The following is a 56,319-nucleotide window of genomic DNA, read 5'->3' on the forward strand; positions in this document are numbered from 1 at the left end:
GGGTCAGGCGCACGCTGGGCTTGAACACCTCCCCCAAACAAACGCTCAGCTATCTGACGACCTCGTTCCCGGCCCTCCTCCGTCAACCAGATCGATTTGTTCCTGTTTACCGGATTACTGATGAGACCCTGCTCATGCAATCGGTTCATGACTTCAAAATCGAAGCCTTTCCATGCATTGCCGTCGTCGGAACTGAACGCGGCCAACAGGGCAAGCACAGCCTCTTCAATCAACTTCTCATCGTATTCCATGATCGTCGCTCCGCTCATGTGCCTGAATTAACGTTGAGTTTGTCTGGCACCTCATACTCGCTGCCCATCCTGAGAAACTCGTTCTGTTGCTTAGGTCATTGAATGTCTCGGCGCTGTCCGTGCAACCTGTTTTGCCTAAGGACTGCACCTGATGCGTCCGCTCAGTATAATCACGCCCGCCCGCACGCGGTCTGCCGCCCGTTGCGGCTTTCGTTGGTCGTACCGAACTTCAAGACTCATGCTCAAGGACCTCCAAGCCCCCCCATGGAAACGTCACTGGAAACCGTCGCCCTGTTCTCCCTCAAACTCGCTTACGAGGAGGAAGGCCTGAGCCCGATTCTGCGGGATGACATGGTCATGGGCGACTACCAGAAAGACGTGTTCGAACTGCTGGTGCGTCGCGGGGATATCGAGACCATCCAGTTCAAGATGAACGAGTGTCTGGGATTGGCAATGGACGCCTTAGGCGGGGTCGAGAAACCGTTGGGGCGGGAGCTGCACAAGCTGTCAGCCGATTTCCGTCAGGCGCAGTCGCTGGAGCAGCTTGACCAGCCGCTCCTCGCGCTCAAGGGTTATTTGAAGGACATTCTGTAATCAGACGCGCAATCTGTAGAAACTGCCCTGCGGATTAGTGCCGCACTTTTACTACTCGAATGTCGACGGGAAACCCACCTGGCCCTTCCAGCTTCTTCCATCCCACGTATTGAAAAATCGCGTCCTGATCGATGGTCTCGCCCCTCTCCACCATCTCTCCGCCAAGCACCGCGACCTCTTTATAGACGGCGCAGTTGCCCTCATCGGGATGGGCGGTGTAGATCACATAGGGTTTGACGTATCTCACGGCGCGGAAATGTCGGCCGCAGCCCCAATCGACCGTGATCATCAACGTCTTCAGATACGCTTCGCCATCCGTTTCCGAATCCTCGGCGAGCTCCTTGAGCTTGCCAATTCCGCCGACGTCGCTAAAGCCTAGATCGAGGGCGCGCTTGTATTCCGGGGACTTCTCGTGCTCGGCCTGAGCCTTGAAGTATTGCTGTTGAAGCTCCGCGACCAGTACCTCCTCTTCCTTGTTCCGGATCACGAACGCTTGAGCAATGACGTTTTCACAACGGGCATATTCGGGAGAGGTAAGGCTTTCCTGGGAGAGGTGATCGCGATGGACATAAACAGTGCGATTCAAACTGTCGACGCGCTCCATCGCTTGCCTGGTAGTCATGACCCCTTTTTGAACGTTGTTCACTACTTGCTGAAAACGCTCGCAATCGGCGAGGTACTCCTTCCAGGCGACCTCTGGGGTTTCATCCCAGTCGGCAAGCGCCGGGGTCATTACGATGGCGAGAAGGAACGCGCCGAGCAGGCGCGGTGTAAAAGAAACATTCGGCATGCGTAGTCCGTTACGTGTTTGAAGAAAGTGGCGCGAAGCTACTATTTTGCTATCTTGCCGTCCACTGTCGGCAAGCTGCCGAGCGTTTGTACCGCGACTGGCTTCGAAGGATGGATACGATGGATGTAGCGTTTTTCTTTATCGCCTGGATAGGCATGTGGGTCTGGGTCGTCAGGCAGCGTGGTGCGTGGAATCTGCTGCTCGCCAATGTGTTGGGCGCGGCCAGCGGCATGATTGTCGGCCTGGTGGTTTCGCAGCTTTGCGTCGGTCTGTTCGGCTCCAGCCGGCCACCGGTCCCGGGGGTCATGGGATCGATTCTGGAAATGCTCGCAACCGCTGCGGCGCTGAGTGGCGTATGGATGCTGGTGGCCCGTCGCTCGCAGGTCGAACACCCTGTCGCGCGTCAGCTGCTGGCCGGCCTTTGCGGCGTTGTGGCCGGCATCACGGCGATCATGTTTTTTGTTCAGATCAATCCGCCCAATCTCGGCATGTGAATGTCTTCGTGGCGTCAGACCTCTATTTTGATATCTTGCCGTCCATCTTCAGCACTCACCGCCAGTGAGTGCTGTTTGGCAGGCTATTGAAGGGTTAAGGAAAGGATCGAATGGAGTTTCTGAGTTTTCTGGCATTTGTTGCGGCCTGGGGTTTGATGTGGCGCTGGGTGGTGAAAAACCGCGGCAGCTGGAATCTGTTTTACGGCAACATCGTTGGCGCGGCGGGTGGTTTTATCGTCGGCATGGTGGTGCTGTCGATCTTCCTGTCGTTGTTCCCGTCGGCGCATAAGCCCAAACGGGCGCCCACCGAAGAGGTGATCACCCAGAACGAAGTGACCACCAGTCTGCTGCCGGAAGCCGAGTCGGATTCGACGCCCGTGGCACTGGAAAACGCTCCGGGGTTCGCCGCTATCGAGCCAGACAATCAGCCTTCGCCGCCCGACTCCGCACTGCTGCCGAACTACGCCAACCGGGCACCGAAATCGATGGCGGAAAAAACCGTTCTGGATCAGAGCGACGCGCAGGGCCGCAAAGCGTTCAGCGCGCTGCGCGACAAACTTGCTCAGAATGGCGACAGCGACAAATCAATGCTCGCGTATGTCATGTGCAGCCCTTACGTGACCGGTGCCTTGCGCTTCCCGGCGTCGGCGCGCTTCGCTGACAGCTCCGCCGTGGTCACCCAACGCTTCAAGGGCCAGGTCTACACCCTCAGCAACAAGGTCACTGCACGCAACATGAATGGCGACGACGTCACTTATCGCTTCGAGTGCTCGGTGCAGGAGCAACCCGCTTCCAGCGAATGGCGACTGCTGGCGCTGAAGCTGCAGAAGGCTGACGCTTAAGCCTCGCTTAAGGGTTCAAGGCGCCGGCTGCGCTATCATCGCCAGCCTGTGCGCCTTGAGCTTTGCCTGCGAATGTCCTCGATACCTGCTGACCTGAATCCGTTGCCTCCGGTCTTGGCCGGCCCCCTGCTGCGCCGGTTGGAACCGACGCGGATCGTCCTGTGGCTGGTCGGCACCCGCGCACTGGCGCTGACCCTGCGCCTGCAAGGTGTAGGAGACATCCCTCTCGATGCCGGGAAATGCACGGTCATCCCCGTCGGCCGTCACGCTTTTGTCCATCTGATCGACGTTGTACTCGACAGCGCCCTGCCCTGCAACACGCGCATCGACTACGACCTGTTGATCGACGGCCACTCGCCCATCGCCGAATGGGCGTCGCACCTGCTGTACGCTAACGCTCGTTGTCCGAACCTTGTCGTGCGTTCGCGGATCGATCAGTTGCTGCACGGCTCCTGCCGCAAGCCGCATCATCCGGCGGCAGACGGTCTGCTGTGCGTTGACCAACTGCTGTCCAGCGAAACCGATCCGCAGCAACGCCCGACCCTGCTGATGATGAGCGGCGACCAGGTTTACGCCGACGATGTGGCCGGCCCGATGCTGCGGGCGATTCATGCGTTGATCGAGCGCCTCGGCCTGTTCGACGAACACCTCGAAGGTGCCGTGGTCAGCGACAGCGCCAAGCTCTACCAACACCCGGCCAGTTACTACCACCGTGCGGATTTGTTACCGGCGCTGGAGAGCAACGAGACCTTGCGCGAGCGATTTTTCGGCGGTGCGCGTAAGCCGATTTTCACCAGCAGCAGCGCCGACAACCACCTGGTGACCTTCGCCGAAGTGATGGCGATGTACTTGCTGGTATGGTCACCCGTTGCGTGGACGCTGATCAATCCTGCTGCTCCATCGCTGACGCCTGAACGCTTGCAGCGCTACACCCTGGAGCAAACCCGCATCGATGGCTTCAAGGCCGGTTTGGGCAACGTCGCCCGAGCCTTGGCGCATCTGCCGAGTCTGATGATTTTCGACGATCACGACATCACCGATGACTGGAATCTTTCCGCGCAATGGGAGGAAACCGCCTACGGCCATCCGTTCTCCAAACGCATCATCGGCAACGCCTTGATCGCCTACATGCTGTGTCAGGGCTGGGGCAACAATCCCGATGCGTTCAAGGATGTGCTGGGGAAAACCCTGGGGCTGAGCGCCAGCGGTGATGACCAGTATCTCGACAGCCCGGTGCAGGACGCGCTGATCGATGATTTGCTGCGCTTTCAGCATTGGCATTTCGTGCTGCCGAGCAGCCCGGCGCTGGTAGTGCTCGACACCCGTACCCGGCGCTGGCGCAGCGAGATGGCACTCAAGCAACCCTCGGGGCTTCTGGATTGGGAGGCGCTGTGCGAGCTGCAGCAGGAACTGCTGGATCATCCGTCGGCGATCATCGTGTCCCCCGCACCGATCTTCGGCGTGAAGCTGATCGAAACCGTGCAGAAGGTTTTCAGCTGGTTTGGTTATCCGCTGCTGGTCGACGCGGAAAACTGGATGGCCCACCGTGGCGCCGCGCAGGTGATCCTGAACATTTTCCGACACACCCGCACACCCGGAAACTACGTGGTGCTGTCCGGTGACGTGCATTACTCCTTCGTCTACGAAGTGCTTATCCGACACCGCAAAGCCGGGCCACGGATCTGGCAGATCACCAGCAGCGGGATCAAGAACGAGTTTCCGAAAACCCTGCTGGAATGGTTCGACCGCCTCAACCGCTGGCTCTACTCGCCGCGCTCGCCGTTGAACTGGTTCACCAAACGCCGACGCATGCGCATCGTGCCCTATACCCCGGAACATGCCGAAGCGGGGGAGCGGCTGTGGAATTCAGCGGGGATCGGCCAGGTGTTTTTCAATGCGCAGGGACAGCCGAGCGAGATCATTCAGCACAATTCGAACGGGGCGGCGAAGACGCGGATGCTGGCGCCGGAGTTGGGGGATTATCCGGACTAACCAAAAGTGTTTTTCCTACATTGGGAGCACCAGATGACCACGACGCGGCGGTTTCTCACTGCCAGCGACAGTGGATGAGGATTACAACCATCTCAGAAACGTCCCCAGAGTTCTTTAGCCATACTGAATGTGCTCGCAGTAACCCCTTCTGCGAAACAACCACTGGTAGGTATCGCCTTGTCATCATGTACTCATTTCTGTACGTTCTTTGCATCCAGCGAGGACTACGACATGCAAACCATCAACTACACCACCGCCCGTGCGCATTTGGCCGAAACGATGGATCGCGTTAACGAAGACCGGGCTCCCCTTCTGGTCACACGCCAAAAAGGCGAGCCCGTCGTGATGATGTCTCTGGCTGAATACAACGCACTTGAAGAAACGGCCTACTTGCTCCGCTCTCCAGCCAACGCCGAACGGTTGATCAAATCGATTGGCGAAATGCGTGCCGGAAAAGCCAAAGTCAGGCAATTGATCGAAGAATGAAAATCGAGTTCACGCCATCAGGCTGGGAAGACTACTTGTGGTTTCAGCAGAACGATAAGGCCGGACTCAAACGTATCAATCTGTTGATAAAGGCAATCCAGCGCGAACCGTTTGAAGGGATCGGCAAGCCCGAGCCGCTCAAACACAACATGAGCGGCTTTTGGTCCAGACGAATAACGGGTGAGCATCGTTTGGTCTACAGCATCGAAGGCGGTGAGATTTGCGTCATTAGTTGCAAATACCACTACTGAATGATGTGCCCCACACCTCTGACAATCATCCACACCTCCCGCTCATCAATCGTCAGCGGCGGCAGCAGCCGTATCGTCTTGCCGCGTGTCACGTTGATCAGCAGCCCATGATCTCGCGCCGCAATCAGCGTCAGATCGCGGATCGGCTGTTTCAACTCGATGCCGATCATCAAGCCCTGCCCGCGAATCGCCAGCACGTTGGGGTTGTCTGCCAGTTCGGCGCGCAGGCGGGTCAGCAAGCGTTCGCCCTGCACCCGGACATTTTCCAGCAAGCCTTGCTCTTCGATGATGTCCAGCACCGTGCAACCGACTCGGCAGGCCAGCGGGTTGCCGCCGAAGGTGCTGCCATGGCTGCCGGGGGTGAACAGGTCCGCCGCTCTGCCCCGTGCCAGACAGGCGCCAATCGGCACGCCGTTGCCGAGGCCTTTGGCCAGGGTCATGACGTCCGGCACGATGCCTTCATGCTGGAACGCAAACCACTGGCCGGTGCGGCCGATGCCGGTCTGGATTTCATCGAGCACCAGCAGCCAGGCGTGCCGATTGCACAGGTCACGCAGGGCTTTGAGGTAGCCGGGCGGCGCCAGTTGCACACCGCTTTCGCCCTGGATCGGCTCGACCAGAATCGCCACGATGCGCGCGCCGTGCTTTTGCTGCAGCTGATCCAGCGCCGCCAGATCACCGAAAGGCACTTTGACGAAATCCCCCGGCAGTTCATTGAAACCCAACCGCACCGCCGGGCCATCGCTGGCCGACAAAGTGCCCAACGTGCGGCCATGAAACGCGTTGGCCATGACCACCACCAGCGGCTGTTCGATACCTTTGCGCCAGCCGTATAACCGAGCCAGTTTCAGCGCAGTTTCATTGGCCTCGGCGCCGGAGTTGTTGAAGAACGCCCGCTCCATTCCCGACAGCTGCGTGAGTTTGCGCGCCAGTTGTTGCTGCCAGTCGATGCTGTACAGGTTGGAGGTGTGCAGCAGCATTGCGGCCTGTTCGCTGATGGCAGCCACGATGCGCGGATGCGAGTGCCCGACATTGGTCACCGCGACGCCTGCGACGGCATCCAGGTATTCACGACCGGCCTGATCCCACAGGCGAGTGCCCAGGCCTCTGGTGAAACTCAAGGCCAGCGGTTGGTAGGTGTTCATCAGGGCGGCGGTCATGACTTCAAACTCCAGTGAAGGTCGGTGTGTTTGCAGTATGGTTAGCCACCAGAACTGGATAAACTCGGCAAAACTTCAATCATTTAACAGCAGAGCTTGATAATGGACCTGTTGCAGGCGATGAGCGTCTACGTGAAGGTCGTGGAAGCCGGAAGCATGACGGCGGCCGCGTTGCAGTGCGAAATGTCCACCACCATGGTCGGAAATCACCTGCGCGCCCTGGAGCAACGGCTCGGCGTGCAACTGCTGCAGCGCACCACCCGCCGCCAGCGGCTGACCGAATTCGGCAGCGTTTACTATCAGCGCTGCCTCGACGTTCTGGGTTTGGTGGCCGACTCCGAACGCCTCGCCGAACAGGCCCTTGATGAACCCCGTGGCCTGCTGCGCATCACCGCGCCGCTGACCTTTGGTGTCGAACGCCTGGCCCCGGCACTCAGCGAGTTTTCCCTGCAATACCCGCAGGTGAAAATGGATGTGGTGCTGACCAACAGCCGACCGGACCTGCTGGAAAGTGGCCTCGACGTGGCATTTCGGCTGGGGCATTTCGAGCAGTCGAACCTGATCGCCCGGCCGCTGATCGACTACACCCTCACCGTCTGCGCCTCGCCGGCTTATGTCGCCCGGCGCGGCATGCCAATCACCCCGCAAGACCTGCAACAACACGACTGCCTGTCGTTCGCCTACCCTGCCGGCGACGACTGGCAATCGGTGGAAAAACGCTGGCGCCTCAGCGGCCCGCACGGCGAGATTCTGGTCGACGTCAGCGGCCCGATGTTGATGAACACCTCGGCCGGCCTGCATCAGGCAGCGCGCACCGGCATGGGCATCGTCATGCTGCCGGACGCGCTGGTGGAACAGGACCTGCGCGACGGCAAACTGGTGACGGTGATCCCCGATTACCAGCCACCGAGCCGTCCTTTGCATTTGCTGTACGCGCCGGATCGTTATCGTTTGCCCAAGCTACGTCGCTTCGTCGAATTTGCGATGAAAACCTGGGGCAGATCCTGACCCGGTTGCTATCGACTACGCTCCGATGATTGCCGACAAGGATGCTGCCACGTGATGAAGAACGACCTTACCGTACGCGATCTGTTGCCCCACGAAGTGGAGCCAGTTCGGCTGTTTCTCGGCCTACATGGCTGGGGACACCGGACAGGCTCCAGCGACTATTTCGCCCAACTCATCGAAAACTCGCAACGCACTGCCGTCGCACTGAGCGGCGAGCAAATCATCGGTTTCGCCCGAGGCATCACCGATGGTTTGTCCAACGGTTATCTGTCGATGGTGGTGGTTGATGGCCAGCATCGGCGCGCCGGCGTCGGGCGCGCACTGGTCGAGCATGTCATGGGGGACAACCCCGAGATCACTTGGGTCCTGCGCGCCGGGCGCGAAGGTGCGGAGGCGTTTTTTGCCAGTTTGGGGTTTGAAACATCGGTAATTGCCATGGAGCGACCAAGGCTCAAGCAACACATCTGAATCAGCTCCCGCTTTTCACCAACACCGGCTTCTCCTGATAACGCTGCGCAAACAACTGCTTCAACTGCGCGACCTTGGGCATGTCGTTGATCACGATGTACGGATAGCTTGGGTGTTCGGTCAGGAAGTCCTGGTGATAGTCCTCCGCCGGGTAGAAACCGTTGTAGGTTTCCAGTTTCGTAACGATCGGTTTGCTGTAGGCATGCGCCGCGTCGAGTTGAGCGATGTAGGCCTGGGCCACCCGTTGTTGATCGGCATTGACTGGGAACAGCGCCGAGCGATATTGCGTGCCGCTGTCCGGCCCTTGGCGGTTGAGTTCGGTCGGGTTGTGGGCCACCGAGAAGTAGATCTGCAGCAGGCTGCCGTAGCTGACTTGCGTCGGATCGAAGGTGACTTGCACTGACTCGGCATGACCGGTGTCGCCTTCGCTGACCCGTTCATATTGCGCCGTGTTCGCCGCGCCGCCGGCATACCCGGAGACGGCTTTCTGCACGCCTTTGACGTGCTGGAAAACCCCTTGCACACCCCAGAAACAACCACCGGCGAACACTGCGGTTTCGCTGTGCGCCTGAGTGGTTTCGTCGAGGGCCGGTGGCGGGATGACCACCGCATCCTCGGCGCCGAAAGAGAACGCCGAGCACTGACCGATCACACCGGCCATGGCGACACCGAGCAACACACGGCGCCAGTTGTTTTGAGCTTTCATGTTGCGCACTCCCGATCAGCCGAAGGTGAAGGCGTAAGCCGATACGCCCGGGTCAAGAAATTCGATGGTGAAGGTCCGATCCTTCACCGCATCGGTTTGTCGCACCAATTGGTACAGGCGCTGTTCGGTCACGCGACCGCTGCCATCCGCAGCGACATCCACACCATGGGCGGCACCCGGCGCCTGACCGTCAATCGAGACTTTGAAACGCACCGGTTTGCCATCCGTGCCCGGGCCCAGTACCAGATGCAGGTCGCGGGCATGGAAGCGGTAGACGATACGGCTGGCCGGCGCGCTGGCGATAGCTCGCTCGGCACCGACGGCCCACTGGCCGCCAAGGCTCCAGTCATTCAGGGTCAGGTTGGCCGGTGGGTTATAGGTCGCCACCTTGTCAGGCACCAGGCCGGTTTCCGGTACGAAATGTTCCGCACGCTGGTAGCCGACATAGGTTTCCGGTGATAGCACCTGATTCATGTCCGGCGCCTGTTGCACGCCTTGGGCATCGGCGTTGATCAAGCCGTCGGCGACAGTTTTCGCCCCGGCCTCACGCAGCAGCTGCTGAATGACCCGTTCCGATTCGGCGTATTCCCCTTCGCCAAAATGGTGGTATCGAATCCGTCCCTGAGCATCGGCAAAATAATGCGCCGGCCAGTATTCGTTGTTGAAAGCACGCCAGATCTTGTAGTCGTTATCGATGGCGACAGGATAGTTGATACCCAGCTCCTTCATGGCTTTAGTGACATTGCCCACATCGCGCTCGAAAGCGAACTCCGGGGCGTGCACGCCGATCACCACCAGGCCTTGATCGCGGTACTTCTCGGCCCACGCTTTGACGTACGGCAGCGTGCGCAGGCAGTTGATGCAGGAGTAGGTCCAGAAATCCACCAGCACCACTTTGCCCTTTAATGCCTGAGCGTCCAGCGGTGGCGAATTTAGCCATTGCACGGCGCCAGTGAGCGGCGGCAACTGACCTTCGACCGGCAATGTTCCCGGTGCCTTGTCGGCAACTTTCATCGCCCCGCCGGCAGCAGGAATCTGCGCCATCATGGTGCCGCTGCCCGTCGGCGATTTGCCGGAAAACTTGCCGACCAAGGCCTGTTCAATCCCGCCCGTGGACGCCGTCGAAATCCGCGCCAGAATGCCGGTATCGAGGCCCAGCGCGATCGCCACGACACCCGCGAGCATCGCCGCCCCCACCCCGCGCCGGATCCATTCACCAGTGCCAATCGAGCGCTTCATCAACGCAAACACCTTACCGCCCAGCAGCAGCGCCGCCGCCAGTGAAGTCGCGGCGCCCGCCGCGTAGGCGAGCAACAACAGCGTGGTGGCGATGCTTGCCCCTTGCAGCGCGGCGCCGGTCAGAATCAAACCGAGGATGGGCCCGGCGCACGGCGCCCAGAGCAGCCCCGTGGCGACGCCGATCAGAAACGAGGCGCCGGGACGCGGACGATTGTCCTGGCCGGCGGCCTCGGACAGCCGACTGCCGGCCGACACCAGCGGCCGCGTCAGGCGCTCGGCGAGGCGCGGCAGCAGCAGCGTCAGCCCGAACAGTGCAACGAACAGCAACGCGAGCCAGCGCCCGTACTGATTGACTTGCACCACCCAACCGCCGCCCACCGCCGCCAGCGTGGCGACGAGGGCGAAGGTCAGCGCCATCCCGGTCAATAGCGGCAAGCCACTCTTGATAAACGGCTGCCCGCTGCGAGCGAAGACAAAAGGCAGAACAGGCAGGATGCACGGACTGACGATCGTCAGCACACCGCCCAGATAAGCGAGAACCAAGAGCCACATGGTGTCGTCCTGTAGAAAGTGAAGGTCGAAAAAGTGCCATGGCTCATGCCGCCACGGGTTTGAACGTCATCGCCAGGCCATTCATGCAATAGCGCAGGCCGGTGGGTTTCGGGCCGTCATCAAAGACATGCCCCAAGTGCCCGCCGCAGCGCCGGCAGTGCACTTCATTGCGGACCATGCCGAAGGAACGGTCCTGACGCGTGGCCACCGCCTGTTCCAGCGGTGCCCAGAAACTCGGCCAGCCCGTGTGGCTGTCGAACTTGGTTGCCGATGAAAACAGCGCCAGGTCACAGCCCGCGCAGGCGAATGTGCCGCTGCGATGTTCGTTGTTGAGCGGGCTGGTATAGGCCCGTTCAGTGCCTTCTTCGCGCAGGATCGCGTATTGCTCATCCGAGAGCAGCGAGTGCCATTCGCTGTCGCTATGGGTCACCTCAAACGCCTCATCGGCTTGCGCCTGCTCGACCAGCGCGGTGCCCGGGGACAATTTTGGCAATACACCCGCCACCAGGGCTGCGAGCCCCAGCCCGCCGCTCGCTACGAGAATCTGTCGCCGTGAAAACATGGCCGTCTCCAAAAATTCCAGGTGCCTGTCATGGAACACAGCCTAGGCTTGGGTTGATCGCCAAATCCTCACGGGAAGTTAACGAATTCGTGATAACTCGCCCCGAGGAAAACCCGCACAATGCACTCACTGCGCCGAAGGATTGAGCTTGATGGAACCGACCAGACGCATCCTCGTGGTCGAGGATGATCAACACATCGCTGACCTGATTTGCCTGCACCTGCGCGACGAGCATTACGACGTCGTGCAAAGCGCCGACGGCGATGAAGGCATGCGTCTGTTGCAGCAAGGGCAATGGGATGCGCTGATCCTCGACCTGATGCTGCCGGGCGTCGACGGCCTGGAAATCTGCCGCCGCGCCCGGGCGATGGCGCGTTATACGCCGATCATCATCACCAGCGCGCGCTCCAGCGAACTGCACCGCATTCTGGGTCTGGAACTGGGGGCCGACGATTACCTCGCCAAACCATTCTCGATGCTGGAACTGGTGGCCCGAGTCAAAGCCTTGCTGCGCCGGGTCGACGCCATGGCACGCAACCTGAAAATGGACGCCGGCAGCCTCAGCCTCGATGGCCTGAACATCGACCCGATTACCCGCGATGTCACCCTCAATGGCGCGCGTCTGGACCTCACCCCGCGAGAGTTCGACCTGCTGTATTTCTTCGCCCGACAACCGGGCAAGGTCTTCTCACGCATGGACCTGCTGAACGCGGTGTGGGGCTACAGCCATGAAGGTTACGAGCACACGGTCAACACCCACATCAATCGCCTGCGGGCGAAGATCGAAAGCGATCCGGCGCAACCGACCCGCATCCTCACCGTGTGGGGTCGAGGCTATAAATTCGGCACGGAACAACCATGAGACTGAACCTGTCGCAGCGCCTGTCGCTGGTGTTCGCCGTTTTGCTGCTGGTGTGCTGCGGCACCTCGGCATGGCTGCAAGTGCGCTCCAGCAAGATGCATGAACTGGAAGTGGTGCAAGGCCTGTCGCGGGATCTGGCGCAGCACATCGCCCATGACACGGTGTTGATGGACAGCAATGGCCTGATGCCCGGTGCCGTGCGCGAACTGTTCAGCAAGCTGATGCTGGTCAACCCGAGTGTCGAGGTGTACCTGCTCGACAGCGAGGGGCGGATTGTCGGCAACGCGGCGCCGGAAGGCCATTTACGCCGGGAGACCGTCGATCTGGCGCCGATCCGCCGCCTGCTCAATGACCAGCCGCTGCCGATCCTCGGCGATGACCCGCGCAGTGCCGACGGGCGCAAGGTCTTCAGTGCCGCGCCATTGAAGGTCAACGGCAAGTCCGCCGGTTATCTGTACGTGGTGTTGCTCAGCGAAGAACACGATCGCTTCGCTGAACGGGGCGCGACCAGTGCCGCACTCAATACGGCGCTACTGTCGATCGGGCTGGTGGCGCTGTTGTGCCTGATCGCGGGGCTCACGGCGTTCAACCTGATTACCCGCCCCTTGCGCCGGTTGACCGAAACCGTCAGCCGCTTCGACATTGATGGCACGCCGCAACCTCTGCCCGCTCCGTCAGCAGCGGTGGATAAAAGCGCTGACCCGGATGAGATCGCCGTGCTTGATGGCGCCTTCCGCCAAATGCAAAAACGCCTCGGTGAGCAGTGGCGCTCATTGACCCGCCAGGATCAGGAGCGACGCGAACTGGTGGCGAATATCTCCCACGACCTGCGCACGCCACTGGCCTCGCTGCACGGTTATCTGGAAACCCTGTCACTCAAGGACGCTACGCTCACCGCCGAAGAACGCCGCCGCTATCTGGGTATCGCACTGGATCAGAGCCGCAAGGTCGGCGGATTGGCGCAATCGCTGCTGGAGCTGGTGCGTCTGGAACACGGTTTCGTGCAACCGGTACTGGAACGCTTTTCGCTGATCGATCTGCTGCAGGACATCTTCCAGAAATTCGAACTGGCCGCCGAAGCCCGCCATGTCGAACTCAAGGCCACCTTCGTGCCCAACCTGCCAACGGTCTGCGCCGACCTCGGGTTGATCGAACGGGTGCTGACCAACCTGGTGGATAACGCCTTGCGCTACACGCCTGCGGGCGGTGAAATCGAACTGGATGTGAAACCCCTGGGCGCCTTGGTCGAAGTCACCGTCAGCGACACCGGCCCCGGCATCGCTCCGGAGCTGCGCGAAGGTCTGTTCCTGCGTCCGTTCAATATTGGCGGGGCGCGACGTGACGGTGGATTGGGGCTGCGCATCGTCCACCGCATCCTGCAACTGCACGGGCGTGAGATTCAGTTGATCGATGTCGCCGGGCGCGGGGCGACTTTCCGCTTCACGCTGCCGACCGATCAGCAAACCGCTGAACAGTGGATGGTGCGCTCGATGAACCTGAACACGCCGGACAAATAATCCGCACCACCGGACTGTTGTTCCGTGACAACGCCGCCCCGCTCCCCTAAATTAACCGGCCTGAAAAAGACCTCGCGCTTTCTCGTTTCCACTCAAGTTAAAAAAGTAGTGAAATTTCAATGTCCGATTTCAACACCGCTGAATCCGTAGTTACCGAATCGTCCAAAGCGGAATACGAAAACTCCATCAATCTTTCACAACACCTTCCACAAGCCAAAATCATCAGCGAGATGGTGCTGGACGCCTTCCAGTCGACCCGCGAAAGCGACCAGATCCGCGAACTGCGCGCCGCGATCCGTCAGGCACACGACAGCTTCGACGACGACAAGGCCTATGAGCTGATGGGCGAACTCAAGCGCCTCAAGGACGCCGAGGCCGCCGACATCGCCGCCCTCGAAGACCTGAGCAGCAAGTTCTCGATCGGCCGCATCCTGTCCTGCTTCAAGGACGACCCGGCGTTCCAGGAAATCGTCTACGGCCTCGCGCTCAAAGTGCTGAACCAGACCCATCAAGCGATCAGCAACCCGAGCGGCGGCAAGAGCAAGGCCGCCAAGAAGAAAGAACTGGAAATCTTCACCATCAGCAAGGACGGCAGCAGCGTAACCCTGCCGCTGCGCACGCCGCGTTCGCGCCTGAACGTTGACCGTGAGGCGCTGGAGTTCCTCGGTTTCACTTTTGTTGGTGAAGGCGAAGAAGCCGAGCTGGAAGGCGAAACCTTCCTCGACAACGCCGGCACCGAACACGCAATCAACCGCAAGAACATCATCACCGCCCTGCAACAGCAGACCGCGTTCGATGGTTACAGCATCGCCGCACAGTAAATCCGGCGCCGACAAAAAGCCCCGCTCTGAGATTCAGGCGGGGCTTTTTGTTGGGCGCCAGAGCGTCAGACTTCCGGCTGCACCGCCGCGATCATGTCGACTTCGATCGCGGCGTTCTTCGGCAACTGATACACCCCGACCGTGGTGCGGGTGTGCCGGCCGGCATCGCCGAGCACATGGCTGAACACGTCCGATGCGCCGTTGGCCACCTCGCTCAGGTCAACGAAGTCCGGGGTCGACTTCACATACACCGTGACCCGTAGTAACGCCCGGATCTTGTCCAGCGAACCCACCGCATCGACGATCAGTGCCAGGCAGCGCATGGCACTGATGCTTGCGGCTGCCTGGGCATCCTTGAGCGTCAACTCCAACCCCACGCGACCGGGATACAGAATCCTGCCATTGACCCGCGGCACCATGCCGCTGATGTACAACTCATCGCGATGGCGGATCAGCGGCGCGTAATTGCCGCCAGCGGTGTTCTCGCCATAGATGTCGTAGTTCAGCTCTTGTGCCAGGGCAATGAAGCGTTCGTCGCAGGTCATCCTCTCAGTCATTTCGCCCAGCCTCTCGATTGATGCATGAATAACAGTGTCCCTGCGAAGTGGCATGGCGCTATCACCGTTATGGTTGGATCCAAATCTAGGGGGTTTACGCCGATATCGCAACTAAACCCTGTAGGAGCTGCGGCACGCTGCGATCTTTTGATTTTGATTGTATTTTTAAAGATCAGGATCAAAAGATCGCAGCGTGCCGCAGCTCCTACAAATGTATCGCGTCGAAGTGGCCTCTGCTCGCGATTGCCGACGCCTCGATCACCGAAAGCCAGCCAACAAAAAACCCCGCACATCTCTCAATGTGCGGGGTTTTTCGTGAAGCCATCCAGCCTTACGGCGCGTACGTCAGCAACAACTCGGCCGGCACCTTGAAGTCCAGGGACATCATGACGCTCAGGGCGGTGATGGTGAAGATCGAGAACACGAACAGCTTGCGTGCCCAGACCGTGTCATCCACCGCCTTGTAGCCGGTCCAGGCCATGTACAACCAGTACATGCCCATGGCCGCGGCGACGGCGAGGTAGCTCATGCCGGCGTAACCGCTGAAGGTCAGCATCAAGGTCGCCACGAGGAACGCCAGGATGTAGAGCAGGATGTGCTTCTTGGCCACCTCGATTCCGCGCTTGACGGGCAACACCGGAATCGATGCGGCCAGGTAGTCGTTGAAACGGAAGATCGCGATGGCATAGGAATGCGGCATCTGCCACAGGCTGAACATCACCAGCAGGGTCAGTGCGGCCATGTCGAAGCTGTTGGTCACGGCAACGTAACCGATCACTGGCGGCATGGCGCCCGACAGACTGCCCACCAGCGTGCCGTGCACCGACTTGCGCTTGAGGTACAGGCTGTAGAAGCCGACATAGATGATGAAGCCGATTACCGCGAACAGGGCGGCCAACGGGTTGGCCACCTTGTACAACAAGGCAACGCCGAGAACACCCAGGATGGTCGCGTAGACCAGGGCCAGTTTCAGGGAGATCAAGCCCTGCACCAGCACCCGGTTCTTGGTGCGTTCCATCTTCAGGTCGATGTCGCGGTCGATGCAGTTGTTGAACACGCAACCGGAGGCCACAACCAGGGAAGTGCCGATCATGGCGGCCAGGAACACCGCCAGATCTACATGCCCTTTCGAGGCCAGGAAGAACCCGCCTGCCACAGAAAGCACGTTACCGAAAATGATCCCCGGTTTGGTGATTTGGATAAAGTGCTTGAGCGACATCGGGTCTACCTCACTTCGCCATCATGTACGTGTGGATGCTGAACATGATCCACAGCGACAGGCCAACCAGCAGCAGGATCACGATGGCCGTAAAGACAAACGCGATCACGTTGTTACGTTGTGCAATCGAACGGTCCAGGTGCAGGAAGTAGTACAGGTGAACGATCACCTGGATTACCGCGAACAGCAGGACGATTGCCAGCGTCGTGGACTTCGGCAAGGTCGGGTACATCACCAGGCCGAACGGGATGACGGTCAGGATCACCGACAGGATGAAGCCGATGGCGTACGACTTTACGCTGCCGTGGCCAGCATCATGGCTGTCATGGGAGTGTGCATTAGCCATTACAGGGTCCCCATCAGGTAAACAACGGTGAATACGCAGATCCACACCACGTCCAGGAAGTGCCAGAACAGGCTCAGGCAGCTCAGACGGGTCTTGTTGGTCGCCGTCAGGCCGTGCTTGTTGACCTGGTACATCATGATGCCCATCCAGATCAGACCCGCGGATACGTGCAGACCGTGGGTACCGACCAGGGTGAAGAACGCCGACAGGAAGCCCGAACGGCTAGGACCGAAGCCCTCGGAGATCAGCAGGTGGAACTCGTTGATCTCCATGGCGATGAAGCCTGCGCCGAGCAGGAAGGTCATGAACAACCAGCCCAGAACCTGCTGCTTCTTGCCTTTGTACAACGCCAGCATGGCGAAGCCGTAGGTGATCGAACTGAACAACAGCAGAGCGGTTTCGCCCAGCACGTATGGCAGTTCGAAGATGTCGTGGCCCGACGGGCCACCGGCAACGTTGTTTACCAGTACTGCGTACACCGCGAAGATCGACGCAAACAGAATGCAGTCGGTCATCAGGTAGAGCCAGAAACCGTATACGGTCATCTCGCCCGAGTCGTGGTGATGGTCATCGTGCCCATGGTCACCATGGGCGTGTCCAACATTAGTCACTAAGTTCGACATGGTTTAAGCCTGTTCCAACGAGGTTACACGGGTGGCATTGGCCGGGATTTTCCCTGCCGCGACCAGACGCTTGTGCTGCTCGGCTTCGATGCGCTCGATCGTTTCAACCGGAACCATGTAGCCCTGGTCGTCACGTGCGGCGTGGATCACGAAGTAGATGACAGTGCCGGCCAGGCTGGCGATCGCCAACCACCAGATGTGCCAGATCATCGCGAAACCGAAGACGGTCAGCAGTGCGCCCATCACCACGCCAGTGGCGGTGTTGTTTGGCATGTGGATCGGCTCGTACTTGGCCGGAGCCTGGTACGCAGTACCGTTTTCCTTGGCTTCGGTGAACGGGTCGATGCAGTCAGCCTTAGGCAGCACAGCAAAGTTGTAGAACGGAGGTGGCGACGAGGTCGACCATTCCAGAGTGTGGGCATTCCACGGGTCACCGTGTTCGCACATGTTCTCTGGCTTGTTGCGGTCACGCACACTGACGTACAGCTGGATCAGTTGACAGGCGATACCGACAGCGATCATCACCGCACCGAACATGGCCACGTACAGGTACGGTACCCACTCAGGGTTGGTGGTGGCGTTCAGACGACGGGTCATGCCCATGAAGCCCAGTGCATAGAGCGGCATGAACGCGACGAAGAAGCCCGAGATCCAGAACCAGAACGCTGCTTTACCCCAGCCTTCGTGCAGCTTGAAGCCGAACGCTTTCGGGAAGTAGAAGCCGAAACCTGCGATGTAGCCGAATACCGCGCCGCCGATGATCACGTTGTGGAAGTGCGCAATCACGAACAGGCTGTTGTGCAGAACGAAGTCAGCACCCGGGATGGCCAGCAGTACGCCGGTCATGCCGCCGATGGCGAAGGTCACCATGAAGCCCAGGGTCCACATGACCTGGCTGGTGAAGCGCAGACGGCCCTGGTAGATGGTGAACAGCCAGTTGAACAGTTTCACACCCGTCGGGATGGAAATCAGCATCGTCGCCAGACCGAAGAAGGCGTTTACGCTGGCACCCGAACCCATGGTGAAGAAGTGGTGCAGCCAAACCATGAAGCCCAGTACCGAGATCGCGCCCGAAGCGTAGATCATCGAGTGGTGGCCGAACAGTTTCTTGCCGGTGAACGCCGAGATCACTTCCGAGAAGATGCCGAATGCCGGCAGGATCAGGATGTAAACCTCAGGGTGGCCCCAGGCCCAGAACAGGTTGACGTACATCATTGGATTGCCACCAAGTTCATTGGTGAAAATGTGGAAATCCATGTAACGGTCGAGGGTCAGCAGTGCCAGGGTAGCGGTCAGGATCGGGAACGAAGCCACGATCAGGACGTTAGCCCAGGTGCAGGTCCAGGTGAAGATCGGCATGTCCATCAGTTTCATGCCAGGGGTACGCATTTTCAGCACGGTGGCGAGGAAGTTGACCCCCGTCAGCGTCGTACCCAACCCGGATAGCTGTAGCGCCCAGATGTAGTAGTCCATCCCCACGCCAGGGCTGTACTGCAGACCCGACAGCGGCGGATAGGCAACCCAACCAGTCTTGGCGAATTCGCCGACGCCCAGCGACAGGTTGATCAGCACAACGCCGGACACCAGCAGCCAGAAGCTCAGGGAGTTCAGGAACGGGAAGGCAACGTCACGCGCGCCGATCTGCAGCGGCACTGCAAGGTTCATCAGGCCGGTGAAGAATGGCATCGCCATGAAGATGATCATGATCACACCGTGAGCGGTGAAGATCTGGTCATAGTGTTCAGGTGGCAGGTAGCCAGGCGAACCCTCGGTGGCCATGGCCAGCTGGGTACGCATCATGATGGCATCGGCAAAGCCACGCAGCAGCATGACCATGGCAACGATGATGTACATCACGCCGATTTTCTTGTGGTCGACCGACGTCAGCCACTCGGTCCACAAGTAGGTCCACTTCTTGAAGTAGGTGATTGCAGCGAACAACGCCAGACCACCGAGCGCGATCATCGAGATGGTGACCATCACGATCGGCTCGTGGAAAGGGATCGCTTCCCAACTTAATTTACCAAACATCGTTTACTCCTCTGCCCCGGCAGCTGAATGCGAATTCGAGTCCATGTCCGTTGCCGCCACTTCTTTCTCTTTCTTCTCGTGCTTCAGCGGCTTGCCCGGTTTCATGCCTTCGTACTTGTCGACGATGGTCTGGAACAGGTTCGGCGTGACCGAGGAGTAGAGCTCGACTGGATTGTTCTGGCTTGGCTTGGCAAGGGCTGCGTATTCAGCTTGTTCAAGCTGTTTAGGTGCCTTTTTGACTTCACTTACCCAGGCGTCGAAATCTTCCTGAGAAGTTGCGATCGCTTTGAATTTCATACCGGTGAAACCAGCGCCGCTGTAGTTGGCGGAGATACCGTCCATTTCAGCGTTGCGGTCAGCGATCAGGTGCAGCTTGGTGGTCATGCCCGCCATCGCGTAGATCTGGCCGCCCAGGCCCGGGATGAAGAACGAGTTCATCACGGCGTCGGAGGTGATCCGGAAGTTCACCGGAGTGTGCGCCGGGAACACGATCTTGTTGACCGTGGCAATGCCTTGTTCCGGGTAGATGAACAGCCACTTCCAGTCCAGCGCAACGACTTCGATGGTCACCGGCTTGACGTCGGATTCAATCGGACGGTACGGGTCCAGTTTGTGGGTCGAAATGTAGGTGATGTAACCCAGGGCGATGATGATCAGAACCGGGATGGTCCAGACCGCCACTTCGATTTTGGTCGAGTGCGACCATTTCGGGGTGTAGACGGCATCCTTGTTGGACGCGCGGTACTTCCAGGCGAACAGGAAGGTCATGACGATAACCGGCACAACGACCAACAGCATCAGCAGCGTGGCGGTGATGATCAGGTTGCGCTGTTCCAGGCCGACCTGGCCCGTTGGATTGAGCAGGGTCATGTTGCAGCCTCCCAGCAACAACGTGCCGAGCAGCGGCACTAGGCCTAGTAATCTGGGGTACCTGTTTTTACTCATCTCACGACCTCTAAAGCAGCTTGCGCAATGCAGTTGGGTTTTGATCGCCAACACTTCACCCTGCCAAGGGTTGGCATTTTCTTTGGATTGAATAAGGGCCGCCCGTCGCGCGTCAGACGCTCGACAAAACCTTGGGACAGCGGTCAGTTCTTATTCGAATTCGTGGTCAAAGGCCTTGTTACAGACCAATTCCATTTGGTGCGGAAAGTTGGAAGGCACCGACACCTGGGTGTCTCGAAAGCCTTTCGGCCTGCTCGACACCCGACTTCCTGTCCAGTTCCTTAATAAAGGTTGAACAGTGCCGGGAATTCAGTGCGGGCGATTGTAGATAGGTAGCGCCCTATACACCATGTCTTATCCCGAAATAATTTTTATCGCTCAGAGCAACAATCCATCACCGTTTTTGCAAAAGTTCCGCATGTTATCGAAATCGATTCTCAACAAAAACACCAAAAAATGTAGGCCTATACACCTCAGTTCAGACAGCTCCGAAGGCTTTTTCCCGACACCGAATTGGCGCAAAGCCCGATATTCAAAGGCCTCTGGCCATCTGCCAGAGCCTGTTAAAACTGCCTGATCTGGCACCCACGTGCAAAACCAGAAAAATGCCGAAACAGACCAATCCTTTTTTGTAACATTACGCCAATCCGGGTCGCCGAAAGCCCCTGCGACAGGGCGCGTGTGACAACATGTCGCACATCTGCCGCACTCTCCATTGCCGTTCGTCACGGTGATTTCACAATCACTCTGAAATGCAAAACGCCCCGATCGGCTGATACGCAAATCGGGGCGTTTTCTGTATCGGCCAATCTGCCGAAGAGTTGATTCAGCGCAGTGCTTTTCGGTTACGCGAGGTCAGCAGCGGCACCAGAATCACCACCAGCACGAACGCCACCAGCGCCCATTGCGCCAGCGACAGACCGAGGATCGGCGGGTACGGCGTCGAGCAGAAACCATCGACCTGGAAGCCCAGCGGGAAGATCTTCGCCAGCGGCAGGTCGTCGACAATCGGCTGCAACACATCGATGCCGCAGCTCACCGCCGGATAGAACTGGGTGTACACGTGATGCCCGGCAACACCGGCGCCGGCGATCGCGCAGATCACCACCAGCACTTCGAACACCGTGATGCTGCGGCGGGTGCGCATGGCCGCGCCGATAAACGCGAACAGCGCAATCAGCAGCAATGCATAACGCTGCAGGATGCACAGCGGGCATGGTGCCTCGCCCAGCACGATCTGCATGTACAGCGCGCCACCAATCAGTGCCAGGCAGATGATGCCCAGCAGTACCAGAAAGCGCCGCTCACGTCCCAGTCGAATCGTTTCCTCGCTCATCGCGTTTCCCTTGTATGTCCATGGTTCAGCTGGCTGGCGGCTGCGCTTGCAGTTGCGCCATCAGACTGATGTTGTCTTCGATATGCCAATTGGCCGCGATGCGACCGTTGTCGATCTGATAGATATCGGTTGCCCGGAAGTCTACACGCTGGCCCTGCCCTTTGAGAGCCTTGAACGTACCGCTGAAGTGGCCGCGAAAGTGCAGGTGCACCACCACGCGGTCACCGGCAATGATCATTTGCTCGATCTCGCAGCTCAGGTCCGGCACCGCCGTGCGAAAGAACTTCGATGCCAGCAACGGCCCGCTCGGGCCCTGCACCCGACCTTCGGGCGGGGTCTTGTCGACAAACTGCGGCGACAAGGCTGCTGTGGCCAGGGCCTCTTCCCCGCTGTTCCAGAAACTGCCGTAACGCCGCGCCGCCAATTCCATTGCGTCGCGCTGAGCCTTGGGCAGGCTCTGATCGACGATCAGGGTCTGTGGTGCGATCAACGCCGATTCGGCCGAAGCAAACGGACTGGCCAGCAAAGCAGCCGCCAAGCCCAGGGTTACCAGGCTCAAACGAGAGGAGAAGATGATGTGCGACATGGGGGCGATCCTGATCAGTTAAACGAACGAGCGCCTATCATCAGCATCGGGGAATAAACGATAAACCGGTTAAGAAACGATTAACCTTTAAACACTTTTTAAGAATCAAGGTTGCGTAACGGCCATCGCGGGCAAGCCCGCTCCCACAGATTCAGCGTCGTTCACACATTTTGTGCACGCTACAAATCCTGTGGGAGCGGGCTTGCCCGCGATGCAGGCGACTCGGTGTTGACAATTACTCCAAAGCCGCCGCCGGCCCGAAGAACTCATACCGGCTCTGCTGCTCCGGCACACCCAGTGCTTTCAGATGCCGCTTGATCGCGCCCATGAAGCCCTTCGGCCCGAGGAAGTAAGCATCGACGTCACGTTGCGCCGGCAGCCATTCAGCCAATTGCTCTTGACTGAGCATTCCGACCTTGTCCGCCGCCGGGCTCACGCCGTCATCTTCGGCGTAGCAATAGAAGCGCTTGAGCTGCGGATGACGCGCCGCCAGCCCGTCGATCCAGTCGCGGAACGCATGCACGCTGCCGTTGCGCGCGCAGTGGATAAAGTGCACCGGGCGCTCGGTTTGCAACGCCGCCTCGAGCATCGCCAGGGTCGGGGTAATGCCGACACCGCCGCTGATCAGCACCAGCGGTTTGTCGCTGGCAGTCAGGGTGAACTCGCCCGATGGCGGGAACAGTTGAATGCTCGCGCCGACGTGCAGTTGATCATGCAAGTGGTTGGACGCACGACCACCCGGTTCGCGTTTGACGCTGATGCGGTACTGACCTTTATTGGCCAGTGCCGACAGCGAGTAATTACGGCGGATTTCTTCACCATCGAGGATCAGCTGCATGCCGATGTACTGACCCGGCTCGGCGGCAAGGATCGGGCCTTTGTCCGCCGGCTCGAAGTAGAACGAAATGATTTCCGCGCTTTCCTCAACCTTGTCCACCACGATGAACTCCCGCGCCCCGCGCCAGCCGCCGAGCGCTTGTTCCTTCTGGTCGTAGATCGCCGCTTCAGCGCCAATCAGGATCTCGGCCAGTTGCCCGTACGCCGCGCCCCACGCGTTCATCACTTCCGGCGTAGCGATTTCGTCGCCGAGCACTTCGGAAATGGCGCGCAGCAGGCAGGTGCCGACAATCGGGTAGTGCTCCGGGAGGATTTGCAGGGCGACGTGCTTGTTGATGATCTTCGCCACCAGATCGCCCAACTGGTCGAGCTGATCGATGTGTCGGGCGTACATCAACACGCCATTGGCCAAGGCACGTGGCTGGTCGCCGCTGGCCTGATGCGCCTGATTGAACAACGGGCGCACCTCAGGGTATTCGGAGAGCATCATGCGGTAGAAGTGGGTGATCAGCGCTTCACCGCCGCTTTCCAGCAGAGGCACAGTGGATTTGACAATGGCACGATCCTGAACGCTAAGCATAAGAGTGACTCCAGAGCTTTTTTGAGAATTGCCTTAGGCTTATCAGCTTTCATGCCAGATATTTTATCGTTATAAATCAATAGCTTAATTTTTACGTAGTCATTTGGACACGAAGCACTTTATAGTCATATCGACCACATCGAGTCTCTTTGACTACATACCATGACCGCCAAATCCCTGCTCACCGCTTTACTGCCGCTGGTCTCCGACCTGTCCCGCGAACTGCCCGAAGGCGAGCGCTATCGGCGCCTGCTCGAAGCCCTGCGCGCCCTGCTGCCGTGCGACGCCGCCGCGTTGCTGCGCCTGGACGGCGAATGGCTGGTGCCGCTGGCGGTGGATGGTTTGAGCACCGACACCCTCGGCCGGCGCTTCAAGGTCAGCGAACATCCCCGTTTCGAGATCCTGCTGGACGGCGCCGGGCCGAAACGGTTCGCCGCCGACAGCGACTTGCCCGATCCTTACGACGGCTTGGTCGATGGTCTGGGCGATCACCTCGAAGTGCATGACTGCCTCGGCTGCCCGCTGTTCGTCGACGAAAAGCTCTGGGGCCTGATCACCCTCGATGCGCTCGATCCGGAGCGTTTCGAACCGATCGAACTCGACGCCCTGCAAGCCTTCGCCAGCCTCGCCTCGGCCACGGTCAACGCCGCCGAACGTATCGAACGCCTGGCGCTGCGCGCCGAAGACGAGCATCAGCGCGCTGAGGTCTACCGACAGGCCAGCGGTCAGCAGCAGCGCGAAATGATCGGCCAGAGCAAGGCGCACAAACGGCTGGTGGAGGAAATCAATCTGGTCGGCGGCAGCGACCTGACCGTGCTGATCACCGGCGAAACCGGGGTCGGCAAGGAGTTGGTGGCGCAGGCGATCCACGCCGCGTCGCCGCGCGCCGACAAACCGCTCATCAGCCTCAACTGCGCGGCCCTGCCCGACACCTTGGTCGAGAGCGAATTGTTCGGCCACGTGCGCGGCGCCTTTACCGGCGCTACCAGCGACCGCCGCGGCAAGTTCGAACTGGCCAATGGCGGCACGCTGTTTCTCGATGAAGTCGGCGAACTGTCGCTGACCGTGCAGGCCAAGTTGCTGCGCGTACTGCAAAGCGGCCAGTTGCAGCGGCTCGGCTCGGACAAGGAACATCAGGTCGATGTGCGCCTGATCGCCGCGACCAACCGCGATCTGGCCGAAGAAGTGCGCAGCGGCCGCTACCGCGCCGACTTCTATCACCGCTTGAGCGTGTACCCGTTGCGAGTGCCGGCACTGCGCGATCGCGGCCGCGATGTATTACTGCTCAGTGGCTTCTTTCTGGAACAGAACCGTTCGCGCATGGGCCTCAACAGCCTGCGCCTGAGCAGCGACGCCCAGGACGCGCTGCTCGCCTACACTTGGCCGGGCAACGTGCGCGAGCTGGAACACTTGATCGGGCGCAGTGCGCTGAAGGCGCTGGGCAATTGCAAGGTAAGGCCGAAGATTCTCAGCCTGAGCGCGGCGGATCTGGATTTGCCGCGGGAGGTTGTGGGTAACTCAATTGAGCCGGCTGCCGAGGTGCCCGCGATGCCGTTGATCAACGGCGATCTGCGCAGCGCCACCGAGCAATATCAGCGGCAGTTGATCAGTGCTGCGCTTGAGCGTCATCAGGATAACTGGGCGAGTGCGGCGCGGGAGTTGGGGCTGGACCGGGCGAATCTTGGGCGGATGGCAAAACGCCTTGGGATGAGATAGACCTCCATTGTGGCGAGGGAGCTTGCTCCCGCTCGGCTGCGCAGCAGTCGAAAAAACAGCGGACATGACCAACCTGATACACGGCGGTGGATGGTTATGGGAGCGCTTCGCACTCCAGCGGGAGCAAGCTCCCTCGCCACACCGTTTAACCCGAATTGGGGATTGAGCCTAAAGCCTGCCCCCGACAAGTCGATAACCCGGCATCAATAGTTTCTGGCGATTTGCACCCTCGCCCATCACCTTTTTCCACAGAAGGTTTATATGTCTTCCACCAAAGCCCGCGCAGATTCACTTTCGCTTCTGCTGTTTACCTTGCGCAGCGGCAAGCTGATGGCGATCAACCTGCTGAAAGTCAGTGAAATCATTCCCTGCCCGCCGCTGACCAAAATGCCCGAGTCGCATCCGCACATCAAAGGCATTGCCACCCTGCGCGGCGCGTCGCTGTCGGTGATCGACCTCAGCCGCGCCATTGGCGAGCGACCGCTGGAAGACCCGAACGGCGGCTGCCTGATCGTTACCGACGTCAGCCGTTCGAAGCAGGGACTGCACGTGCAGGCGGTGAGCAAAATCGTCCATTGCCTGACCACCGACATCAAGCCGCCACCGTTCGGCTCCGGCGGTTCGCGCGCCTACATCACCGGCGTGACCTCGGTCGACGGCACGCTGGTGCAAGTGCTCGACATCGAGAAAGTCATCCACAGCATCGCCCCGGCACAAATCGAAATGGCTCCGACCGACCTGAGCATGGAAGACGCCGAAGTCCTTGGTAACGCACGGATTCTGGTGGTCGACGACAGTCAGGTGGCGCTACAACAATCGGTGCACACTCTGCGCAACCTCGGCCTGCAATGCCACACCGCGCGCAGTGCCAAGGAAGCCATCGACTGCCTGCTGGATCTGCAAGGCACCGCGCAGCAGATCAACCTGATCGTCTCCGACATCGAAATGTCCGAAATGGACGGCTATGCCTTTACCCGCACCCTGCGCGAGACGCCGGACTTCGCCCACCTCTACGTGCTGCTGCACACCTCGCTCGACAGCGCGATGAACAGCGAAAAGGCCCGCCTGGCCGGGGCTAACGCGGTGCTGACCAAGTTCTCTTCGCCGGAACTGACCCAGCGTTTGATCGAAGCCGCCAAACACGTCGCAGCCAACGGTCATTGAATCTTGAGCCAGACGTACTGCTTTTTGATGCGGCGCGACCTTCGTCAAGACGTGCCGCCGCCCCACTGGCCGGAAGGCATTGAGCTGAGCACCTATCGTCCAGAACTGGCGGTGGCCGTGCATCAGCTGATGCAACTCGGCTACCGCGAGGGCGGCGGTCGCGTGCCAGCGCTGGAGGAGTGGCAACAGCGCTTTGAAAGCGATGCCGAATACGATCCCGAGTTGTGCTGGATTGCCACAGACGCCGAAGGCGTGATCGGTGTGGCGCAGTGCTGGACCAGTTCCTACATCAAGAATCTGGTGGTGCATCCCCGCGCTCAGGGCTGTGGGCTGGGTCGGGCGTTGCTGTCACATGCATTCAAAGTGTTTCAGCAACGCCGTGAAGGGTTTGTCGATCTGAAGGTGCTGGAAGACAACCTGCGGGCGCAGCGGTTGTATGAAAGTGCCGGGATGTTTGTGGTTCGCCGGGAAATCGTGCCGGACTGATTCAAAGTCAAAAGATCGCAGCCTTCGGCAGCTCCTACAATGGAACGCATTCTCTGTAGGAGCTGCCGCAGGCTGCGATCTTTTAGCGATGTCTCGGCAACAAAATTCTTTAGGCATACTCCAACCTCTGGACACTCAAGACCAAGGATGCCGCCCCATGAAACCCCTCACCCTGAGCCTGCTCTGCCTCACCGCCCTCGCCTCCCAGGCCCACGCCTCCAGCCCCGACGCCTGGGCCGCGTACGACAAATCCGTACTCGCCAGTTGCACCAAGGCCAGCGGCCTGAAAGCTGCGAAACCGGTCGGCACACCCGCGCAATTCGATGACCGCGTTGGCTACACCGCCGTGCTGCTGCAAGGCCAATACCCGCAAAAACACATGAAAGGCCAGCAAGGCACTGAGCTGTGCCTGTACAGCAAAAAGTCGAAAACCGCGTTCGTCACCGAATGGGACTCGATTGGTCCGACCGCCAAGCCTTGAGGACTGGCGCACAACTTGCTTCGATCAGCCTCAGCCTGGCGACTTTACGTCGCCGTTTCACACCCTGATTGAAGATTGTTCGTGCAATGAAAACGACATTTTCCTGCGTCGGTTGCGGCAAATGCTGCACCGACCACCATGTGCCCCTGACCCTCGCCGAAGCCCGCATGTGGGCAGCGGACGGTGGTCAGGTGATCGTGCTGGTGGAGGCCTTTCTCGGCAACGGCCTGGGCCTGCCGGCGCAGCAGCGTGAACACGCCGAACGGCGTTCGGTGGCAGTGCGCAGCGGTGCCACCGACGCCCACGTGGCCATCACCTTCGCCGCCTACAATGTCGGTCGCTGCCGGAATCTTGACGAAGACAACCTGTGCCGCATCTACGAGCGCCGACCGCTGGTGTGCAGGATTTATCCCGCAGAGATCAATCCGCACATCCCGCTCAACCCAACCGCCAAGGATTGCCCGCCAGAGTCGTGGCAGCAGGGGCCGCTGCTGATTATCGGTGGGGAGCTGGTCGACCAGGAATTGCTGGAGCTGATCCAGCGCTCGCGCCAGGCCGATCGCGATGACATCCGGATCAAGGATGCGATCTGCGCCGCACTGGGAATTCGCACCACAGCACTCAAGGGCGACGGGTTTACCGCGTATTTGCCGCAGATGGACGCTTTTGCGGCTGTGATCGATCAGGTGTCTTCACAGCCACTGAACACAGCATCCAGTGAATGGCTGTTTCATTTGTCCGGGGATGATGTAGCCGGGCAATTGCTGGCGGCCGGTGCGCAGGTAGTGACGGAGCCGGCGCAGACGTATGCGTTCATTTCGCTGCGCGCGGCTTGATCGGAAATTCCTGCCGATTGGACTGGCCTCATCGCTGGCAAGCCAGCTCCCACAAGGTTCCATGTCATGCACAAGTCGTGTGAACACTCGAGAAACCTGTGGGAGCTGGCTTGCCAGCGATGGGGCCAGTGGGAACAGCATCAATCCTGTCCTTGCCGCCGCCCCCAGAACTCCCGCGCCAGCAAGCGCAAATCCCCCGCCAACCCCGCCACATCCTCAGAGTTGCGCTGACTCAGCCGCCCCTCATCCACCGTCAATTCGGACGCCGTGCGAATGCTGACGATATTGCGATGGATGTCTTCGCTCACCGCGCTCTGCTGCTCCACCGCTGCGGCAATCTGCAGGCTCATCTCGGTAATCTGCTCGACCCGCTCGCTGATTCCATCGAGCGCCCGCGCCGCACGCTGTGCCTGTTCGACGCTGTTATCCACATGCTCACTGCTTTGCTGCATCACCAGCACCGCATCGCGCGCGCCGTTTTGCAGGGTGCTGATCATTCGTTGAATCTCGTTGGTCGATTGCTGCGTGCGCCGCGCCAACCCGCGCACCTCATCCGCCACCACTGCAAAACCGCGCCCGGCATCGCCCGCGCGCGCCGCTTCGATCGCCGCGTTAAGCGCCAGCAGATTGGTCTGCTCGGCGATGCTGCGGATCACCTCCAGCACCCCGGAAATCTCGCTGCTGTGGCCTTCGAGCTGATGAATCACCTCGGTCGCCCGCCGCAACTCCTCGGCCAGACGCAACACCGCACTGCGACTTTCACCGACCAGCCAATGCCCTTCACGGGTTTCCGTATCGGCCAGGTCCGCCGCCACCGACGCCTGCTGCGCATGGCTGGCGACCTGCGCGACACTGGCGGCCATTTGGTGAATCGCTGCCGCCACCTGATCGGTTTCCGCCTGCTGCGCCAGCGAACTGCTGTGGCTTATTTGCAGATGATCAACCAGTTGCGCCGCATGCCCGGCCAACTGTTGCGATGCGTCCCCCATACGCCCGACCACCGCGCCGACCTGGGCTTCGAGCATCTGCAGGGCAAACTCGATCTGGCCGAACTCATCGCCGCGCCCGGTGTAAATGCCCTGGCTCAACGGATTGTCCGCGACCTGCCGCGCCCGTTCGCTCAGCCGCTCCAGCGGCCGCAAGATCCAGCGCACGCCCAACGTGCAGAGACTGCTGCCGACAACAAATGCCAGCCCATCGATCCACGCCGACTCCGGACGCAACCAGGCCTCGATCCCCAACACCACACCCAGCAACGCACTGGCCAACGCCGTGATCCTGCCGCGCAAACCTAACCTGAGCAGCGGCCGCCTTCCCTTCAATTCGCCACGCAACTGCGCATAAACCCGCTCCGCCGCGGCCACCCACCGCGCATCAGGCCGGGTGCGCACCGACTGATACTCCACCGCCACGCCGTTCTGCGTGACCGGCGTGACATAGGCGCTGACCCAATAATGGTCGCCATTCTTGCAACGATTCTTCACCAGCCCCATCCACGAACGACCGCTCTTGAGCGTCTGCCACATATGGGCAAACGCCTGCGCCGGCATGTCCGGGTGACGCAACAATTTATGCGGCGTGCCGAGCAATTCGTCGCGGCTATAACCGCTGATCTGAATGAAATCGTCGTTGGCGTAAGTGATCGCGCTGGTCAGATCGGTGGTCGAAAGAATGTTCGCATCCAGCGCCACATCGACGTTACGGCCGGTTACCGGGAGATTGATCTTCATGGAAAGCGCGCTCGTTTTATGGGAAGAGTCGGCAGGGCTGCTGACTCTAAGCGCACCAATTGGTCAAATATTGATCTGGCTCAGGGGATGAGCACTTAGCCATCACTGCGACGGAAAATCGCAGTCGATGGCTGAAGGCGGGATGAAACTCAGCGCTTGCCCATCGAACGGCGGGTACCCGGCGGGGCCATGCCCGGGGTCTTGGTGTGACCATTCTTGGCGCCGTTCTTGTACCACGGCTGATTCGAACCCTTGGCGGCCGCCAGTTCACCCGGTTTGAACGGGAACTTGAAAGCCGGGATCTCGGGTTTGGTCTCGCTGGCGTCGGTCAGCTTGGCCGGGACATCGCTCACAGCGTCGTCAACTGGCGGTTGGATCGGGGAAGTCATAAAAGCTCCGCAAAGCAAAAAGTCCGGCCCGAACAGTGAGCCGCGAAGGCGCGCAGTATACCTGCGCGCCTTGCGACAGCACCTGCAGATTTGCAGCGCACGCCGAACGGTTTACAGGTAAGTGATGGTGACGATGCCTTTGTCGGTCGAGGTCTGCAACGGTTCATAGGACATGGAGAGCGGCAGTGCCTGATGGCTGCAGGCATTGCGATACGTGTCCACATCGACGTTCACACCGGGCTTGATTTCAACTCGACGGGCCTCGGTGGAAGACAACGCTCCCGCACGCTCGACTGCACAGCCGGAATCAACGATCTGCCCTGTAAAACGGATCTCGCCGAATTGACTGCCGGGCGCGGCGAACGTGGTGAGTGGAAGCAGGAGAAGCACACATGACATTGCGGTTTTCAGCTTCATATCTAGACACTCCCGATGTGAGGCCCAGCGAAACCCGGGCTACACAATGTTTATCCGCGCTCGGGGCTGGATCTTGAGAAGATTAGTCGCCATTTGAGTCCCGAATCGGGAATGATCGAAGCCTTTTTGGCACCGGCTAACAACAATAGCTGGCAGAGATGCGTCGTCCGCACAGGCGTCTTCGCGAGCAAGCTCGCTCCCACAGGTGGACCGAGTACACCTGCCAGAGATTGGTCGGCTGTCAGGCCGCCATCGCTGGCAAGCCAGCTCCCACAAAAGAGCAAAAGCAAAAGCAAAAGCAAGATCAAAAGATCGCAGCCTGCGGCAGCTCCTACAGGGAAAACAAGTACAACCCGCACGCGGCGCATGCCGCCCCACTCAACAGGATGAGCGCAAGCTCGGCTGCAGCTCTTGATCTTGATCCACGGGCGACATCGGAAGGCTGAGTGGAGGGATTGATCCGGGGGTGGGAGCGCAGCGACCGTTTGGCGCAGCCAAACACAGCGAGAGGAGGTGCAGCGAAGCAAACCGTAGGCGCTGCGCCCGGATCAATCCCGCAGCGAAGGGACCCCGAGCCCCAGCGAGCGGGCCGAACGCAGGAGCGAGCGTTTTTTTGCTTACTTTTTTTTGGCGTTTGTAAAAAAAGTGAGTCGCCGTAAGGGCGAAACCATAATCAGCCACCCCCGCAGAAACGGATATACACCCCGGCGAAACTGACAGCGCTGACAGCCAGCCGTCACCCTCCTGACCCCCAAACAAGTTTATAAAGACCCAACCTGCCCAAACTCCAGCCCCTTGGCGCCCCATTTCATGCGAATCAAGAAAAACCAAGCCCTGCTAGCCGTAGTGATCGCCCTGGCCGCCGCAGGCACATGGTGGGCACTGAAACCCGCCCCGACCAAACTGGCCACCCCGACCGCCATCCCGGTCCGCGTCGTCACGGTCAGCGAAAAAGACGTCCCCCGCTACACCAGCGGCATCGGCTCGGTCCTCTCATTACACAGCGTCGTAGTGCGCCCACAAGTCGACGGTATCCTCACCAAAATCCTCGTCAAGGAAGGCCAACTCGTCAAAGCAGGCGACCTGCTCGCCACCATCGACGACCGCTCTATCCGCGCCAGCCTTGACCAGGCCCGCGCGCAACTGGGCGAAAGCCAGGCACAACTGCAAGTCGCCCTGGTCAACCTCAAGCGCTACAAACTGCTCAGCGTCGACGACGGCGTCTCCAAGCAGACGTACGACCAGCAACAGGCCCTGGTCAACCAACTCAAGGCCACCGCCCAAGGCAACCTGGCCTCGATTGACGCGGCGCAGGTACAACTTTCCTACACGCAGATCCGCTCACCAGTCACCGGCCGCGTCGGTATTCGTACAGTCGATGAAGGCAACTTCCTGCGCATGACCGACACCGCCGGCCTGTTCACCGTGACCCAGATCGACCCGATTGCCGTGGAATTCTCGCTGCCGCAGCAAATGCTGCCGACCCTGCAGGGCCTGATCAACGACCCGCAGCACGCTCAGGTCAAGGCCTACATCGGCGCCGACACCGATGGCGAAACCGGCAACCTGCTCGGCGAAGGTCACCTGACCCTGATCGACAACCAGATCAACGCCAACACCGGCACCATCCGCGCCAAGGCCGAGTTCGACAACGCCAGCCAGAAGCTCTGGCCGGGCCTGCTGGTGACGGTAAAAATTCAGACGGCACTGGATAAGAATGCGCTGGTGGTGCCGCCCACTGTCGTACAGCGCGGTCTCGATCAACACTTCGTTTACCGCGTGAACGGCGACAAAGTCGAAGCCGTACAAGTGCAGATGGTCTATCAGGGCAGCGGGCAGGACATCATCAAAGGCGTGAAGGCCGGTGACGTACTGGTGACCGACGGCCAGTCGCGGCTCAAACCCGGCTCGACCGTGCAGGTCATGAGCGAGCCGCCACAGGTGGTGCAAGCGGAGCCGAAACCATGAAGGCGCACAAAGGCGTCTCCACCTGGTGCATCGATCACCCGGTCGCGACGATTCTGCTGACCATCGCATTGGTGCTGGTCGGCGTGATTGCCTTCCCGCGCCTGCCGATTGCCCCACTGCCGGAAGCGGAATTTCCGACAATTCAGGTCTCGGCGCAGTTGCCCGGCGCCAGCCCCGACACCATGGCTTCGTCCGTGGCCACGCCGCTGGAGGTGCAATTCAGCGCCATCCCCGGCATGACCCAGATGACCTCCAGCAGCGCGCTCGGCTCCAGCCTGCTGACCCTGCAATTCACCCTCGACAAGAGCATCGACACCGCCGCTCAGGAAGTCCAGGCCGCGATCAATACCGCCGCCGGCAAGCTGCCCAAGGACATGCCGACCCTGCCGACCTGGAAGAAGGTCAACCCGGCCGACAGCCCGGTACTGATCCTCAGCGTCAGCTCGACGCAAATGCCCGGCACCGAACTCAGCGACCTGGTGGAAACCCTGCTGGCGCGTCAGATCAGTCAGATCGACGGTGTAGGCCAGATCAACATCACCGGTCAGCAACGTCCGGCGATCCGTGTGCAGGCCTCGGCCGACAAACTGGCGGCGATCGGCCTGACACTCGCCGACATTCGTCTGGCGATCCAGCAGACCAGCCTCAACCTCGCCAAAGGTGCGTTGTACGGCGAATCGAGCATCTCCACGCTGTCGACCAACGATCAGTTGTTCCACCCCGAGGACTACAGCCAACTCATCGTTTCCTACAAGGACGGCGCACCGGTTCACCTGCGCGATGTCGCCAAAGTCGTCAACGGTTCGGAAGATGCCTACGTGCAGGCCTGGGCCGGTGATCAACCCGGGGTGAACTTGGTGATCTCGCGCCAGCCCGGCGCCAACATCGTCGAAACCGTCGACCGCATTCAAGCCGCCCTGCCCGGCCTCGAAGCCATGCTCCCGGCCTCGGTGCAAGTAAAAACCTTGATCGACCGCACCCAGACCATTCGCGCCTCGCTGCATGAAGTCGAGATCACTCTGCTGATCGCGATTCTGCTGGTGGTGGCAGTGATGGCGCTGTTCCTGCGCCAGTTGTCGGCGACCATGATCGTCTCGGCGGTACTCGGCGTGTCGCTGACCGCCAGTTTCGCCCTGATGTACCTGCTGGGATTCAGCCTGAACAACCTGACGCTGGTGGCGATTGTCGTGGCCGTCGGGTTTGTCGTGGACGATGCGATTGTCGTGGTGGAGAACATCCACCGGCATCTGGAGGCCGGCGACAGCATGCGCGAAGCGGCGGTCAAAGGTGCCGGCGAGATCGGCTTCACCGTGGTTTCGATCAGTTTCTCGCTGGTGGCAGCGTTTATTCCGTTGCTGTTCATGGGCGGCGTGGTCGGGCGGTTGTTCAAGGAATTCGCCCTGACGGCGACCTCGACCATTCTGATTTCGGTGGTGGTGTCGCTGACCCTCGCGCCGACGCTGGCCGCGCTGTTCATGCGCAAACCGGTGCACCACGCCCACGACAAACCGGGCTTCAGCGAGCGCTTGCTGGCCTGGTACGAAAAGGGTCTGCGCCGTGCCCTCGCCCACCAGAAACTGATGATCGGCGTGTTCGGCCTGTCGCTGGCACTGGCGATTGCCGGTTACATCTTTATCCCCAAGGGTTTCTTCCCGGTGCAGGACACCGGGTTTGTCCTCGGCACCACCGAAGCCGCTGCGGATATTTCCTACGGCGACATGGTGAAAAAACACCTGGCGATGGCCGAAATCGTCGCCGCCGATCCGGCCGTTCAGGCGTTCTCGCACTCGGTCGGTGTGTCCGGCAGCAACCAGACCATCGCCAACGGCCGCTTCTGGATTGCCCTGAAAAAACGCGGCGACCGCGACGTCTCGGCCAGCCAGTTCATCGACCGCATTCGTCCGCAACTGATGAAAGTCCCGGGCATCGTCCTGTACCTGCGCGCCGGCCAGGACATCAACCTCAGCTCCGGGCCGAGCCGCGCGCAGTACCAATACGTGCTCAAGAGCAATGACGGCGCGACCCTCGCCACCTGGACCCAGCGTCTGACCGAAAAGCTGCGCAGCAACCCGGCGTTCCGCGACATTTCCAACGACCTGCAACTGGGCGGCAGCATCACCCACATCAGCATCGACCGCAGTGCCGCCGCGCGTTTTGGCCTGACCGCCAGTGACGTCGACGAAGCGCTGTACGACGCCTTCGGCCAGCGCCAGATCAACGAATTTCAGACCCAGGTCAATCAGTACAACGTGATTCTGGAACTGGACACCAAGCAACGCGGCAAGGCCGAAAGCCTCAACTATTTCTACCTGCGCTCGCCGCTGAGTGGCGAGATGGTGCCGCTGTCGGCGCTGGCCAAATTCGATGCGCCGACCATCGGCCCGCTGTCGATTGCTCATGACGGCATGTTCCCGGCCGCCAACCTGTCGTTCAACCTGGCGCCCGGCGTGGCCTTGGGTGATGCGGTGATTCTGCTCAATCAGGCCAAGGCCGAGATCGGCATGCCGACCGCGATCAGCGGCAATTTCCAGGGCGCGGCGCAGGCGTTCCAGAGTTCGCTGGCCAGTCAGCCGTGGCTGATTCTCGCGGCGCTGGTGGCGGTGTACATCATTCTCGGCGTGCTTTATGAGAGCTTCGTGCATCCGCTGACGATCATCTCGACCCTGCCGGCAGCCGGTCTCGGTGCGGTGATCATGCTGTGGATCTGCGGCCAGGACTTCTCGATCATGGCGTTGATCGGCTTGGTGTTGCTGATCGGTATCGTCAAAAAGAACGGAATTCTGATGATCGACTTTGCCCTTGAGGCGCAGCGCAATCGCGGCTTGCCGCCGCAGGATGCGATTTACGAGGCGTGCCTGACGCGATTCCGGCCGATCATCATGACCACCCTCGCCGCCCTGCTGGGTGCCCTGCCGCTGATGCTCGGTTATGGCACCGGCGCCGAACTGCGCCAGCCGCTGGGGATCGCGGTGGTGGGCGGCTTGCTGGTCAGCCAGATGCTGACGCTGTTTACCACGCCGGTCATATACTTGTGGCTTGAGCGGCTGTTCCACAGGCCCAAACCAATGCCCACGACGGCATTGGCGACTACAGACTGAGGCGGTCATGCGCGTTCTGATTATCGAAGACGAGGAAAAAACCGCGGACTATCTGCACCGCGGTCTGACGGAACAGGGTTACACCGTGGACCTGGCCCGCGACGGCGTCGAAGGCCTGCACCTGGCGCTGGAAAGCGACTACGCGGTGATCGTCCTCGACGTGATGTTGCCGGGCCTGGACGGCTTTGGCGTACTGCGCGCGTTACGTGCGCGCAAGCAGACTCCGGTGATCATGCTCACCGCCCGTGAGCGCGTCGAAGATCGCATCAAGGGCTTGCGCGACGGCGCCGATGATTACCTCGGCAAGCCGTTTTCCTTCCTCGAACTGGTGGCGCGCCTGCAAGCGCTGACCCGACGCAGCGGCGGGCATGAACCGGTACAAGTGAGCATCGCCGACCTGTGGATCGACCTGATCAGCCGCAAGGCTACCCGCGCCGGCACCCGGCTGGACCTGACCGCCAAAGAGTTTTCGCTACTGAGCGTCCTCGCCCGCCGGCAAGGTGAAATCCTCTCGAAAACCGCGATTGCCGAGATGGTCTGGGACATCAATTTCGACAGCGATGCGAATGTCGTCGAAGTCGCGATCAAACGTCTGCGGGCCAAGCTCGACGGGCCGTTCGACGAGAAACTGCTGCACACGATTCGTGGCATGGGTTATGTGCTGGAGAGCCGTGGTGTCCAGTAATTCGATTGCCCTGCGTTTAAGCGGGATGTTCACCCTGGTGGCGCTGCTGGTGTTTCTGTTGATCGGCGGCGCGCTGTATCAACAGGTCGACAAGGGCTTGGGCCTGCTCCCGGAAGCCGAGCTGGATGCGCGTTACAGCGTGCTCGAATCGGCGCTCAATCGTTACGGCACACCCGAGCATTGGGTGAAGATCAACGCCAAGCTCAAGCTGCTCGGCGAAGAGGACAAGCGCATCCGTTTCTGGGTGGTCAGCGCTGATCCCGGTTACGAGTATGGCGAGCCTGACGCGCAAATCCGCGCCTTCGCCAAAGGCCCAACCGGTATGCATGACCTGCAATTGCCCGAGCATCCTTATCCGCTGAAAGTGCTGCTCACCGAGTTGCCGGCCAAGGATCAGCGCCCGCCGCTGCGGTTCATGATCGGCATCGACACCGAAACGTTCCACGAGACCCAACACAAGCTGTTGATCGCTCTCGTCAGCCTCGCGATTGTCGGTGTACTGATGGCCTCGGCGCTGGGGTACTGGGTCGCGCGAATCGGCCTCAAGCCGTTGATCAAACTGTCGGACGAAGCCCAGCGCCTCGCGCCCCCCCTGCGGGCCGGACGCTTGCGGATGTCGCCATTGCCGCCGGAGCTTGAGCAGTTTGTCGATTCGTTCAACTCCACGCTGGAGCGGGTCGAACAGGCCTACTCACGACTGGAATCGTTCAACGCCGATGTCGCCCATGAACTGCGCTCGCCACTGACCAACCTGATTGGCCAGACCCAGGTCGCGCTGACCCGCGGGCGCTCCGCCGAGCATTACTTCGAAGTGCTGCAATCGAACCTCGAAGAGCTGGAACGCCTGCGTTCGATCATCAACGACATGCTGTTTCTGGCCAGCGCCGACCAGGGCAGCAAGGCCACCAAACTGACCGAGACTTCTTTGGCCGATGAAGTCGCGACCACGCTTGAGTACCTGGATTTCATCCTCGAAGACGCGCAAGTGCAGGTCCACGTCAGTGGCGATGCACAGGTGAGCATCGAGATCGCGCATCTGCGCCGGGCATTGATCAATCTGCTGAGCAACGCCGTGCAGCACACCGAGCCGGGCAAGGTGATCGAAGTGCGGATCGAGGTTGAAGACCATCAGGTCAGCATTGGTGTGGCCAACCCGGGATCGCCGATTGCCAGCGAGCACTTGCCGCGTCTGTTCGAGCGCTTCTATCGAGTCGATGCCTCGCGCAGCAACAGCGGCAACAACCATGGATTGGGGCTGGCGATCGTCAAGGCGATTGCGCTGATGCACGGTGGGGATGTGTTTGTGCGAAGTGATCGGGGGATGAATACCTTCGGGATTTATTTGCCTGTTTAGAAGCCCCTCACCCTAACCCTCTCCCGGAGGGAGAGGGGACTGACCGAGCTGTTCTCTGGAGTTGCATCGACCTGAAATATCCAGTTGAACTCAAGTTTTGAAAAGCCCCCGATCTGCTCCCTTTCCCCCTCGCCCCCTTGGGGGAGAGGGCTGGGGTGAGGGGGTTGCTCTTGGCTGCACCGAGACCTTCGACTTTTACCTCCTGCGCAACAGTCATTTATGAAAATCACGCTGTTTCTCGGCGCCCGGCAACCTTATCTTTGCCCGCACCAAACAGCACTTGCCAAGCAAGAAGGTTTTCAAGATGTCCAACAGTATGGGTATTGCCAGCGCTTTCGTTTTGTCCTCATTGATCCTGTCGCCGATGGCGATGGCTGAAGAATCGCAGGCGTTCGTCGCGCAGAATGCTGCTCGCGCTCACGCGTTCGAACAGTCCCGGGCAGAAGTGATGGCCAAGTCGCAAGACGCCTCGCAAGCCCCACAGGCCGCCACTTCCCAGGCTCAAGCGGCCGAGAAAGACAGCTGAGTCGCGCACCGCGAAACATTTCCCTCGACGCGGTTGTTTGGCTCTTCCCGTTCAACCGTCGTCCTTCCAGGCCGCTGCCTTTCAGCGGCCTTTTTTCGTTGTGGTCTGAAAGCCGTTTGGTTCGTCTGTAACAACAAGAAATATCCCGCACCTCAAGACATTGAAGTGTCAGTTGACCCAAGGAGCTCCATCGCAAGTGCGTTACCCAGTCAGCTTCACCCCGTTGTTCATTGCAATTGCCGCAACGATTGCCCCCGCCGCCCATGCCGACGAAGCCGCCAGGGAAGGTTTCGTCGAAGGCTCGAGCCTCAACCTCAACGCTCGCAACTACTACATGAATCGCAACCGCCTGCAGCAGGCGGACGATAACATCGAGTGGGGTCAGGGTTTTCTCGGGATCTTCCAGTCGGGTTACACCGAAGGCACGGTCGGCTTCGGCATCGACGCCCACGCCATGCTCGGGCTGAAGCTCGACGGCGGTGGCGGTACCGATGGCTCGAGCATCCTGCCGATCAGCGATGGCAATGGCAAAGCGCCGGGCTCGTTCTCGACCGCAGGTGGCACGTTGAAAATGCGCGCGTTCGATACCGAGTTGAAGGCCGGTGACCTGTTCCTCACCAACCCGGTGATTGCCGGCGGTGAATCGCGCATGTTGCCGCAGACCTTTCGTGGCGTCAGCCTGACCAACCACGGCTTCGACGGCTGGATGTTCGAAGGTGGCCAGGCCAGTTTCACCAAGCCGTACAACCAGAGCGGTCGCCAGCGCATCGGCACCTCGTACGGCAAACTCGCCGAGGGCGACGAAAGCCGCCACCTGAACTGGGCCGGCGTGTCCTGGAGCGGCGTCGAAGGGCTTACCAGCAATCTGTACGCCGCCGAGCTGAAGGACATCTGGAACCAGTACTACTACGACCTGGACTACACCTGGCAGTTGAACGATCTGGTCAGCCTCAACCCGGGCCTGCACTTCTACCACACGCAGGACACCGGCGACGCGCTGCTGGGTAACATCGACAACAACACCTACAGCCTGCATTTCACCGTCGGCATCGGCAACCACAGCGTCACCGCTGCGTACCAGCGCGTGAACGGCAACACGCCGTTCGACTACATCAGCCAGGGCGACAGCGTTTACCTCGACAACTCGCAACAGTACTCGGACTTCAACGGCCCCAACGAGCGCTCGTGGAAGCTCAAGTACGCCTACGACTTCGCCGGTCTCGGTCTGCCGGGTCTGACGTCGGCAGTTTCCTATTCGCGTGGCACCGTGGACCTGACCAAGGTCGATCCGGACAGCAAAGGCTATGCCTCGTGGTACAGCGCCGACGGTCGCAACGCCAAGCACTGGGAGCGCGACCTCGATCTGAAATACGTGGTGCAGAGCGGCCAGGCGAAAGATCTCGCGGTGCGCCTGCAATGGGCGACCAACCGTGGCGGCAACGGCTACGGCGCGATCGATACCGACACCGATGAATACCGCGTGATTGTCGACTACCCGATCAACGTCTTCTAAGATCACCTCAAGTCAGTCGCGACTGGCGCAGAACCTGTGGCGAGGGAGCTTGCTCCCGCTGGACTGCGTAGCAGGCCCCTCCTCGAAAGCAAGGGGGTCGCTGCGCAACCCGGCGGGAGCAAGCTCCCTCGCCACAGACGGTTCCGTGTTTGTGCAACTACTCTTATAAGTCTCAGCCCAATCGAAAGCCCCATCATGATCGCGAGCCGTACCCCACCTCTGGCGGGCAAGCCCGGACGCCCCGAATTGCTGCTGATCTGCGGCAGTTCGCTGACCGTGATCGCGATTCTGTGCATCGTCACTTTTCTGCTGATTCGTGAGCACGCCAACGCTCAGGAAGCGGCCACCCGCAGTGCCACCACCATCGCCCAGTTGATCGACGCCGACGTCCTGCGCACGGTCGAGTTGTACGACCTGACCCTGCAAGGCCTGATCGCCGCCGCCCAGCGCGATGACTTGCGCGACGTCACCCCGCAGATTCGCCATCTGGCATTGTTCGACCGCTCGACCACCGCGCGCTTCAAGGGCGACATTCTCCTGCTGGACAAGCATGGCGATGTGGTTGCCGACTCATCGCGGATCGAACCGAAACCGGGCAACTTTGCCGATCGTGATTACTTTCTCGCCCACGCCTTCAACCGCGATACCGGCATGTTCATCAGCCGCCCATTCAAGACTCGCTGCGATTGCGACGACGCCAATCAGTGGCGCATCAGCTTCAGTCGGCGGATCTCCTCGGACACCGGCGAATTCGCCGGAGTGGCGGTGGCGTCGATGAAACTGGACTACTTCGATCAGTTGTTCAACAGCCTCGACATCGGCAAAGACAGCACGCTGAACATCATCAACAGCGACGGCGTGCTACTGGCGCAGAAGCCGCATCTGCAAAGCGACTCCATCGGCAAGAGTTTCGGTAACCGGCCCAACGTGGTGCGGATTCTCGGCGACAAGGATGGCAGCGGCAGTTTCACCAGCACTTCGAGCATGGACCACCAGCAACGGCTTTACACCTATTCGCGGGTCGGCAACTTGCCGCTGACGGTGATGGTCGCGCTCTCCAGTGATGAGGTGTTCGGCACTTGGCGACGCACGGCACTGTTGATCAGTGGCGCCACCGGCGTGCTGTGTGCCGGGCTGCTGTGGCTGACCTGGCTGCTCGCCCGCGAGCTGCGTTTGCGCCAGCGCGCCGAACGCGAGCTGGCGCAACTGGCTGCCACCGATGCGCTGACCGGCGTGGCCAACCGGCGGATGCTCGATCAGTCGCTGCGCCACGAATGGTTCCGCGCCCAGCGTTCGGGCAAGCCGCTGTCGGTGATGATGATCGATGCCGACCACTTCAAGGCGTTCAACGACCGTCACGGGCATCAGGCCGGCGACCAGGCGCTACGCGAACTGGCCAAGGTGATCACGGCGAACGTGCGCCGCCCCGGCGATCTGGTCGCCCGTTACGGCGGCGAAGAGTTCTCGGTGATTCTCGCCGAAACCGACAGCAGCGGTGCCCGGCAAATTGCTGAACACATTCGTCAGGCGGTGGAGCAGATGCCGAGGGTCGAGGGCGCGGACGTGGCAATGACCGTCAGTATCGGTATCAGTACCTGGACATCGGCTGTCGAGATGTCGCTGGAGCAACTGCTGTTTGCGGCGGACAAGGCGCTGTATCAGGCCAAGGAGAGCGGTCGCAATCGCGTAGTCAGTTCGTAAGATCAAAAGATCGCAGCCTTCGGCAGCTCCTACAGTTGGACTAACTTTCCCTGTAGGAACTGCCGAAGGCTGTGATCTTTTGCTTTGAATAAAGGCATAAAAAAAGGCCATCCGAGGATGGCCTTCAAAAAACTAGAGAGGTTTTTTACTTACACTGCCGCAACCGGGCGCATGTAAGAGATCGGTGCAGTGCTGGCGTCTTCGAACGTCACGACTTCCCAAGCATCTGTCTGCTCAATCAACTTGCGCAGCAGCTGGTTGTTCAGTGCATGACCGGACTTGAAGCCTTTGAACTCACCAATCAGGCTGTTACCCAACAGGTACAGGTCGCCAATCGCATCGAGGATCTTGTGCTTCACGAATTCGTCTTCGTAGCGAAGACCGTCTTCGTTCAGTACACCATCGGAATCCACCACGATCGCGTTTTCAACGCTGCCGCCGAGTGCGAGGTTGTGCTTGCGCAGGTACTCGATGTCACTCATGAAACCGAAAGTACGCGCGCGGCTGACTTCTTTTACGAACGAAGTGCTGGAAAAATCCACGCTTGCACTTTGGGTGCGGTCCCGGAAAACCGGGTGATCGAAATCGATCTCGAAGCTCACCTTGAACCCTTCGAAAGGGACGAAAGTGGCGCGCTTGTCGCCGTCTTCCACTGTCACTTCACGCAGGATGCGGATGAATTTCTTGGCGGCGTCCTGCTCTTCCAGGCCAGCCGATTGAATCAGGAATACGAACGGTCCAGCGCTGCCATCCATGATCGGGACTTCGGACGCGGAGAGCTCGACGTAGGCGTTATCGATGCCCAGGCCAGCCATGGCCGAGAGCAAGTGCTCTACCGTGTCCACTTTGACGTCGCCATTGATCAGCGTCGTCGACATAGTGGTTTCACCGACGTTTTCCGCGCGGGCAGGAATCTGCACCACAGGGTCGAGGTCAGCGCGACAAAACACAATGCCAGTGTCGACAGGCGCAGGCTTGAGGGTCAGGTAGACCTTCTCCCCGGAATGCAGGCCTACACCTGTGGCACGGATAATATTTTTCAGTGTGCGTTGTTTAATCATGGCTTGGGCCGCTTCAGCGCAAATTGCGAACTGGTATCAACAAAGGCTGGCGATAATAGCAGACCGAGCCTTTGCTGAACACCAATCACCGTCATAGCCCTGATACATTCCATCAATCGGCCTGACGACGCAGGAATGCCGGGATGTCCAGGTAATCCAGATCGTCCTGCGGGTTCATCTTCGCGGCAGTCGCAGCACCGGCCTGAGCCTGGTTGCGCATGACGGTCGGACGGTCCAGGTCACGGTAGTTCACCGCCGGAGCTTCCTGACGCGCAGGAGCCGGTTGTTGAACCTGAGCGGCAGCCATGGAGGTGTGAACGGTGTTGTCGATGACCTTCACAGGCTTCTCGATTTTCGCGCCCAGACCGGTGGCAACCACAGTAACGTGCAGTTCGTCGCGCATGTCCGGATCGATCACGGTACCGACCTTGACCATTGCGTGCTCGGAAGCGAAGGCTTCGATGATGCTACCCACGTCGGAGTACTCACCCAGGGACAGGTCAGGACCGGCGGTGATGTTCACCAGGATGCCGCGTGCACCTTGCAGGTTCACGTCTTCCAGCAGCGGGTTGCGGATGGCCGCTTCGGTCGCTTCACGTGCACGGTTCGGACCGCTGGCGCAGCCAGTGCCCATCATCGCCATGCCCATTTCGCTCATCACGGTACGCACGTCGGCGAAGTCGACGTTGATCATGCCCGGACGCTTGATGATGTCGGAGATACCGCGCACGGCACCGGCCAGTACGTCGTCAGCCTTGGCGAACGCCGACAGCAAGCTGGCGTCTTTGCCGAGAATGGTCAGCAGCTTCTCGTTCGGAATGGTGATCAGCGAATCGACGCTTTCGGAGAGCATGCGGATGCCTTCGTCGGCGATCTGCATACGCTTGCGGCCTTCGAACGGGAACGGACGGGTCACGACCGCAACCGTCAGGATGCCCATTTCCTTGGCCACTTCGGCGATGATCGGCGCAGCACCGGTACCGGTACCGCCGCCCATGCCAGTGGTGATGAACACCATGTTGGTGCCGGCCAGCACTTCAGCGATGCGCTCGCGATCTTCCAGCGCAGCCTGACGGCCGACTTCCGGGTTGGCGCCGGCGCCCAGGCCTTTGGTCACACCGGTGCCCAGTTGCAGGATGGTGCGCGCGCCGATGTTTTTCAGCGCTTGAGCATCAGTGTTGGCGCAGATGAATTCAACGCCTTCGATGTTGCTCTTGACCATGTGGTTGACAGCGTTGCCGCCGCCACCGCCAACACCGATAACTTTGATTACCGGGCTTGCGGGGATGTTGTCTACGAGTTCGAACATTTTCCCTCTCCTTACATTCTCTAGTTTTTTCGCCTACTGCATTTTTGTAGCGGTGTTGCGGTAAAGCTTTAGAAGTTGCCTTGAACCCACTTCTTCAATCGGTCCAGCAACGGCGCCTGTGGCTCATCGTTGCTGTAGCTGTCGCGGCTGCCGATGCCCGAGAACGAGATCCCGTCGGACTGCTTCTGCAGGCCGTACATCAGCAAGCCAACGCCAGTGGAATAAATCGGGTTGCGCACCACGTCATCCAGACCTTTCACGCCGTGCGGCACGCCCAGGCGCACCGGCATGTGGAAGATTTCCTCTGCCAGCTCGGTGGCACCTTCCATCTTCGAGGTACCGCCGGTCAGGACGATGCCCGCCGGGATCAGGTCTTCGTAGCCGCTGCGACGCAGTTCGGCCTGGATCAGGGTGAACAGTTCGTCGTAACGCGGCTCGACCACTTCGGCCAGGGCCTGACGCGACAGTTCGCGCGGTGGACGGTCGCCAACGCTCGGCACCTTGATGGTTTCACCGGCACCGGCCAGTTTGGCCAGGGCACAGGCGTAGCGGATCTTGATCTCTTCGGCGTACTGGGTCGGGGTGCGCAACGCCATGGCGATGTCGTTGGTCACCTGATCACCGGCAATCGGGATCACCGCGGTGTGGCGGATCGCGCCTTCGGTGAAGATCGCGATGTCGGTGGTGCCGCCGCCGATGTCGACCAGGCAGACGCCCAGCTCTTTTTCGTCGTCGGTCAGTACCGAGTAGGCCGAGGCCAGTTGCTCGAGAATGATGTCGTCGATTTCCAGGCCGCAGCGACGCACGCATTTTTCAATGTTCTGTGCGGCGTTGACGGCGCAGGTGACCACGTGAACCTTGGCTTCCAGACGCACGCCGGACATGCCCAGAGGCTCGCGGACGCCTTCCTGGTTATCGATCACGTAATCCTGCGGCAGGGTGTGCAGCACGCGCTGGTCAGCCGGGATCGCCACGGCCTGGGCGGCGTCGAGTACGCGCTCCAGGTCAGCCGAACTCACTTCGCGGTCACGAATCGCCACGATGCCGTGGGAGTTCAGGCTGCGGATGTGATTGCCGGCCACGCCGACGAACGCCGAGTGAATGCGGCAGCCGGCCATCAGTTGGGCTTCTTCGATCGCGCGCTGGATCGATTGCACGGTGGACTCGATGTTCACCACCACGCCCTTCTTCAGGCCGCGGGACGGGTGAGTACCGATACCGACGATTTCCAGCGTGCCGTCGTCCGCGACCTCGCCTACCAGCGCCACCACCTTGGAGGTGCCGATATCCAGACCGACGATCATTTTGCCGCTTTGCACGTTTGCCATGGGTCCTGCCTCTTCTTAATTCTTTGCGACAGCGGGTTGGGCTGTCGTCGGCGCTACTGGTTCCCGCCAGCCAACAGCGAGGCCGTTGGCGTAGCGCAGATCGATGCGCGCAATGTTCGTAATCTGGTCTTTAAGCGTCTTGTCATAGATGGCGATGAAGCGGCGCATCTTTTCCACCAGGTTGCCGCGTCCCAGCAGCAGCTCGATGCCGGGGCCGGAGCTGCCGGCACCGGTGGTCAGGAACCAGCTGCCACGTTCACGCAGTTCCAGGCGCGCGATCGAGAAACCCAGCGGCCGGAGCATCTGGCTCAGCACCTGATACTGCTGCATCACTTGCTGCTGGGCCCGTTGTGGGCCGAACAGCTGTGGCAGGTGTTCGTAGTTCGCCAGCTCCTTGGGCGTAAACGCCTGGCCCTGGTTGTTGAGCAGCGACTCGTCGCCCCAACGGGCCACGGGCAGTTGCTCTTCGAGGCGGATCACCACCTGGTCCGGCCACACCCGGCGTACTTCGGCGTGGGCGATCCACGGCATCTGCTCAAGCTCGGTACGCATACTGGCCAGATCAATGGTGAAGAAGCTCGACGCGACGTACGGGGCGATTCGCTGCTGCACCGCTTGCTGACTGATGTAGCTCAAGTCGCCCTGCACAGCGATCTTGGTGATCGGCCGGTCGGCGTAAGGCAGCAAACGCTGCGCGCCTTCGTAGGTACCGAACCCGAGCGCCACCAGCAGCACCGGCCAGAACAGGCTTTTCAGAAAGCCGAAATTGGCTTTCGGCAGGCGCGCGGACATCGGCTCTTTGGCCACCATTCGGCTGGCACCCCGCGGCACCGGCTTGCGGCCGGGTGCGGGTGGCTGATGTCTGAGATGAGCGCCTTGCATGGTCTTAACCTCGCGCCTCTGTGTTACCGGAGCCTTCAACACTGGCGGCCAGAATGGCCAGAACCAGTTGCTGGAAGTCCAGACCGGCAGCACGGGCCGCCATCGGCACCAGACTGTGATCGGTCATGCCCGGTGCGGTGTTCACTTCCAGGAACCAGAACTGTCCGTCGGCGTCCTGCATCACGTCCGCCCTGCCCCAACCGGCAATACCCAGCGCCTCACAGGCCTTGGCCGTGAGATCCATGAGTTCCTGTTCCTTGGCGGCATCCAGCCCGCACGGAATGCGGTACTGGGTATCGTTGGCGATGTACTTGGCGTCGTAGTCGTAGAACGTGTGCGGTGTACCCAGGGCGATAGGAGGCAACACCTGGTCACGCAGGGTGGCGATGGTGAACTCCGGACCTTGAATCCATTGCTCCACCAAGACTTGCGAATCGTAGGTACTGGCCGCTTTCCATGCGTCGATCAACTCGGACGCAGAACTCACTTTGGCCATCCCGATACTTGAACCTTCATGCGCCGGTTTGACGATCAAAGGGAAGCCCAGTTCCGTCGCCGCGGAAATACAATCGGCTTCGCTGCACAGCACGGCGTGACGCGGCGTCGGAATCCCGAGGCTGTGCCAGACCTGCTTGGTGCGCAGTTTGTCCATCGCCAGTGCCGAGGCGAGGATGCCGCTGCCGGTGTAGGGAATGCCGGCGCATTCGAGCAGGCCCTGCATGGAGCCGTCCTCACCGCCACGGCCGTGGAGAATGATGAACGCACGGTCGATCTTTTCGCTCAGCAGACGCTGCAGAAAATCCTCGCCGACGTCGATCCCGAACGCGTCCACACCCGCGCTTTGCAGCGCGTCGAGCACAGCGTTACCGGACTTCAGCGAAACCTCACGCTCGGCACTCATGCCACCGAACAGCACGGCGACACGCCCGAAGTCTTTCGGCGCGATGGTGGAGAACAGGTTGGCGTAGGCAGCAGTCATTTCAACTTCCCCTCGACCGACGCCGCCACGGCGCCGGCGAACAATTCACTTTTCAACAGCTTCGGCGCGAGACCGCCGATATCCCCGGCGCCCTGGCACAGCAGGATGTCGCCGGCACGCAGCAGCGGCTTGACCAGCGGCGCGAGGTCGACACCGCGCTCGATGTAGATCGGGTCGAGCTGACCGCGCTGACGGATGCTGTTGCACAACTTGCGGCTGTCCGCGCCCGGGATCGGCTCTTCGCCGGCCGGATAGACTTCCATCAGCAGCAGCACGTTGGCATCGGCCAGTACATTGACGAAATCGTCGTACAGGTCGCGGGTGCGGCTGTAACGATGCGGCTGGTAGACCATCACCAGACGGCGCTCCGGCCAGCCACCGCGCACGGCTTTGATCACCGCCGCGACTTCGGTCGGGTGGTGACCATAGTCGTCGACCAGCATCACGTTGCCGCCGTCCACCGGCAGTTCGCCGTAGACCTGGAAGCGTCGGCCAACGCCCTGGAACCCGGACAGGCCCTGAACGATGGCTTCATCACTGACGCCTTCGTCGGTGGCGATGCAGATGGTCGCCAGCGAGTTGAGCACGTTGTGGTTGCCCGGCATGTTCACGGAAACATCCAGCGGCTCGCGGTCAGGACGCAGCACGGTGAAGAACGTCTGCATGCCTTGCTGGCGCACATTGATCGCGCGCACGTCGGCGTCTTCGCTGAAGCCGTAGGTCACGGTCGGACGTTTGACCAGCGGCAGGATTTCACGCACCACCGGATCGTCCAGGCACATCACCGCCAAACCGTAGAACGGCAGGTTGTGCAGGAACTCGACGAAGGTTTTCTTCAGTTTGTTGAAGTCACCGTCGTAGGTCGCCATGTGGTCGGCGTCGATGTTGGTAACCACCGCCACCAGCGGTTGCAGGTGCAGGAAGCTCGCATCGCTTTCGTCGGCTTCGGCGATCAGATAGCGACTGGTGCCGAGCTGGGCATTGGTACCCGCCGCATTCAGACGGCCACCGATGACGAAGGTCGGGTCCAGGCCACCGGCGGCGAACACCGAAGCGATCAGGCTCGTGGTGGTGGTTTTGCCGTGAGTACCGGCGACGGCGATGCCGTGGCGATAGCGCATCAGCTCGGCGAGCATCTCGGCACGCGGTACCACCGGGATACGGCGCTCAAGGGCGGTCGCCACTTCCGGGTTGGAAGTGTTCACAGCGCTCGAGACCACCAGCACGTCAGCGGTAGCGGCGTTCTCGGCACGGTGACCGATATAGATGTGCGCACCGAACGATTCCAGACGCTCGGTCACCGGCGAAGCCTTCAGGTCGGAACCGGACACTTCATAGCCCAGGTTCAACAACACTTCAGCGATGCCGCACATGCCCACGCCGCCGATACCGACGAAGTGGATGCGACGGATGCGGCGCATTTCCGGTTGTGGCATGGCTTTCTGATTCTCAACCATGGGCCACCTCCAGGCAGGTATCGACCACGCTACGGGTGGCATCGGGTTTGGCCAGACGGCGGGCCGCTTGGGCCATTTCTTCGAGTCGTTGCGGTTGCATCAAGACCTCTGTCAGGCGCGCGGCAAGGTCCGCGGCACCAGTCGTTCTTTGCGGCATCACGAAGGCAGCGCCTTCACGGGCCAAATAATCGGCGTTGCGGGTCTGGTGATCGTCGATCGCGTGGGGCAAAGGCACCAGCATCGAGGGCAGACCAACGGCGGCCAGCTCACTGATGGTCAGCGCGCCAGCGCGGCACACCACCAGGTCAGCCCAGCCATAGGCCTGGGCCATGTCTTTGATGAACGGCTGCACCTGCGCATCCACGCCAGCGGCGCGATAGCGCTCTGCAGTCACTTCATCGTGGTTTTTGCCGGCCTGATGAAACACGTCCGGACGCAAATCGGCGGGGACTTGCGCCAAGGCTTCAGGCAGCAACTTGTTCAACGGTTCTGCGCCCAGGCTTCCGCCGAGGATCAGCAAACGCGCTTTGCGCCCGGCCAGAGCCGGTCGCGATGTTTCGAGGAACAGCTCGCTGCGCACCGGGTTTCCGGTGGTACGGCGGCTGTCCGACAGAGTAAAGGTGTCGGGGAACGCTTCACACACCCGGGCGGCGAACGGCACCAGCAACCGATTGGCGGTGCCGGCCACGGCGTTCTGTTCGTGAACGATCACCGGCACACCGGCCAGTTTCGCGGCAATCCCGCCAGGCCCGGTCACATAACCACCGAAGCCGACCACGCAGACTGGACGCAGCTTGCGAATCACCGCCCGCGCCTGCCACACCGACTTGAGCAACATGAACGGCGCCTTGAGCAGCGACAGCTTGCCCTTGCCACGCAAACCCGTGGCATTGATGCGGTGCAGTTCAAGACCTGCAGCCGGTACCAGATCGTTTTCGATCCCGCGTGGCGTGCCGAGCCAATGCACGGTGTAGCCGCGCGCTTGGAATTCGCGGGCACAGGACAGCGCCGGGAACACGTGGCCACCGGTGCCGCCGGCCATGATCAATACGTTAGCGCCCATGGTTCGGCTCCTCGGCGAAGTCGCTCTCATGGAACTCCATCTCTTCACTGCCCAGGTGAGTCCGACTCTCCCACTCGATCCTCAGCAACAAGCCGAGGCAGGCGCAGCAGATCACCAGGGAACTGCCGCCATAACTGAGGAACGGCAGGGTCAGGCCCTTGGTCGGCAGCAGACCGACGTTCACCCCGATGTTGATCAGGAACTGACCGATCCACAGGAACGACAGACCGTAGGCCACATACGCGGCGAAGAACTGCTTGGCCTTCTCGGCCCACAGACCGATGTACATGCCGCGAATACACACGAACACGAACAGCGCCACGGTGCACAGCGAACCGACGGCGCCGAGCTCTTCGGCCAGCACCGAGAACACGAAGTCGGTGTGCGCTTCAGGCAGATAGAACTGTTTCTGCACGCTGTTGCCCAGGCCAACGCCCAGCCACTCACCGCGACCGAAGGCAATCAACGCCTGCGACAACTGATAACCGGCGCCGAACTGGTCGGCCCACGGGTCGGCGAAGTTAGTCAGACGCGCCATCCGGTAGGGCTGCATCTGAATCAGCAAGACCACGGCCCCGACTGCGAGAACCACCATCAGCGAGAAGCGGAACAGCCCGACTCCGCCGAGGAACAGCATCGCCGCCGCAGCCCCCATCATTACCACGGTGGCACCGAAGTCCGGCTCCATCAGCAACAGGCCCGCCATCGGCAGCAGCACGATGAAGGGCTTGAAGAAGCCCATCCAGCTCTCGCGCACTTCTTTCTGCCGACGCACCAGATAACCGGCGAGGTAGATCACCACGAAGACTTTGGCGATCTCCGACGGCTGTACGTTGAAGAAGCTGAAACCGATCCAGCGCATCGAACCGTTCACTTCACGGCCGATCCCGGGGACGATCACCATCACCAGCAGACCGAATGCACCGATCAGCATCATCCAGCCCAGACGCTGCCAGGTGGCGATCGGAATCATCATGGTGATGATGCAGGCACCCAGGCCCAGCGCCACATAGATCAGGTGGCGAATCATGTAGTACAGCGCGCTGCCCGACTGCGCCGCCGCCACTTCGGTGGAGGCCGAGGCGATCATGATCAGGCCCAGGCCCAGCAGCGCCAGGCAGCCGGCGAGCATCGGGAAATCGAGGTCGATGCCACGGCCGGTAATGATCGGAGACGGGTAAGGCTTGATGATATTGCGCAGGCTCATGCCAGATCCTCCACGGCGCGGACGAACTGGTGACCACGATCCTCGTAATTCTTGAACATGTCGAAACTGGCGCAGGCCGGCGACAGCAGCACCACGTCACCCGGTTGGGCGACCGCGCGGCATTGCTCGACGGCTTCGACCAGCGAACCGGCGCGGATCAGCGGCACGGCGTCACCGATGGCTGCGCCGATCTTGTCGGAGTCGCGCCCCATCAGGATCACGGCGCGGCAGTTGGCCGCCACCGGATGGCGCAAATCGTTGAACTCGGCGCCCTTGCCGTCGCCACCGGCGATCAGCACGACCTTGCCGTCGATATCCGCACCCAGGCCTTCGATGGCGGCCAGTGCGGCGCCGACGTTGGTGGCCTTGGAATCGTTGTAGTAACCGACGCCGTCGAGATCACGCAGCCACTGGCAGCGGTGTTCGAGGCCGGTGAAATTGCGCAGTGCCGACAGCATGGCGTCGAACGGCAGGCCGACCGCATGCCCCAGTGCCAGTGCCGCGAGGGCATTGGCCTGGTTATGCGCGCCGCGCACTTTCAGTTCGCGCACTGGCATCAGGTTCTGGAATTCGAAGGCCAGGTATTTCTCGCCGTCTTCTTCGCGCAGGCCGAAGGCCTTGAAATCGGGTTTGTTCAGGCCGAAGGTCCAGCACGGCTGGCCCTCGCCGATCAGCGGACGGCTGAGCGCATCCTGACGGTTGACCACGAACTGCTTGGCGCCACGGAAGATCCGGTGCTTGGCCAGGTGGTACGCCGGCAGGCCGCTGTAGCGGTCCATATGGTCTTCGCTGATGTTGAGCACGGTGGCCACTTCGGCGTTGAGCTGGTCGGTGGTTTCCAGCTGAAAACTCGACAGCTCCATCACGTACAGCTCGACGTCGTCGCTGAGCAGGTCCAGCGCCGGCGTGCCGAGGTTGCCGCCCACCGCGACGCGTTTGCCGGCTGCAGCCGCCATCTCGCCGACCAGGGTGGTGACGGTACTTTTCGCGTTGGAACCGGTGATGGCCACGATCGGCGCCCGCGCGTTACGCGCGAACAGCTCGATGTCGCCGGACATTTTCACGCCACGGGCGGCAGCGGCTTGCAGGGCCGGGGTCGCCAGCGCCAGGCCGGGGCTCACGTAGAGCTCGTCGGCACGGCACAGGAATTCGACGTCCAGCTCGCCACAACGCACTTCCACGTGCGGATAGTCACGCTTGAGCGTGGCCAGTTCCGGTGGATTGTCCCGCGTATCGGCGACGGCAAACGACACGCCCCGGTTCGCCAGGAAGCGAACCAGGGACATGCCGCTCTTGCCGAGGCCGACAACGATGCGGAAGTGGTCAGAAGCGATCAGAGACACTCGTTCTACCTCAGCTTCAGGGTGGCAAGGCCGATCAGCACGAGAATCACGGTGATGATCCAGAAACGGACGATCACGCGAGGCTCGGGCCAGCCCTTGAGTTCAAAGTGGTGGTGAATCGGTGCCATGCGGAACACACGGCGCCCGGTCAGCTTGAAAGAGGCCACCTGGATAACCACCGACAGGGTTTCCATCACGAACACACCGCCCATGATGAACAGGACGATTTCCTGACGGACGATCACTGCGATGGTGCCCAGTGCCGCGCCGAGTGCCAGAGCACCGACGTCGCCCATGAACACTTGCGCCGGGTAGGTGTTGAACCAGAGAAACCCGAGCCCCGCACCGATCAACGCGCCGCAGAACACGATCAGCTCGCCTGCGCCCGGCACGTAAGGAATCAGCAGATACTCGGCGAATTTCACGTTACCCGACAGGTAGCAGAAGATGCCCAGGCCACCGCCGACCATCACGGTTGGCATGATCGCCAGACCGTCGAGGCCGTCGGTCAGGTTGACCGCGTTGCTCGAACCGACGATCACGAAGTAGGTCAGCACGATGAAACCGGCGCCCAGCGGAATGCTGTAGTCCTTGAGCATCGGCAGGATCAGCGTGGTCTCCACAGGCGTGGTGGCGGTCATATAAAGGAAGATCGCTGCGCCCAGGCCAAAGACCGACTGCCAGAAATATTTCCAGCGGCTTGGCAAGCCACGGGAGTTCTTCTCGATCACTTTGCGGTAGTCGTCGACCCAGCCAATGGCGCCGAACAGCAGAGTCACCAGCAGCACGACCCAGACGTAGCGGTTGCTCAGGTCAGCCCACAGCAGGGTGCTGACACCGATGGAAGACAGAATCAGCGCGCCGCCCATAGTCGGCGTACCCGACTTGGACAGGTGCGATTGCGGGCCGTCGTTGCGAACGGACTGGCCGATCTGACGGTTCTGCAGGGTGCGGATCATCCACGGGCCGTAGCACAGCGACAAAACCAGCGCGGTCAGCACACCGAGGATCCCGCGCAGGGTCAGGTACTGGAAGACCGCGAAGCCTTTGTAGAACTGTTGCAGATACTCCGCTAGCAGCAGCAGCATTAATGTTTCTCCAGACTGGACCCGCACAGAGCCGCAACGATGTTTTCCATCGCCGCACTGCGCGAACCCTTGATCAAAATGGTGGTGTTTGTGTCCTGCTCGGCGTCGAGGGCCTGGATCAGTTCGGCTTGCGTGCCGAAGTGATGCGCCTCTTGGCCGAATGCGTTCACGGCGTGGACCATGTTCGGCCCGACCGCGTAAAGCGCGGAAACCTTGCCCCGGGCGTATTCGCCCACGTCGCGGTGCCCCTGCTCCGCCCAGTCGCCCAACTCGCCGATATCTCCGAGCACCAGGACGGTGCGGCCGGAAAAGCCGGCGAGTATATCAACGGCAGCGCACATGGAGGTGGGGTTTGCGTTGTAAGTGTCATCGATCACGCGCATGCCGTTCTTCGCCAGTTGCGCGACGGTGCGACCCTTGACCGGTTGTACCGCGCCAAGCCCGGTGGCAATGCCGAACAGCGACACGCCCAGGGCGTGAGCGGCAGCGGCGGCAGCCATGGCGTTGGCGACGTTATGGGTGCCGAGCAGGTTCAGCTGAACGTGCTCCACACCTTCAGGTGTATGCAGGTTGAAGGCCGGGCAACCCCGGGCATCGGTGCTCAGGTCGCTGGCGTAGAAATCTGCCTGCGGATTGCTCAGGGAGAAGGTCAGCACCTTGCGTGCGCCGGCGCGGAGCTTCCAGATACCAAAGGCCTTGTCGTCGAGGTTGAGCACGGCAATACCATCTGCCGCGAGACCGTCGATGATCTCGCCCTTGGCCTCGACGATTTTTTCAGGCCCGCCGAACTCGCCAACGTGGGCAGTGCCAGCGTTGTTGAGGATCGCTACGTGCGGCTTGGTCAGCCCGACGGTGTAGGCGATTTCGCCCAGACGCGAGGCGCCCAGTTCGATCACGGCGGCAGTGTGTTCCGGCGCCAGTTCGAGCAGGGTCAGCGGCGCGCCGAGGTCGTTGTTCAGATTGCCGCGCGTCGCCAGCACCGGACCGCGGGTACGCAGGATGCTCGCGAGCATTTCCTTGACCGTGGTCTTGCCGCTGGAGCCAGTGATGGCCGCGACTGGCTGGGTGAACGCGGCACGGTTCAGCGCACCCAACTGGCCGAGGGCCTGACGGGTGTCCTTGACCAGCAGTTGCGGCAAGGTGCTGTCGGCGACTTCACGCTCGACCAGTGCCGCCACCGCGCCTTTGCCGGCGACATCGTTCAGGTAGTCATGACCGTCAAAGCGCGGGCCAGTCAGGGCAATAAACAGTTGGCCAGCGGTGATCGCACGGCTGTCGATGCTGACGCCATCGAAACTGGCGTCGCTGCTGATCAGACGTGCGTCGAGCACGTTGGTCAGTTCGCTCAATGTCAGGGCCTTAAGCATGGGCCACCTCCCACGCGGTGAGGGCATGATCGGCCTCGACCAGATCGGAGAAAGCGTGCCGCTCGCCGTTGATTTCCTGATAGTCCTCATGACCTTTGCCGGCCAGCACGATCACGTCATCGGCCGATGCAGCAGCGATCAGCTGGGCAATCGCCTGACCACGGCCGGCGACGAAGGTGACTTTATCCACAGCGGTGAAACCGGCGCGGATGTCGTCGAAAATCTGCGCCGGATCTTCGGTGCGCGGGTTGTCATCGGTGACCAGTACGCGATCGGCCAGACGCTCGACCACTTCCGCCATCAGCGGACGCTTGCCGCGATCACGATCACCGCCACAGCCGAACAGGCACAGCAACTGGCCTTTGACGTGTGGACGCAGCGCGGTCAGAACTTTTTCCAGGGCATCCGGGGTGTGGGCGTAATCGACCACCACCAGTGGCTGAGTGCCGCCACCCAGACGCTGCATGCGCCCGGCCGGGCCTTCAAGTTTCGGCAGCACCTTGAGGATTTCGTCGAGCGCGTAATCCAGACCGAGCAAAGCGCCGACCGCCGCCAGCACGTTGCTCAGGTTGAAACGACCGAGCAGCGTGCTGCGCAGGTGGTGTTCGCCCTGCGGCGTGACCAGCGTGGCTCGTACGCCGTGGTCATCGAACTGCGCTTCGCGGACATACAAATAGGCGCTGCTGTCGAGCAGGCTGTAACTGATCAAACGCGACTCGCGTTTTTCGCCGGCCAACTGCCGACCGAAATCGTCGTCGAGGTTGACCACGCGGCACTTCAGGTCATTCCAGGCGAACAGCTTGGCCTTGGCCTCGGCGTACGCCTGCATGGTGCCGTGATAATCCAGGTGGTCGCGGGACAGGTTGGTCATCACCGCGACGTCGAACGCCAATGCAGTGACCCGGCCCTGATCCAGACCATGGGACGACACTTCCATGGCCACGGCTTTGGCCCCGGCCTTTTTCAGGTCGGCCAGAGTGGCTTGCATGGCGATCGGATTCGGCGTGGTGTGCAGGCCGCTTTCCAGCGCGCCATGGAAGCCGGAACCCAGCGTACCGACGATGCCGCAATGCTGACCAAGCAGATCGAGTGCCTGCGCGACCAGTTGGGTCACGCTGGTTTTGCCATTGGTGCCGGTAACACCGATCAGGTTCAAGTGATGGCTCGGCTCGCCATAAAAGCGCCCGGCGATGTCGGACAACTGCGCCGCCAGGCCTTTGACCGGAATCAACGGCACTTCGGTGATCGGCAGCACGGTGGCGCCTTCCACTTCATACGCAACCGCAGCCGCGCCGCGCTGCAAGGCATCGGCGATGTGCGCACGGCCATCGAACTTGCCACCGGGCACAGCGAGGAACAGGTCGCCCGCGCGCACGTTGCGGCTGTCCAGCGCCAATTCACGGATCAACAGATCATGGCCGGCGTGGGGGAATATCTTGTTCAGACTCAGAGACATCAGCCGCGCCCTCCATTGGCTTTCAGCGGAACGACCGGGGTAGCGTTGGCCTGTTGGGTA

54 protein-coding genes and 1 pseudogene (2 of these 55 cut by a window edge) are annotated in these 56,319 nt (G+C 60.7%); 23 read left to right on the plus strand and 32 right to left on the minus strand.

Annotated features, from left to right (window positions below; all coding sequences use genetic code 11):
- A protein-coding gene (locus ACYZUM_RS20595; RefSeq protein WP_222018449.1) for a DUF6429 family protein crosses the window boundary here: on the minus strand, positions 1-251 show its 5' portion. It extends 10 nt beyond the left edge of the window; only the first 251 of its 261 coding nucleotides appear in the window; its start codon is at positions 249-251; its stop codon lies beyond the left edge, outside the window.
- Positions 252-515: 264 nt separating this feature from the next.
- Between ACYZUM_RS20595 and ACYZUM_RS20600 the strand changes: the two genes are divergently transcribed.
- Positions 516-845, plus strand: a complete 330-nt coding sequence (locus ACYZUM_RS20600) for a hypothetical protein (protein ID WP_473061144.1) — start codon at positions 516-518, stop codon at positions 843-845.
- Between the two features lie 34 nt (positions 846-879).
- On the opposite strand, the gene ACYZUM_RS20605 is transcribed toward ACYZUM_RS20600, so the two are convergent.
- Entirely contained in the window at positions 880-1,635 is a 756-nt protein-coding gene (locus ACYZUM_RS20605) for a hypothetical protein (RefSeq protein ID WP_473061145.1), read from the minus strand.
- A gap of 119 nt (positions 1,636-1,754) precedes the next feature.
- On the opposite strand from ACYZUM_RS20605, the gene ACYZUM_RS20610 reads away from it, so the two are divergent.
- The 5 genes from ACYZUM_RS20610 to ACYZUM_RS20630 all read left to right on the plus strand — a co-directional run bounded on the left by ACYZUM_RS20610 (position 1,755) and on the right by ACYZUM_RS20630 (position 5,700).
- The gene (locus ACYZUM_RS20610) at positions 1,755-2,129 is read left to right on the plus strand and encodes a hypothetical protein (RefSeq protein WP_473061146.1); all 375 of its coding nucleotides are present in this window, start codon (positions 1,755-1,757) and stop codon (positions 2,127-2,129) included.
- Positions 2,130-2,239: 110 nt separating this feature from the next.
- The gene (locus tag ACYZUM_RS20615) at positions 2,240-2,971 is read left to right on the plus strand and encodes a hypothetical protein (RefSeq protein ID WP_473061147.1); all 732 of its coding nucleotides are present in this window, start codon (positions 2,240-2,242) and stop codon (positions 2,969-2,971) included.
- Between the two features lie 72 nt (positions 2,972-3,043).
- Positions 3,044-4,963 carry an alkaline phosphatase D family protein gene (locus ACYZUM_RS20620; RefSeq protein WP_473061148.1) on the plus strand — a complete coding sequence of 640 codons (1,920 nt, stop codon included), beginning with the start codon at positions 3,044-3,046 and terminating at the stop codon, positions 4,961-4,963.
- A 231-nt stretch (positions 4,964-5,194) separates the two neighbouring features.
- Positions 5,195-5,449, plus strand: a complete 255-nt coding sequence (locus ACYZUM_RS20625) for a type II toxin-antitoxin system prevent-host-death family antitoxin (protein ID WP_086791676.1) — start codon at positions 5,195-5,197, stop codon at positions 5,447-5,449.
- Positions 5,446-5,700, plus strand: coding sequence for a Txe/YoeB family addiction module toxin (locus tag ACYZUM_RS20630; RefSeq protein ID WP_086791674.1), 255 nt, complete (start codon positions 5,446-5,448; stop codon positions 5,698-5,700). The genes ACYZUM_RS20625 and ACYZUM_RS20630 overlap by 4 nt, the downstream gene beginning before the upstream one ends.
- On the opposite strand, the gene ACYZUM_RS20635 is transcribed toward ACYZUM_RS20630, so the two are convergent.
- Positions 5,694-6,860 carry an acetylornithine/succinylornithine family transaminase gene (locus ACYZUM_RS20635; RefSeq protein WP_473061149.1) on the minus strand — a complete coding sequence of 389 codons (1,167 nt, stop codon included), beginning with the start codon at positions 6,858-6,860 and terminating at the stop codon, positions 5,694-5,696. The genes ACYZUM_RS20630 and ACYZUM_RS20635 overlap by 7 nt on opposite strands.
- A gap of 102 nt (positions 6,861-6,962) precedes the next feature.
- On the opposite strand from ACYZUM_RS20635, the gene ACYZUM_RS20640 reads away from it, so the two are divergent.
- Together ACYZUM_RS20640 and ACYZUM_RS20645 are read left to right on the plus strand one after the other, a co-directional pair.
- Positions 6,963-7,868: a LysR family transcriptional regulator gene (locus tag ACYZUM_RS20640; RefSeq protein WP_095668369.1), complete on the plus strand. Its 906-nt coding sequence runs from the start codon at positions 6,963-6,965 to the stop codon at positions 7,866-7,868.
- Positions 7,869-7,922: 54 nt separating this feature from the next.
- Entirely contained in the window at positions 7,923-8,336 is a 414-nt protein-coding gene (locus ACYZUM_RS20645) for a GNAT family N-acetyltransferase (RefSeq protein WP_473061150.1), read from the plus strand.
- A gap of 1 nt (position 8,337) precedes the next feature.
- Here ACYZUM_RS20645 and msrA read toward each other — a convergent pair whose 3' ends face one another.
- The 3 genes from msrA to msrB are packed head-to-tail and all read right to left on the minus strand — an operon-like array spanning position 8,338 to position 11,395.
- Entirely contained in the window at positions 8,338-9,042 is a 705-nt protein-coding gene (gene msrA, locus ACYZUM_RS20650; RefSeq protein ID WP_473061151.1) for a peptide-methionine (S)-S-oxide reductase MsrA, read from the minus strand.
- A gap of 15 nt (positions 9,043-9,057) precedes the next feature.
- On the minus strand, positions 9,058-10,833 hold the full coding sequence (locus ACYZUM_RS20655; protein ID WP_473061152.1) for a cytochrome c biogenesis protein DipZ: 1,776 nt from the start codon (positions 10,831-10,833) through the stop codon (positions 9,058-9,060).
- A 43-nt stretch (positions 10,834-10,876) separates the two neighbouring features.
- Positions 10,877-11,395: a peptide-methionine (R)-S-oxide reductase MsrB gene (gene msrB, locus ACYZUM_RS20660; RefSeq protein ID WP_086791664.1), complete on the minus strand. Its 519-nt coding sequence runs from the start codon at positions 11,393-11,395 to the stop codon at positions 10,877-10,879.
- Between the two features lie 151 nt (positions 11,396-11,546).
- On the opposite strand from msrB, the gene ACYZUM_RS20665 reads away from it, so the two are divergent.
- The 3 genes from ACYZUM_RS20665 to ACYZUM_RS20675 all read left to right on the plus strand — a co-directional run bounded on the left by ACYZUM_RS20665 (position 11,547) and on the right by ACYZUM_RS20675 (position 14,595).
- Positions 11,547-12,257, plus strand: a complete 711-nt coding sequence (locus ACYZUM_RS20665; RefSeq protein WP_473061153.1) for a response regulator transcription factor — start codon at positions 11,547-11,549, stop codon at positions 12,255-12,257.
- Entirely contained in the window at positions 12,254-13,774 is a 1,521-nt protein-coding gene (locus tag ACYZUM_RS20670) for a sensor histidine kinase (RefSeq protein ID WP_473061154.1), read from the plus strand. Before ACYZUM_RS20665 ends, ACYZUM_RS20670 begins: the two co-directional genes overlap by 4 nt.
- A gap of 119 nt (positions 13,775-13,893) precedes the next feature.
- The gene (locus tag ACYZUM_RS20675; RefSeq protein WP_222018438.1) at positions 13,894-14,595 is read left to right on the plus strand and encodes a hypothetical protein; all 702 of its coding nucleotides are present in this window, start codon (positions 13,894-13,896) and stop codon (positions 14,593-14,595) included.
- A gap of 65 nt (positions 14,596-14,660) precedes the next feature.
- Here the strand turns inward: ACYZUM_RS20675 and ACYZUM_RS20680 are convergent, their stop codons facing one another.
- The 9 genes from ACYZUM_RS20680 to hmpA form a co-directional block, all read right to left on the minus strand.
- Positions 14,661-15,152 carry a RidA family protein gene (locus ACYZUM_RS20680; protein ID WP_202369001.1) on the minus strand — a complete coding sequence of 164 codons (492 nt, stop codon included), beginning with the start codon at positions 15,150-15,152 and terminating at the stop codon, positions 14,661-14,663.
- A 331-nt stretch (positions 15,153-15,483) separates the two neighbouring features.
- Positions 15,484-16,371 carry a heme o synthase gene (gene cyoE / locus ACYZUM_RS20685; RefSeq protein WP_003227980.1) on the minus strand — a complete coding sequence of 296 codons (888 nt, stop codon included), beginning with the start codon at positions 16,369-16,371 and terminating at the stop codon, positions 15,484-15,486.
- 10 nt (positions 16,372-16,381) lie between these two features.
- Positions 16,382-16,717: a cytochrome o ubiquinol oxidase subunit IV gene (gene cyoD / locus ACYZUM_RS20690; RefSeq protein ID WP_041071757.1), complete on the minus strand. Its 336-nt coding sequence runs from the start codon at positions 16,715-16,717 to the stop codon at positions 16,382-16,384.
- The gene (gene cyoC / locus ACYZUM_RS20695) at positions 16,717-17,340 is read right to left on the minus strand and encodes a cytochrome o ubiquinol oxidase subunit III (RefSeq protein ID WP_003227982.1); all 624 of its coding nucleotides are present in this window, start codon (positions 17,338-17,340) and stop codon (positions 16,717-16,719) included. Before cyoC ends, cyoD begins: the two co-directional genes overlap by 1 nt.
- Before the next feature lie 3 nt (positions 17,341-17,343).
- The gene (gene cyoB / locus ACYZUM_RS20700; protein WP_003227984.1) at positions 17,344-19,371 is read right to left on the minus strand and encodes a cytochrome o ubiquinol oxidase subunit I; all 2,028 of its coding nucleotides are present in this window, start codon (positions 19,369-19,371) and stop codon (positions 17,344-17,346) included.
- Between the two features lie 3 nt (positions 19,372-19,374).
- On the minus strand, positions 19,375-20,316 hold the full coding sequence (gene cyoA / locus ACYZUM_RS20705) for a ubiquinol oxidase subunit II (RefSeq protein ID WP_027612162.1): 942 nt from the start codon (positions 20,314-20,316) through the stop codon (positions 19,375-19,377).
- A gap of 826 nt (positions 20,317-21,142) precedes the next feature.
- Entirely contained in the window at positions 21,143-21,652 is a 510-nt protein-coding gene (locus ACYZUM_RS20710; protein WP_025109264.1) for a disulfide bond formation protein B, read from the minus strand.
- Positions 21,653-21,677: 25 nt separating this feature from the next.
- Complete coding sequence (locus ACYZUM_RS20715) at positions 21,678-22,238, minus strand: ester cyclase (RefSeq protein ID WP_473061155.1); 561 nt, start codon at positions 22,236-22,238, stop codon at positions 21,678-21,680.
- Between the two features lie 235 nt (positions 22,239-22,473).
- Entirely contained in the window at positions 22,474-23,655 is a 1,182-nt protein-coding gene (gene hmpA / locus ACYZUM_RS20720) for an NO-inducible flavohemoprotein (RefSeq protein ID WP_473061156.1), read from the minus strand.
- A 162-nt stretch (positions 23,656-23,817) separates the two neighbouring features.
- Between hmpA and norR the strand changes: the two genes are divergently transcribed.
- The 5 genes from norR to ACYZUM_RS20745 all read left to right on the plus strand — a co-directional run bounded on the left by norR (position 23,818) and on the right by ACYZUM_RS20745 (position 28,338).
- A complete protein-coding gene (gene norR / locus ACYZUM_RS20725) occupies positions 23,818-25,371 on the plus strand; it encodes a nitric oxide reductase transcriptional regulator NorR (protein WP_473061157.1) in 1,554 nt (517 codons plus the stop codon).
- Positions 25,372-25,632: 261 nt separating this feature from the next.
- Complete coding sequence (locus tag ACYZUM_RS20730; protein ID WP_007968390.1) at positions 25,633-26,535, plus strand: chemotaxis protein CheV; 903 nt, start codon at positions 25,633-25,635, stop codon at positions 26,533-26,535.
- 27 nt (positions 26,536-26,562) lie between these two features.
- On the plus strand, positions 26,563-27,021 hold the full coding sequence (locus ACYZUM_RS20735; protein WP_086791654.1) for a GNAT family N-acetyltransferase: 459 nt from the start codon (positions 26,563-26,565) through the stop codon (positions 27,019-27,021).
- A gap of 157 nt (positions 27,022-27,178) precedes the next feature.
- Entirely contained in the window at positions 27,179-27,502 is a 324-nt protein-coding gene (locus ACYZUM_RS20740; protein ID WP_430292261.1) for a hypothetical protein, read from the plus strand.
- Positions 27,503-27,588: 86 nt separating this feature from the next.
- On the plus strand, positions 27,589-28,338 hold the full coding sequence (locus ACYZUM_RS20745) for a YkgJ family cysteine cluster protein (RefSeq protein WP_473061158.1): 750 nt from the start codon (positions 27,589-27,591) through the stop codon (positions 28,336-28,338).
- Between the two features lie 140 nt (positions 28,339-28,478).
- Here ACYZUM_RS20745 and ACYZUM_RS20750 read toward each other — a convergent pair whose 3' ends face one another.
- The 4 genes and pseudogenes from ACYZUM_RS20750 to ACYZUM_RS20765 form a co-directional block, all read right to left on the minus strand.
- Entirely contained in the window at positions 28,479-29,585 is a 1,107-nt protein-coding gene (locus tag ACYZUM_RS20750) for a methyl-accepting chemotaxis protein (RefSeq protein WP_473061368.1), read from the minus strand.
- Between the two features lie 201 nt (positions 29,586-29,786).
- Positions 29,787-30,068: pseudogene (locus ACYZUM_RS20755) on the minus strand (PAS domain-containing protein); the annotation flags it as partial.
- 149 nt (positions 30,069-30,217) lie between these two features.
- A complete protein-coding gene (locus ACYZUM_RS20760) occupies positions 30,218-30,457 on the minus strand; it encodes a hypothetical protein (protein WP_473061159.1) in 240 nt (79 codons plus the stop codon).
- 111 nt (positions 30,458-30,568) lie between these two features.
- The gene (locus ACYZUM_RS20765) at positions 30,569-30,874 is read right to left on the minus strand and encodes a type 1 fimbrial protein (RefSeq protein WP_473061160.1); all 306 of its coding nucleotides are present in this window, start codon (positions 30,872-30,874) and stop codon (positions 30,569-30,571) included.
- A gap of 810 nt (positions 30,875-31,684) precedes the next feature.
- Between ACYZUM_RS20765 and ACYZUM_RS20770 the strand changes: the two genes are divergently transcribed.
- The 7 genes from ACYZUM_RS20770 (at position 31,685) to ACYZUM_RS20800 (ending at position 41,719) form a co-directional block, all read left to right on the plus strand.
- A complete protein-coding gene (locus tag ACYZUM_RS20770; RefSeq protein ID WP_473061161.1) occupies positions 31,685-32,842 on the plus strand; it encodes an efflux RND transporter periplasmic adaptor subunit in 1,158 nt (385 codons plus the stop codon).
- The gene (locus tag ACYZUM_RS20775) at positions 32,839-35,940 is read left to right on the plus strand and encodes a multidrug efflux RND transporter permease subunit (RefSeq protein WP_473061162.1); all 3,102 of its coding nucleotides are present in this window, start codon (positions 32,839-32,841) and stop codon (positions 35,938-35,940) included. The genes ACYZUM_RS20770 and ACYZUM_RS20775 overlap by 4 nt, the downstream gene beginning before the upstream one ends.
- Before the next feature lie 7 nt (positions 35,941-35,947).
- Entirely contained in the window at positions 35,948-36,625 is a 678-nt protein-coding gene (locus ACYZUM_RS20780; protein WP_007916978.1) for a heavy metal response regulator transcription factor, read from the plus strand.
- Positions 36,615-37,979, plus strand: coding sequence for a heavy metal sensor histidine kinase (locus tag ACYZUM_RS20785; protein ID WP_473061163.1), 1,365 nt, complete (start codon positions 36,615-36,617; stop codon positions 37,977-37,979). Before ACYZUM_RS20780 ends, ACYZUM_RS20785 begins: the two co-directional genes overlap by 11 nt.
- A gap of 304 nt (positions 37,980-38,283) precedes the next feature.
- Complete coding sequence (locus tag ACYZUM_RS20790; RefSeq protein WP_047296402.1) at positions 38,284-38,505, plus strand: hypothetical protein; 222 nt, start codon at positions 38,284-38,286, stop codon at positions 38,503-38,505.
- A 196-nt stretch (positions 38,506-38,701) separates the two neighbouring features.
- Positions 38,702-40,018 (plus strand): OprD family porin, encoded by a 1,317-nt coding sequence (locus ACYZUM_RS20795; RefSeq protein ID WP_473061164.1) that lies wholly within the window; start codon positions 38,702-38,704, stop codon positions 40,016-40,018.
- 195 nt (positions 40,019-40,213) lie between these two features.
- On the plus strand, positions 40,214-41,719 hold the full coding sequence (locus ACYZUM_RS20800) for a sensor domain-containing diguanylate cyclase (protein ID WP_473061165.1): 1,506 nt from the start codon (positions 40,214-40,216) through the stop codon (positions 41,717-41,719).
- Between the two features lie 149 nt (positions 41,720-41,868).
- Here the strand turns inward: ACYZUM_RS20800 and lpxC are convergent, their stop codons facing one another.
- The 13 genes from lpxC to ACYZUM_RS20865 all read right to left on the minus strand — a co-directional run.
- Positions 41,869-42,780, minus strand: coding sequence for a UDP-3-O-acyl-N-acetylglucosamine deacetylase (lpxC, locus tag ACYZUM_RS20805; protein ID WP_007961638.1), 912 nt, complete (start codon positions 42,778-42,780; stop codon positions 41,869-41,871).
- A gap of 112 nt (positions 42,781-42,892) precedes the next feature.
- Positions 42,893-44,089 (minus strand): cell division protein FtsZ, encoded by a 1,197-nt coding sequence (ftsZ, locus tag ACYZUM_RS20810; RefSeq protein ID WP_025109282.1) that lies wholly within the window; start codon positions 44,087-44,089, stop codon positions 42,893-42,895.
- A gap of 68 nt (positions 44,090-44,157) precedes the next feature.
- Entirely contained in the window at positions 44,158-45,417 is a 1,260-nt protein-coding gene (ftsA, locus tag ACYZUM_RS20815) for a cell division protein FtsA (RefSeq protein WP_003228014.1), read from the minus strand.
- A 15-nt stretch (positions 45,418-45,432) separates the two neighbouring features.
- A complete protein-coding gene (locus tag ACYZUM_RS20820; RefSeq protein WP_007961636.1) occupies positions 45,433-46,299 on the minus strand; it encodes a cell division protein FtsQ/DivIB in 867 nt (288 codons plus the stop codon).
- Between the two features lie 4 nt (positions 46,300-46,303).
- Positions 46,304-47,278, minus strand: coding sequence for a D-alanine--D-alanine ligase (locus ACYZUM_RS20825; RefSeq protein ID WP_473061166.1), 975 nt, complete (start codon positions 47,276-47,278; stop codon positions 46,304-46,306).
- Positions 47,275-48,735, minus strand: a complete 1,461-nt coding sequence (murC, locus tag ACYZUM_RS20830; RefSeq protein WP_007961634.1) for a UDP-N-acetylmuramate--L-alanine ligase — start codon at positions 48,733-48,735, stop codon at positions 47,275-47,277. Before murC ends, ACYZUM_RS20825 begins: the two co-directional genes overlap by 4 nt.
- The gene (gene murG, locus ACYZUM_RS20835) at positions 48,728-49,798 is read right to left on the minus strand and encodes an undecaprenyldiphospho-muramoylpentapeptide beta-N-acetylglucosaminyltransferase (protein ID WP_047296414.1); all 1,071 of its coding nucleotides are present in this window, start codon (positions 49,796-49,798) and stop codon (positions 48,728-48,730) included. Before murG ends, murC begins: the two co-directional genes overlap by 8 nt.
- Entirely contained in the window at positions 49,788-51,005 is a 1,218-nt protein-coding gene (gene ftsW, locus ACYZUM_RS20840) for a putative lipid II flippase FtsW (RefSeq protein WP_003228018.1), read from the minus strand. Before ftsW ends, murG begins: the two co-directional genes overlap by 11 nt.
- A complete protein-coding gene (murD, locus tag ACYZUM_RS20845) occupies positions 51,002-52,348 on the minus strand; it encodes a UDP-N-acetylmuramoyl-L-alanine--D-glutamate ligase (protein WP_473061167.1) in 1,347 nt (448 codons plus the stop codon). The genes ftsW and murD overlap by 4 nt, the downstream gene beginning before the upstream one ends.
- Before the next feature lie 5 nt (positions 52,349-52,353).
- On the minus strand, positions 52,354-53,436 hold the full coding sequence (gene mraY / locus ACYZUM_RS20850; RefSeq protein ID WP_025109289.1) for a phospho-N-acetylmuramoyl-pentapeptide-transferase: 1,083 nt from the start codon (positions 53,434-53,436) through the stop codon (positions 52,354-52,356).
- Complete coding sequence (locus ACYZUM_RS20855) at positions 53,436-54,803, minus strand: UDP-N-acetylmuramoyl-tripeptide--D-alanyl-D-alanine ligase (RefSeq protein ID WP_047296421.1); 1,368 nt, start codon at positions 54,801-54,803, stop codon at positions 53,436-53,438. The genes mraY and ACYZUM_RS20855 overlap by 1 nt, the downstream gene beginning before the upstream one ends.
- Entirely contained in the window at positions 54,796-56,259 is a 1,464-nt protein-coding gene (locus ACYZUM_RS20860) for a UDP-N-acetylmuramoyl-L-alanyl-D-glutamate--2,6-diaminopimelate ligase (protein WP_047296423.1), read from the minus strand. Before ACYZUM_RS20860 ends, ACYZUM_RS20855 begins: the two co-directional genes overlap by 8 nt.
- A protein-coding gene (locus tag ACYZUM_RS20865; RefSeq protein WP_174376919.1) for a peptidoglycan D,D-transpeptidase FtsI family protein crosses the window boundary here: on the minus strand, positions 56,259-56,319 show its end. It continues 1,679 nt past the right edge of the window; 61 of the gene's 1,740 nt are visible here — the last part of the coding sequence; the start codon falls outside the window, past its right edge; the stop codon is at positions 56,259-56,261. Before ACYZUM_RS20865 ends, ACYZUM_RS20860 begins: the two co-directional genes overlap by 1 nt.

This window comes from Pseudomonas sp. m6p, from assembly GCF_055760375.1.

What these genes read in the sequence shown, in the direction of transcription:
- ACYZUM_RS20600 (WP_473061144.1), top strand. Translation starts at nt 516, where the DNA reads ATGGAAACGTCACTGGAAACCGTCGCCCTGTTCTCCCTCAAACTCGCT.
- ACYZUM_RS20605 (WP_473061145.1), bottom strand. Translation starts at nt 1,635, where the DNA reads ATGCCGAATGTTTCTTTTACACCGCGCCTGCTCGGCGCGTTCCTTCTC.
- ACYZUM_RS20610 (WP_473061146.1), top strand. Translation starts at nt 1,755, where the DNA reads ATGGATGTAGCGTTTTTCTTTATCGCCTGGATAGGCATGTGGGTCTGG.
- ACYZUM_RS20615 (WP_473061147.1), top strand. Translation starts at nt 2,240, where the DNA reads ATGGAGTTTCTGAGTTTTCTGGCATTTGTTGCGGCCTGGGGTTTGATG.
- ACYZUM_RS20620 (WP_473061148.1), top strand. Translation starts at nt 3,044, where the DNA reads ATGTCCTCGATACCTGCTGACCTGAATCCGTTGCCTCCGGTCTTGGCC.
- ACYZUM_RS20625 (WP_086791676.1), top strand. Translation starts at nt 5,195, where the DNA reads ATGCAAACCATCAACTACACCACCGCCCGTGCGCATTTGGCCGAAACG.
- ACYZUM_RS20630 (WP_086791674.1), top strand. Translation starts at nt 5,446, where the DNA reads ATGAAAATCGAGTTCACGCCATCAGGCTGGGAAGACTACTTGTGGTTT.
- ACYZUM_RS20635 (WP_473061149.1), bottom strand. Translation starts at nt 6,860, where the DNA reads ATGACCGCCGCCCTGATGAACACCTACCAACCGCTGGCCTTGAGTTTC.
- ACYZUM_RS20640 (WP_095668369.1), top strand. Translation starts at nt 6,963, where the DNA reads ATGGACCTGTTGCAGGCGATGAGCGTCTACGTGAAGGTCGTGGAAGCC.
- ACYZUM_RS20645 (WP_473061150.1), top strand. Translation starts at nt 7,923, where the DNA reads ATGAAGAACGACCTTACCGTACGCGATCTGTTGCCCCACGAAGTGGAG.
- msrA (WP_473061151.1), bottom strand. Translation starts at nt 9,042, where the DNA reads ATGAAAGCTCAAAACAACTGGCGCCGTGTGTTGCTCGGTGTCGCCATG.
- ACYZUM_RS20655 (WP_473061152.1), bottom strand. Translation starts at nt 10,833, where the DNA reads ATGTGGCTCTTGGTTCTCGCTTATCTGGGCGGTGTGCTGACGATCGTC.
- msrB (WP_086791664.1), bottom strand. Translation starts at nt 11,395, where the DNA reads ATGTTTTCACGGCGACAGATTCTCGTAGCGAGCGGCGGGCTGGGGCTC.
- ACYZUM_RS20665 (WP_473061153.1), top strand. Translation starts at nt 11,547, where the DNA reads ATGGAACCGACCAGACGCATCCTCGTGGTCGAGGATGATCAACACATC.
- ACYZUM_RS20670 (WP_473061154.1), top strand. Translation starts at nt 12,254, where the DNA reads ATGAGACTGAACCTGTCGCAGCGCCTGTCGCTGGTGTTCGCCGTTTTG.
- ACYZUM_RS20675 (WP_222018438.1), top strand. Translation starts at nt 13,894, where the DNA reads ATGTCCGATTTCAACACCGCTGAATCCGTAGTTACCGAATCGTCCAAA.
- ACYZUM_RS20680 (WP_202369001.1), bottom strand. Translation starts at nt 15,152, where the DNA reads ATGACTGAGAGGATGACCTGCGACGAACGCTTCATTGCCCTGGCACAA.
- cyoE (WP_003227980.1), bottom strand. Translation starts at nt 16,371, where the DNA reads ATGTCGCTCAAGCACTTTATCCAAATCACCAAACCGGGGATCATTTTC.
- cyoD (WP_041071757.1), bottom strand. Translation starts at nt 16,717, where the DNA reads ATGGCTAATGCACACTCCCATGACAGCCATGATGCTGGCCACGGCAGC.
- cyoC (WP_003227982.1), bottom strand. Translation starts at nt 17,340, where the DNA reads ATGTCGAACTTAGTGACTAATGTTGGACACGCCCATGGTGACCATGGG.
- cyoB (WP_003227984.1), bottom strand. Translation starts at nt 19,371, where the DNA reads ATGTTTGGTAAATTAAGTTGGGAAGCGATCCCTTTCCACGAGCCGATC.
- cyoA (WP_027612162.1), bottom strand. Translation starts at nt 20,316, where the DNA reads ATGAGTAAAAACAGGTACCCCAGATTACTAGGCCTAGTGCCGCTGCTC.
- ACYZUM_RS20710 (WP_025109264.1), bottom strand. Translation starts at nt 21,652, where the DNA reads ATGAGCGAGGAAACGATTCGACTGGGACGTGAGCGGCGCTTTCTGGTA.
- ACYZUM_RS20715 (WP_473061155.1), bottom strand. Translation starts at nt 22,238, where the DNA reads ATGTCGCACATCATCTTCTCCTCTCGTTTGAGCCTGGTAACCCTGGGC.
- hmpA (WP_473061156.1), bottom strand. Translation starts at nt 23,655, where the DNA reads ATGCTTAGCGTTCAGGATCGTGCCATTGTCAAATCCACTGTGCCTCTG.
- norR (WP_473061157.1), top strand. Translation starts at nt 23,818, where the DNA reads ATGACCGCCAAATCCCTGCTCACCGCTTTACTGCCGCTGGTCTCCGAC.
- ACYZUM_RS20730 (WP_007968390.1), top strand. Translation starts at nt 25,633, where the DNA reads ATGTCTTCCACCAAAGCCCGCGCAGATTCACTTTCGCTTCTGCTGTTT.
- ACYZUM_RS20735 (WP_086791654.1), top strand. Translation starts at nt 26,563, where the DNA reads ATGCGGCGCGACCTTCGTCAAGACGTGCCGCCGCCCCACTGGCCGGAA.
- ACYZUM_RS20740 (WP_430292261.1), top strand. Translation starts at nt 27,179, where the DNA reads ATGAAACCCCTCACCCTGAGCCTGCTCTGCCTCACCGCCCTCGCCTCC.
- ACYZUM_RS20745 (WP_473061158.1), top strand. Translation starts at nt 27,589, where the DNA reads ATGAAAACGACATTTTCCTGCGTCGGTTGCGGCAAATGCTGCACCGAC.
- ACYZUM_RS20760 (WP_473061159.1), bottom strand. Translation starts at nt 30,457, where the DNA reads ATGACTTCCCCGATCCAACCGCCAGTTGACGACGCTGTGAGCGATGTC.
- ACYZUM_RS20765 (WP_473061160.1), bottom strand. Translation starts at nt 30,874, where the DNA reads ATGAAGCTGAAAACCGCAATGTCATGTGTGCTTCTCCTGCTTCCACTC.
- ACYZUM_RS20770 (WP_473061161.1), top strand. Translation starts at nt 31,685, where the DNA reads ATGCGAATCAAGAAAAACCAAGCCCTGCTAGCCGTAGTGATCGCCCTG.
- ACYZUM_RS20775 (WP_473061162.1), top strand. Translation starts at nt 32,839, where the DNA reads ATGAAGGCGCACAAAGGCGTCTCCACCTGGTGCATCGATCACCCGGTC.
- ACYZUM_RS20780 (WP_007916978.1), top strand. Translation starts at nt 35,948, where the DNA reads ATGCGCGTTCTGATTATCGAAGACGAGGAAAAAACCGCGGACTATCTG.
- ACYZUM_RS20790 (WP_047296402.1), top strand. Translation starts at nt 38,284, where the DNA reads ATGTCCAACAGTATGGGTATTGCCAGCGCTTTCGTTTTGTCCTCATTG.
- ACYZUM_RS20800 (WP_473061165.1), top strand. Translation starts at nt 40,214, where the DNA reads ATGATCGCGAGCCGTACCCCACCTCTGGCGGGCAAGCCCGGACGCCCC.
- lpxC (WP_007961638.1), bottom strand. Translation starts at nt 42,780, where the DNA reads ATGATTAAACAACGCACACTGAAAAATATTATCCGTGCCACAGGTGTA.
- ftsZ (WP_025109282.1), bottom strand. Translation starts at nt 44,089, where the DNA reads ATGTTCGAACTCGTAGACAACATCCCCGCAAGCCCGGTAATCAAAGTT.
- ftsA (WP_003228014.1), bottom strand. Translation starts at nt 45,417, where the DNA reads ATGGCAAACGTGCAAAGCGGCAAAATGATCGTCGGTCTGGATATCGGC.
- ACYZUM_RS20820 (WP_007961636.1), bottom strand. Translation starts at nt 46,299, where the DNA reads ATGCAAGGCGCTCATCTCAGACATCAGCCACCCGCACCCGGCCGCAAG.
- ACYZUM_RS20825 (WP_473061166.1), bottom strand. Translation starts at nt 47,278, where the DNA reads ATGACTGCTGCCTACGCCAACCTGTTCTCCACCATCGCGCCGAAAGAC.
- murC (WP_007961634.1), bottom strand. Translation starts at nt 48,735, where the DNA reads ATGGTTGAGAATCAGAAAGCCATGCCACAACCGGAAATGCGCCGCATC.
- murG (WP_047296414.1), bottom strand. Translation starts at nt 49,798, where the DNA reads ATGGGCGCTAACGTATTGATCATGGCCGGCGGCACCGGTGGCCACGTG.
- ftsW (WP_003228018.1), bottom strand. Translation starts at nt 51,005, where the DNA reads ATGAGCCTGCGCAATATCATCAAGCCTTACCCGTCTCCGATCATTACC.
- mraY (WP_025109289.1), bottom strand. Translation starts at nt 53,436, where the DNA reads ATGCTGCTGCTGCTAGCGGAGTATCTGCAACAGTTCTACAAAGGCTTC.
- ACYZUM_RS20855 (WP_047296421.1), bottom strand. Translation starts at nt 54,803, where the DNA reads ATGCTTAAGGCCCTGACATTGAGCGAACTGACCAACGTGCTCGACGCA.
- ACYZUM_RS20860 (WP_047296423.1), bottom strand. Translation starts at nt 56,259, where the DNA reads ATGTCTCTGAGTCTGAACAAGATATTCCCCCACGCCGGCCATGATCTG.